This window comes from Pseudomonas ceruminis (assembly GCF_021602025.1).
Classification (GTDB): domain Bacteria; phylum Pseudomonadota; class Gammaproteobacteria; order Pseudomonadales; family Pseudomonadaceae; genus Aquipseudomonas; species Aquipseudomonas ceruminis.
This window is the reverse complement of record NZ_BQHW01000034.1, coordinates 1-46,432: the sequence shown is the minus strand read 5'-3', so window position 1 is coordinate 46,432 and position 46,432 is coordinate 1. Positions and strand designations below refer to the sequence as shown.

The window sequence follows — 46,432 nt, the reverse complement described above, 5'->3', positions numbered from 1 at the left end:
AATAGGAACCGAGTGTTGGCTGCATGAAATACCCGTTTAAAGGCTAGATCTGGTGCTCACTTAAATTTGAGTGCACTCGATGTCTTGGCTTTGCGGGGCTGGGTAGATGACATGGCCGGACGGTTACCGTATACGGCGGTTCAGGTTATGCGATTAAGCCGGTTTATCGTATCCAGTATTGAGACCAGCCCGAGTCGATCCCACAGCTTCTTCGGTAGCGCCTGATTCATATGTGACGCTCCCGAGTTCCACCATGGGCCTCGGCCATTGACCGCCGATTTCCACGCCCGCGCCTCGTCGATTCCCAAACGCATCAGGTTGCGCGCCCTCGTAGAGGGCCGCTTCCATTGACGCCATATGACGCAACGAAGTTTGTGACGCACCCAGCCATCAAGCTCCTCAAGTGGCCGCTTGCTCTGACTCAGCTTGAAGTAGCCAGCCCAACCACGCAGCACGGGAGTCATTTGCTCAACGATAAATCTCATTGAGCGGGCCCGTATCCGACGCAAGAGTTCCCTGAGTCGGTCGCGCAGGCGGTGCAGGCTTATGCTCGCTACCCTCAGCTTCGGCTGTTTATGCCAGCTCATCCCATAACCCAAGTAATCACAGGCCCAAGGCCGTGCCACACGGCTCTTTTCCCGATTCAGTGTCAGTTTCAGGCGCTGGATCAGGAAACGCTCAACACTGGCCATGACCCGTTCGCCTGCACGATGACTACGCACATAAATGTTCGCATCGTCGGCATAGCGCACGAAGCGATGGCCCCGCCGTTCCAGTTCGCGATCGAGTTCGTTGAGCAGGATGTTCGACAGCAACGGCGAGAGCGGGCCGCCTTGCGGCGTCCCTTCCTGCCGTCGGCTGACGAGTCCACCTGACATCGTTCCCGCTTCAAGATAACGACGGATCAGCGTAAGAACGCGTTTGTCCTCGATCTGACGCGCAACATGGGCCATCAGGACATCGTGATTCACCCGATCAAAGAACTTCTCCAGATCGAGTTCCACGCACCAACGGTGACCCGCCACCACATGGCCGCGGGCGGTTTCGATGGCTTGGTGAGCGCTTCTGCCCGGACGAAAGCCGTAGCTGTAGTCCGAAAACAAGGGGTCGAAGATCGGCGTGAGCTGTTGCAGCAAAGCCTGCTGGATCAGGCGATCCACGACGCAGGGAATACCCAGCTGCCGTGTTCCGCCTTTGGATTTGGGGATGTCGACGGCGCGTACACCTTGCGGGTGATATTCGCCAGCCAGCAACCGAGTCTTGAGGATCGGCCAATACTGTTTCACGTAGCCTGCCAATTGGTCGACCGTCATGCCATCGGCACCCGGTGCACCCTTGTTGCTGACTACGCGTTGATACGCACGCTTGAGGTTGGCGGGTGCAAGCACCCGCTCCATCAGCGTGTCCGGCTCCGCGTTCGTCCACGCCACAGACGCCGCCGATGTCTGCGCACTGACAGCCGCAAGCCCAGGATTCTGTCCCGGACTTGGGGTTACAGTTCTCTTGCGGAGAAATTTCTGCTTTTCCGACATTCGACGAGACTCTGACGCCTACTGGCGGCATAACCTGTTCGGCCCTTGGTGGCATGGTTATTTGCCACTTACTACGGCCTCGGCTGACTTCTGTAGGTTCATCCCGTCGCCTCTCGACGCTCGGTAGCACAGTGGCAAACCTACAGATCTCCCAGGGTAATTCGCGTGACCTTCCTGCTTATGCCTGTCGGATTTACGTCACAGCGTTCCGTGCAAGTATCGGGCTTTGACGGTTTGGGCCATCTTACCCCGCTGCGCCGCCTCTATCCGCTTCCTGTTCGTCAGGCCAGCATTTTGCCTCGGGCTTCCTTCAGATTCGCAGTCACCCGCGACACCCTTGCCTTCGGCTAACACTTCCCCTTGCCGGGTGTGTAGAGGACTTTCACCTCCAAGTCACCAGCGTGGCCACCACAGCCAAGCTGGTTGCGCTTGCGCGCAACGCGCCATGCCTGGCGCACCCAAAAAAAACCGGCCCTGAGGCCGGTCATGTAATTTGGTGCGGGTGGTCACGTGCCCCGTTTAGTCACGGTGGTGGACGCCATGAGGTCGAAGATGAACTGGGATTTCACAGTGAAAACCGGAACCGCGATGAAGGCTGCAAGCACAACGGCTAGCACGAGCGGATGCCCGATGCTGAGCAGAAGCAAGACGGACATGATCTTCAAGGTGGTGCGCAAGATGCACTGCCAGATGGATAGGTTGCCGTTGAGCGAGATCGTCCTGACACGGAACAACAGCTTGCCGGCCGTCGTGCCACGCCAAGTCCTGGTCAGTGTCGCTTCGTAGATCAACCACACCAAAGGCAACAGAACAAGGAAGTAAGGTGCCAGGCTGAGTGCTGCCCCCTCAGTCCAGCTCAGGCCGGGGGTAGCAACGTCGAATGGGCCCGACGTATCGACATGGGCATTATGAGCCATGACTAAAGCCAGTAGTGCTAGCGATCCACCCAGTACCAGCGATACCAAAACAAAATCTGTCGTGGTTGCCGCTATGCGCTGAGCGACGTTCAGCAGTTTGGAGCCAATTTTCATCGTTCACCTGATTGCTTGTGGAGGACTAGAACATGTTGCCCATCGCATCGAGTGCTGCCATTTGCGAGTTTGTGGGTTCGGCCGTGGTCGGATCTTGAGAGTCATGCGATGGGCTGGCCTCATCAAGGGCACCTGCGCTTGAGAGCAGCTGCGGCTGTTGGTCGATCAACGAGTCCCGAGCATCCATACCGTAGTCAGGTGGGGTGGCGACAGGGACAGACAGTGCATGAGCCTCGACAGCACCTGTGTGCAAGGGAGCACCACTCTGGGTGCCCACCGGCTCAGGTTGCAGGGGAGGGCGAACCTCCTCGACAACCAGGGCCGGCTCCATCGGTTCAGCGGGAGCTAGGGGCCCTGAGGGCGGCGCGACTGCCGGAGCTTTTACAGCCCCTGGTTTTGCGGTGATCTCTCGCTGCCGTGGTACCCGTTTCTTTCGGCTCGGTGGAGCTGCACTTTCACGCTTGGATTGGCGGCCCGTCGCAATCATTCCCCCCGGGCCAGCAAGAGCGTTATTCAGAGCTTCGTCTAGGGTGCCGGCCTCACTGTGGCTCAAAAACCACTGATAAAAGACTCCCCTGATAAGAGGCGTGTCTTTACCGTATGGCAGTTCGGACATGAACTCCAGCAAACCTGGGCAAACGTCTTCTGGGATATTCAGATTTATTTTGCGCTCAGTTTCATTAGGGTCATATACACGAATTAACTTAGCCATTTACAGCAGACACCCTTTTTGCATTCGCGTTTACGATGCTCCGGATGATTTGTCCAAGGGCATAGCGAGCAAAACCGTCAGCAACAGCCCAGCGAGGATTTTTTACAAGAATGCTGTGTTGCCATACATCTTTGGCGCGAGCATAGATCGCCTCGGCGCTTCCACCCGCAACTAAAATCCCATTGAGGGAACGAGCATCATCGGAAAACAACGAGTTACCTTTAGAGATAACCTCCTGAACCACATGCTGTTGAGCTTCGGTCACTTGCTCTTGAATGTTTACCTCCTGACCGTACTGGAAAAGACATTTGGTGCTGAACGATTCCTCACACTCCACCAGGCTTGCTTGAATCTCGCGCTTGCCTAGGATGCGGCGCAACTGCTCTGCAGCAGCACTCATTCCTGCGCAGGAGTCAGCGCCCCGTTCAATATATTGACCTTCCCTCATCAAAAGAAAGTCAGTCGAGTAATGCCCACCCTCGATGACGCCATAGGATTTAGGCCTTCCGTTAGCACCATTGATCAGATTTTCAATGGGCATGCCCGACTGATCAAGGATGTAGTCGCAGTAAGCGCCCATTGGCTGAGGAAGTGCTTTCAACTCGACAGTTTTAGGGAGTGCTTTCCGAGTGCGCTCGACCAGACTGTCCTTACGAGAGCCGAACAACTTAGACGGGGTACCGATAATTACAAATGCCTCCTCAATACCTTGAACTCCCTTAGCACGTAACCTGGTGAAAGCCGACTGAATAAGCGCCAGATATTCAGCGGTATCCGTCCAGTTGTCGTTCAACCCGATAGAGGAGGTGAGGTTGCCCTGGAGGCGAGCGGTATCGCCAGTGAAGTATGCCTTGCCATCGACAATTTCGGTCTCGGCCTGGGCGCGAGCCGCAGTCGTCGGGTCGGTGAGTTCGACAGCTGGAACCGCCAGAGTGGGGTACATGATATCCGTTCGTTTGCCGTCGTGGTAAGCGACGACTTTAATGGCACTACGACCCGCATCCAAACCGATTGCTACGCGACCTTTCATGAAAAAAACCTATATAAACCAGTGACTTAGAAGGGTTAACGATGCGCACTGTGCAGTGTGCAGTGCCTACAGTGCAGTGCGATGTAGCTACTGTGCTGTATGCATTGATGTGAGTCTAAGATACATAACACGTATTGACAATACTGGATGGTGACAAAGAAAATTCGCCGGAACGCGCCCCCTCGGCGCGGCTATACACAACCCCCCGGCGAACGCTTAAACAATGGCTATACACAACCCCCCCTCCATCGACGATTTCGAAGAGCTTCGGCGCAAAGGCAAGGAGTCGGTCGACACCGCTGTCGACTACCTGATTCGCATCGATCAGCTCCTGGTCCGCATGGGTGAATTGCTCTACGTCATGCAGCCGTTCCAGACGGGGCGCATAGGGATCGACTTCAACCAGCACCGGGGCCAATCGCGACCATTCGTGCGGGTCTATCGAAAGCTCAAGGCCGGCAAGGGGAAATGGATGTCCACGAACGTGAGCCACAAAGGCCTCACGAAGAGAGTGAAGCGAGCCCGAGAATTCGAGCCCAATCACAAGCTTGTTCTGAGCCTGTGCGAAAGGGTTTCCAAACTCTTTGACCTCAGAGCCGAAATGCACGAGCGGGTACGAAATATGAGCCATGGCGTAAAGCTGACGCTCAAGGCCAGAGAAGATGATCTGGCATCTCTTGAGTCTCTGGTGGGCAGCATGCTGGACCAGGTGGAAACGAAGTTCGAAGGAGAGATCGACGTGGATGAGTAATCGCTAATCAGTTTCGCGAAGGCCTTGTCGATCAACGTCGGCAGGGCTTTTTTTTCGTGGCTGAGGGCGACCAGAAACTATTCGGTGACAGGCCAAGTATGAACCGGGCTATGGGCAAAGCGGACTAGAAGCGAACCGGTGTTACGCGATGTGTGACTCTGCGGCTTTGGCGAAGCTAACTAGAAGCTGACCGGTGTTATGCGCAGTGGGATCCTGCGGCTTCGGTAAAGCGGACAAGAAGCCTACCGGTGATTTGGCGAAGTGTTATCCGGGCTCTTGCTGAGCGTAGTGTGATCCGGCCGCTGAGAATTGCTTTTGCATTCGGTGGTGAGCTGACTTTTATCTGGGCCTGGCGGTGTTTGAACCGAACTGCCTCGCGCCCGCTCCCTTAATCTAATTTAATTCTCTTCATTCATTTTCTCTTATTCCGGTTGCACCATCGGCCTCATTCTGGCGCCGGCACTTGTGTCGGATTCTCTTTTTCCGCTGCTCGTTGTGCCACCCCTCGTTTTGCAAGTTTGGTTTGGGTGCCTGTCGTGGGGCTGGCCGTTGTGGATCTGCCAGTTCTTTCTGTGCCGCTTGTGCCTCTGCACCCGCCGGCTCCCTTCTGCTGATGACGTATTGGGTTCATTCTTCTTCTGTGGATTCTCTTTTCTCTCTTCTCTTCTTCATCTCCATTATTTCACTGCGACTTCTACGTCGTCTGCTGTGCGTGAGAGCATGAGTGGTGGGATCCTATTGTTCTCGCACCAGTTCTAGATGTTGAATTGTGCCATCGCTAGTTTGGGGTTTCGTTGTTGCGCTGCCGCATTGGCATTTCATTGTGCTGGCGCTTGTTCTGCTGCCGCAGGTTTGGCGCTTTTTCTCCTGCCGACAGCATAACCATTTGTGCCTTTCGCTACGCACCTCGGCCGGCGCTCAACCGTCAGTCCCTGCGGGTTGCGTCAAGCGAAACAGGCCACCGGCAGTCGGTGGCGACCCCAAGAAGGATCTGACGGGGGAGGAGAGCGACGGGCTGAGAAGGATGCGACGGGGGGAGGAGAGAGGCTGGCTGTGCAGGGGCTCGATGCTGGTCCTGCAGCTGGCCTCCGATGATCGGTCGCGGTCGGTGGTGGGCGGTGTGAGACCTGTTGCTGCGGTTTGCGATCCTGGCGTGGCCGGCAGAGTGCGATGCCCGGCGGCCGGTGGTGGGTGAAGCTGGATCTGTGCTGGCGGTGCTCGATCCGGCTCGCAGCGTGTGATGCTTGGCTGGCGGTGGGTGGTATGTGACCTGCCTGGCGAGGCCGACCCTGCTGCTCTCCTGGTGCCGCTTGTGACCGGGCAGGCGGGTATTGACGATTGGCTGGCAGTAGTCAGCACCTGGTGCCGAGTGGTGGTGCTTGGTCGGATTCGTCTCAGCTCAGGGTGCTTGGAGCCGCTTTTCTCTGTTCGGTGTCTCGTGGGTGGGAAGCACTTCATTGCCTCCATGATTCTCAGCTCATTGCATGCGTGCATGCCCCTAGGCGATTGCGGCCCGGGGTATCTCTGCCAGCGAGCGCCTCCCTTTTGGTTGCTGGGCGGCGTATCGGCGCCGACGGGGCCGGCTTTTATGGCTGCGCTTAAGCATAAATGGTTGTGCTGCGGCTTTCCGCTTTTGTCTCTCCTAGGGCATAAATGGTTGTGCTGGCGGCCAACGCTTTTCTCGCTACAGAGTCATAAATGGTTGTGCCTGTATTCGTAACACGTAACTATAATTTGCCTTGCATCCATACAAATCTATAGGTATTGTGGAGCCATAAATGGTTGTGCCAAGGAGCCACCGAGATGAACAAGTCCTTTGTGATGAAGCAGGTTGGGAAGGGGGCCGGGTCGATCGCTCTGGCTGCTGCAGCTTGTCTGTTTGCTGCATACGTTCGACAGGCCTTTGGTGGCTGGGCCTTCGCCGGCTCGTTACTCCTGGTGATCGCAGCCAGCATTCCGATGGTCCTGTTCTTCAACCTGTTTGCTGACCCAAACGTGAAGTTCAGCAAGAAGGAACGGCTGATGGATCAGGAAGACCCTCACTGCATCTTCAATGACAGCCTCAACATGTTCCGCAAAGACGACGATTGATTCACCACTCGCACCTCAAGGAGGCCGGCAATGGCCGCGAAAGCTTTCACCCCAAACAAAGACCAGGCTGTTGCCCTGGGCAGTACCGCCAAGCGCTTGCTGATCCGCGCCAAGGCGGGTGCTGGTAAGACCTCGCTGCTCATCAAGCACGCCCTGCAGTTCCCAACCCAGCGCCTGCTGTATGTGACCTTTGGAAAGGCCAACAAGGAGGACGCAGCTGCTCGCTTCCCTGACAACGTGACCACCAAGACCAGTCATGGGCTTGCTTGGGAAGTCGGTGGCCAGTTCAAGAAGGTTGGCAAGCAGGATGATCTCCACCCATCCCACCTGGCCAAGCAGTACGGCATCCCAATGGCGTTCGCTCGCCACCTCTACGTCACTCTGCACAACTACATGGTCTCTGCAGACCGGGAGATCCTGGCAGCGCATGTGCCGGCACAGATCGTTGGCGATGACCGTGAGAAAACAGCGGAGTGGGCGAAGGTTGTTTGGGAAGACCTGCAGCGCTTGCGCCAATGGTCTCGCGGGTGCGGCGATAGCCAAGCCGAGCGTGCTGAGTTCCTGGAAACCACTCATCTGCGAATGCCGCACGACGGCTACCTGAAACTGTGGAGCCTGGGTGACCCTGACCTGAGCCACCGTTACGACCAGATCCTTCTGGACGAGTACCAGGACACCAATCCTGTCTTTGCTGCGGTGATCCTGCGGCAGAACTGCCCGCTGCGCTTGGCCGGTGACGACTTCCAGGCAATCTTCGGTTTCCGTGGTGCCTACAACACCTTCGAACCGTCGCAGTTCGACCAGGTCGTATCGCTGAGCGAGAGCCACCGTTATGGCGCCGGCATCGCCGAGCTGGCCACCATGCTCTTGCGTGAGTTCGCCGGCGAGCAGGATCCAGTGCGCAGTTCACGCCATGAGCTGACTACCCGTTTTGCCGTCGACCGCACCAAGCCTTACGCGATCATCGGGCGCACCAATGCGAAGCTGTTCGCCAGTGCTGTCCAGCTGCTGGAAGGCCAGCGTCTTCACTTCGTGGGTGGCGTCAACGAGTACCCGTTCGACAAGCTCGTTGAAGTGCACCACCTGCGCGCCAACACGGGTGTCCGTCTGCGCGATCCTTTGCTCAGTGCGTTCCGCTCTCTCCAAGATCTGGAGGCTTATGCCAACGACACCGATGACAAAGAGATCCACGCCCTCATCAGTGTTGCCAAGCAGTATGGCGATCAAATCCCGAGCCTGGTACAGCGCATCAAGGATGCTTGCGTCAGCGACATCAACGACGCGACCGTCATTCTTTGTACTGCCCACCGCTCGAAAGGTTTGGAGTTTCCGCAGGTGGTTCTGCTGAGCGACTTCCTCAACCTGATCACCGATGCCGGCCTGCCGCTGGTGCTGGATACCCCAGAGCTGCGCCAAGAGCTCCACCTGCTGTACGTGGCGCTGACCCGTGCGATGGAATCCATTGAGGTGAATGAGCAGATCCAGGCAGTTTTGCGTTACTGCGAGACCGCTGGGGTGGTGGGTGAAGCGGTGGAACCTGTCGCGAAGCACACCGAACAAGTGGGGGGCCTATCGCTGGTTGTTAGCCCTGAACAAGAGGCCGAGACCTTTGCTGCGATCACCGGCGTGGGGGCGCTTTCCAAAGTGGCTGAGCTGGTCGGCGCCGATGCTGCCCTGCTGTTCGAGGGCGATCAGGTTGAGTCGCGCATCGAGCTGGCCATCCTGCGTCATGCGGCCCTGACTGCGGCGGCGATCGCGGGCGTAGTGGGTGTCTCCGTATCCCAGGCGGCCGATACCGTTGCGTCGATGGTGCGCCAGGGTCGCCTGCATGGTGGCCTGTTCATCGGTTGCCCAGATATCACCGGGCGCCTGGTCAGTGACCTGCACCTGGAAGTGGCCTGATGCACTACCTACTGATCGTTGCAGGGGGCGAACATGGCTGACGATTTCATCCGGATCTTCTACCGCCGGGAAGCGGGCGGAAAATCCAAGAAATCATCCGTTTCCATTGACCCGCTGATGTTCGAGATTTTCGTCAAGATCAAGGGGAGCATCGGTGAGGCCCGGGACACCCTGAGGGAATGGGCGAAGGCTGCGGATACCGAGCGTACCGATGCGAACTACCGCATGGGGAACTCTCGAATTGTGCAGCAGCGGATGTCCCAGGAAATCCTGGACATGGTCAATGAAGGCATGGCCGCTCGGGCGGTGAAAGAGACGGAAGCCGCGGGCGAGGGGAAAGGCCGGGGTTCTCGACGGGGCAAGCGGGTGGTGGGTGTCCAACCCTCGCATCAGCTGCCGGCGGTCACCGGGCATCTCTCGGAGGATCACGTCTAGCGGCGTTGCTGGCGCTCATGATCGTGCCAGGCGGGGCAGGCTTCGAATGGTTCGTTTGTGTGATTGGTCAAGTCGGCGCGCATGATTGCAGGACGGTGACTTGCTTTGGCTACGGGAGGTTTGGAGAGAGGTGTTGCACGACACGAGCGTGTCGCTAAGGGAGGATGACTCACCCTAACGGTTCCACGCCCAACGAGCAATACCCAGGGCAGGTTTGTTGATCGGCGGAGGCGCGTGCTCCTCCCGAGCTGGAAGCGAAATCACATTTACTTGACCAACATCACAGGCGGACTACACGCCATTTTTTAGCCAGTGTGCGTATTGGTACGCGTAAAGAATCTATTTAGGAGTAGGTATGTCAATTCTCAACAGCATGGATGGAGTGCTTGTTCCCGCGCTGGTGATCTGCGCCTTTGCGTATTTCGCCATTGCGATGCTGAAGCGCCGCAAAGGCTACTCGACCAAGCATTACCAGTGCATCCCCCTGCTCACCGAGCGCGAGCAGGACTTCTTCTGGCGGCTCAAGGAGGCGGTACGCGACGACCTGGTCATCGCGCCCCAGGTGGTCTTCGGCGCCTTCATCAAGGTGAAAGCCACCGCCATGACCGACAAGAACCACGCACGGCATATGGTCGCCCACAACCGCTGCGACTTCCTGCTCTGCGACAAGCAGCTCAAGCCGGTAGCGCTGGTCGAGGTCGACGACTCCACGCACAACAGCGGCAAGGCCAAGGCAAAGGACCGGCGTCGCGACGAGCTGATGAAGGCCGTCGGGGTCACCGTGCATCGGTACCGCGGGATGCCGTCGGCCAGAGACATTCGCAAGGACCTGAAGCTGTAGAGCTCAGGACCTCTCATCCACAATTAGAACTCAGAAGGTGATCACCATGAGTGACTTCGATTCATCCAGCGAATACTTCGCTCGCGCAGAAGCTTCGGCCGGCGAAGGAAAGCTGACTTTCCGGGGGCTGTTCCTCGCGTTGCTAGGGCTGTATGTCATTGCTGCGGCAATCAGCATCGGCGTCTTGACTTTCAAAGTACCGGTCAGTGCTGAGGATCTACAGCATGCATCCTGGCTGGTGCACGCCCCCTACTTGCTCCCCTTTATCTCCGGCGCATTGTTGATCATAGGCTTCGCACTCGTGCTTCAGTTGATTAGCCCGATGACCCTGAGCTTCGGTGTGCTCATGATCAGCTTTATCGGCGCCGTTTCCACTGAACCGAGTGTCTCACTGCGCAGTGCTGTTCTGGCTGGGGAAGCGAAAATCGGCTGTTACGATTACAGCTTGCTCGCCTGTACCGAGATGCTGGGGTTACCCAGTCGCGCAGCCAACCTAGATCAGCCGGCCCAGCCGAGTGTCCACCAATTCATCCCTGTCCAAGCGATGGCCTTCGTTCGAGCTCCGTTCGATGTGTTCAAAGCGGATGAACTCAACCAGATGCTCGATACACAGCGCCTGGAAGTGAAAGGTGAGATGCGCAAGGGCCTGAAAACTCAGCCCGACACCCTCCCCACATCCGAAGCGACGAGCTCAACAGGTGAGCATCATGAGTGACCACGATTCTTCCAATGACTACTTCGATCACACGCCGGGGACGGCAGGCGAGGGATCACTGATCTTCGCGAGCGTCTTCATGGCTGCGGTGGTGGGGTACGTCGTGTTTGCGGCAATCAGCACCGCCGTCCTGAACTTCAAGGCTCCCGTGAGCGCCGAGGACCTGCACCTCGCTTCCTGGTTGGTGGTTCCGCCATCGCTGTCGTTCATCTGCGCATTTTTCAGCTTCATGTGCATCATGGGTGGCGCCCTGCAAACCTTCAGAGGCAGCTCTTTGGGACTGTTCCTCATCATGATTGGTGTGCTTGCTATGCCCACCATCTTCCCCAGCGTCTCGTTCCGCAGCGCCGTGCTGGCAAGCGAGGCGAAGGTCGGCTGTTACGACTACACGAGCCTTGCCTGCACCAAGATGCTTGGCCTCCCCAGCAGCGCGACATCCGATCAGTCGAGCAAAGTTGAACGCAAGACATCGGCGCCGATCGAGGTGATGGCTTTCCTGCGAGCACCTTTCGATGTGTACAAAGCGGACCAGCTCAACCGAATGCTCGATGCCCAGCGCCAGGAGCTGAAAGAAGAGATCCGCAAGGGCTTGCACAGCCAGGAAAACACGCCCCCTACATCCCTAGTCACTAACCCAGCAGGTGAGCATTATGAGTAACCAGGAATCCTCCAGTGAATACGTCGACCCTGCGCCAGGGACGGCCGCCAAGGGGCCTCTGATCATCGCAAGCCTGCTACTGGCCGTGCCGGTGCTGTTCGTCGTGTTTGCCGTGATCAGCGCAGCCGTTCTGAACTTCAAGGCTCCTGTGAGCCCCGAGGACCTGAAACATGCCTCGTGGTTGGTAACTCCTCCAACCCTCTCGTTCTTTTTGTCCGGTGTCAGCGTCTTCGCGTTCGTCATCGGCGCCTTTCGCGCATTTATGGGCAGTGCCTTCGGCCTGGTACTGATCATGGCTGGGATTGTGAGTGGTACCACTATCTTCCCGAGCGTCTCTTTCCGCAGCGCTGTTCTGGCAGGTGAGGCGAAGGTGGGCTGCTACGACTACACGAGCAGCGCCTGCACCAAGATGCTGGGCCTTCCCGACGCCGCGGCCTCTGAGCAGTCGAGCAAAGTCGAAGGCAAGACATTGGCGGCGATCGAGGTGCTGGCGTTTGTCCGGGCTCCGTTCGATGTGTTCAAAGCGGATCAGCTCAACCAAATGCTCGATGCGCAGCGCACCGAACTGAAGAAGCAGTTGGACGCTTACGCCGAGTAGTCGGTGAAGTCTCGGGGTGGCCGGTGCCGACCACCTCCGAATCTAAGGCTCCACCGAACAAGGGGTGGAGCTCTAATAGTTAACTGGATGCGCTGAGCACCAGCCATAAGGAATCGAGATATGAAATCGCTGTTCGGGATCGTTTTTGGTTGGTTTGCAGGGGTTGCGCTCGCGGGGGCAATGATTGGTATCGTCGGCCTGTTCGATGCCGGGGTTGAACACTTAGGGTTCACTGAAAATACAGCCAGGTACTACATCCTTAGCCTGATGTTGTGCATCACCATGCTGGTGATGTCCAAACCTGCCCGACGTATGTGGAAGCTCATGGGGCTGTTCGGTTTGGCCCTGTTTCTGATCATGGGAACTGGACTGACTCAGGGAATCGAACCGGTACCTGCAGGCGACCAGGTTGAGCAGATCCGAGCTCAGCTGGATGCCTTGGGCATCCTCGGGGCCAAGGCTGTCATGTACCTTGCGCCAGGAGGTCTGGTGTTGTTCTACACCTTGATGGCTTACATCGGGATGCGTGAAGAGCAGGCGAGGAAGCGGGTTTACCTGACCGACTAACGGATCGACTGGGGGCGGGCTGTTTGAGGCAGCCAAAAACACAGAACAGAAGGGGGTAGGTGATGCAAAAGCATGAGTTGGACGCAGTGGACGGTGTTGACCGAAGCTCGGTTTATCGGGTCCTGGGCGCAATGTGTTTGGCCGTCGGGATTTTCTGCATCGGTCCCATGGTGATCGATCAGCAGCTGGTGAACATCGCTCTGAACATGTCACCAGAGAAGACCGCTGTGATGATTCTATCGGCGGCCGGTGTGGTCCTGTCCCAAAGGGGGATCGCCGGTTTCATCGTGCTCATGCTGGGGGTCTTGGTCGCTGGGGCAGCGTTTGAGCTGTACTACGCTCTGGATGCGGCTGCGACGATGGGGGCGATCGGCTTTCCTTTCCTCATGCTTGGGATAGGTGTGCTCATCTTCAACCCAGCTCGCTGACCTCCGCACTACTCGCAAGGCCCGCCATCATGGCGGGCTTTGTTGTTTGAGGCTGCGGGGGAGGGTTACGGGTTTCTACGTGCAGCGAACCGGCGAACCCACTCTTCGCATCTATCTAGGCGGTCTAGGAGGTCCTTCTTTGGCTTGCAGTCTTGATACCCATCTGAAACCATCTGCCTGACCACTCCTAGCCCTGCCAGGACGTCAGCTGCTCCTCTGATGGGGGTAGGGGCCGGTGAGTAGTAGTCCTGGCGCATCTGCTTGTCGGGAAGCTCTGCATCTTCGTACTCTTCCTCGAACCATTTGTTAAGGGTTATGCGGACATCAATAAGCGGTGACGTAGGGCTAAAAATCATTGAGAACGGGAAATTCTCCAAAATAGGGCCGACTTGTAAGTGCTTATCCAAGTCCATGCGGCGAGCCGGCCGCCATCGCGAGCGAAATCCCGGCTCACCGGGGCCACAAGGCACAGCGCCGTCTCGCTCAACCCCTTGAGGGGGTGGCATTATCCTCGCACGCCTCCTTTTTCCACTGAGCGCTCTAGCCGGGCTGATGAATTGGCTGTTGTATGCGTGAGAGTCGTATGTCCACTCCTCAGCTTGTAACCGGGCTTCGAGGGCATGGAGCTTCTTGGCCGAACGCGTGATTAGAGCGGCTGATACCGAGTGGAGGCGTGGGGTTTCGCCGGCCGAATAGACCCCTCGCCATCGAATCCCAACTGTATGAAACCCGTGCTCTTTAGCCCAGTCGATCTCTTCTCGGAACAAATGCCGATATGGCTCATCCAGAATGACAATGCACTTCGACTCATCGTCGTACCAGGTAGACTTGTGATCCGCCTTTTTTGAGAGATTCAGGCTTGTGCCATAGGTCTCGTTTACAAATGGGGCTCGGAAACCTGTCACAGCCATGAAATTCAGAGCGAGTGCGGCCCGTTGCGCCTTCCTCAGGCCGTCGTGCTCGCTATAAGCATCACCCCTGAGCTCCAGATGATCAGGGGCCTCCAGCCGAAAACCGGATAGGTAGGCTGTCCTTTCAAGAGATCTTCCTGGGAGAATTTCTGTCAGGGGGAGCGGCAGCAGGAATGACAGGGTGGTCCGCCCCGATCGAAGTTCAGGACCACGTTTGAAGGGATCTGGGCTCTGGCCGTGATCTTTCCAGTAGAAGGATACAAAAGTCTGGTGGAGTTTCTTTGCGGTCCCTAAAACTGACTGGGCATGCCGGAGGTTCTGAAAGCCAGCACTCTGCGCCGCTTCATCAAGGGCAGCATGATGAGGAATGCTCTTCTCTTGCTTGATTAATTTAGCTACGCGCTTGATACGCGCAACGGTGGTAGGTCGAGTGTGTTCGGTTGCCACGATATCTCTCCGGCCCTACTTGTTGCTGCGTCACCCGTCCACCGCTATGCATCAGGGCCAAAGTTATGGTCCGAATCTTGAGTAGCTGGCAGTGCTGCTCGTGCAGCTTCGCGATGACGGGTAGCTGGCGTCTGCTGGGCGCCATGGGAGATTGTAAGCTGCGTTCTGTGTGTGTGACTAGACCAAACACACAGACGGACCACGCACTACAGGCCGGCAATCACCTATAAAAGAAATCACCTCACGCGACGTATAGGTACGTGTGGTGAATTAGATTTGCCATTATGATGTAGGTCTGAAGGCGGCCCTCGGTATCCCAGGGCCTCATGTAGCGATCCTCAGCGGATCCAGGGGAGGGGGCATGGCCAAACAAGATGAGATGACGAATCGATCCATCGCGATCCTGATCAATCTGTCTGCGGGCTTGGATGAAGCCGGCATCGAGTGCGGCGATGAGCGCGTACCGCTCACCGCACACCTGCGCCTGGCCGCCGCCGCCGGCGCCGCCTCGTTATCCCAGCGAGCCAAGCGGTCGACGCCGTTCTCGAACCAGACGAATAGTCCGCATGTGAAGTTGGTCAAGACCGCTGCTAACTGGCTTGACCAGCTGAAGGTGGTCAAAGGGTTCCACGGAGACGTCTCGGCTGCCGAGTTTCTCGGTGTCAGCCAGACCCAGTTCTCCCGCTGGCGTACCGGCAAGGACCTCCTGGACAACTACCACGCCTGGCAGATCGCAGCAGCGTTGAATGTGAACCCGATGGTGGTGATCGGCAGCGTTGGTTTCCACCACTCTCGCGACACTGATCGCACCAGGTGGTTGGCCATGCTTTCAACGGTCCTTGATTCGGAGCTTCCTGCGGTACCTGCGCTGACGCCGTCGGCGCCAGCCCGGGCAACTGAGCAGGTGCAGCAACAGCAACAGCAACAGGCACCTGCGCCTAGCAGTACTGGCGCTGAGTCGACCGCCCAAGGCAGCAAATGGACAGACGAGGAAGATCAGCGGCTCGTTGCGAGCTACCGTGACGGCTCGGCGATCGACGTTCTGGCTACGGCTCACAGGCGCACTCCCAAGGCCATTTTGCTGCGACTGAGCAACACGCACCGCTTGATACCGGCTGAGCAGCTCGCAAGCTTGTGTGAGCTCTACGGGGTGAACCTGAACAGTCCTGGGAACGGGCGCAAGACCGAACAGAGAAAGGGCTCCCCGCGGCAGAGAAGGGGGAAGGCCAAGGAACATGCTCCAACGGTGTTCCTTTGAGTGATCTGGTGCCTGAGATCAGCTGCTGGCGCTAGGAGTACAAATGTACTCCTAGCGTGCAGGTGGCACTTTGGCGACTCGACCAAATGTGCCACGCGGATCACCAGAAACTAACGATGGCACATTTCGAATGGCGCCAGCCCAGTGTTTACAGGTTGGAAATGGCGGTTCCGCAACAAACACTAGCGATGGCACATATCGGCGCCATCGGGACAACTAGCACAACAGAGGTGGCCATGAACAAACCCCAACTCCCAGAAGCACCACCCCGGCGAACGCTGCTGCAGCGGCTCTTCGGCGCTGGAATTGGGCAGAACTTGATTAAAGTCTGGGTGACAGAGACAGGTAGTTACGCCTTTGGCCAGGTGGTTACCGAGACGAAGGTGAAACTCGGTCGATACACGGTGCTGCAGTGGAAGACATACAGAACGCCTGATCTTGATCGAGAAGAATAGGGGCCAGCGCTATAGCCGGCCTTTGCTCGGCACTGGGGATCCCCCTCTTGTTCAGTGTGCCTTGCTGGTCTGGGCTTCGTTATCTGCGGGTGTTCCCCATATCGAGTTGACCAGTGAACGCGATGGCGCTGTCGGCCTCGCACCTACTCAATCCTGCTACTGACAGAAGTCAGCAACGGAGATCATTGATGCGCACACCCAACGAACAGGATTCACCCAAACTGATGGCCAGGTCGATCGAGCTGATCACCGACCGAGACGAGAAGTTCTCTGAAGTCGTTACCAGCATGGGCAGCTACGGCAACAAGTCCTTCCAGGAAGCCTTCAAAGCACAGTACCCCGAGGACTGGGCGACGATCGAGCGAAGCTACTCGTTGTCCGGGCTCCACTACGGCGAGGAGGGACGGTTTGTCGATGGGGAATGGACCTTGATTGCGATCGAGCCTTCACCATCTGCGCTGCTGGACGCGCAGTACTGCGACTACCTGCGGAACCCACCCTTTTAGCGATCGGTTGGCATGCACCGCACTCTGGCCTTGGATGCTGCCCGGCCGCATGAACGCTACACCCACTCCGGCCATGCTTGGCCGGAGTTTTTCGTTGCTGAACCTACCAATCAATTGGAGTGACCTGACGATGCCAAGAGGCTTTACATCAATTCATTTTCACGGTGGGCCTAAAAATGGCGAAGTGCAGGAGGACGTTCCCTGTTCAAGCTTGGGGGACTCTGTGAGCGTTCCGAGCGGGAGCGGATACACGGATGAGCCAGGCGGGGTTGTAGGTGTCTTCGTAGATGCATTCGAGCTGCCCGACAACTGGATGATTTCCAGCTCATTCAAATACGTCAAGCGGAAGCCAGTTACAGGTTGCTCTGGGGCGCATTACGACTTTCAGGAGAGGACGCTTGTGGAACGTTGTCGCGCTACTACCAAGTCGAATACGTGGTGCAGAAACGTAGCCATGCAGGGGAAGAAAACCTGTAGAGCTCACGCCAAAAGCCAAAATCTAAAAGACAAATACTGAAAGGGCGCGGCCAGAGAGTTGTTCTATAGTTTAATAATCTCTTGATAAAGATTGTCCTATAGTTTAATTTCGGTGTCCAGTAAGTAAGCACACCAGGTGAGCTCCACCAATCCACTTGGCGGGCACCACACAACTCTTCTAGGACGGCTGCATGCTGATCAAAAAAATCCTCACTCACTTCCACTTCTGCTGCGGCTTGGGCGGTGGTGCCAAAGGCTTCAACGAGGCGAAGCCCATCGTCGGCAACATGCAGGCTGAATGGGAGTGCCTAGGCGGCGTCGACGTTGATCCGGCCGGCCTTGCTGACTTCAAGCGTTTGACCGGTGTGGAGGGTACGCAGTTGGATCTCTTCACCCGCGAGCAGTACATCAGGTTCCACGGCAAGGAACCGCCAGCCGGATGGAGGGAAGCAACCACAGAAGACATCCGCCGTGCAGCACAGAACCGCCGGCCCGATACCGTCTTCATCAGCTCCCCGTGCAAGGGCGCCAGCGGACTGCTGTCGGAGAAGATGAGCGCGACCCCCAAGTACCAAGCCTTGAACGAGCTCACCCTGCGTTGCATCTGGCTGATGGCGGAGACCTGGCGCGACGACCCTGTGCCGATGCTGGTGTTCGAGAACGTCCCGCGTCTGGCCAACCGCGGCCGGCACCTGCTGGACCAGATCGGCGCCCTGCTAAGCCACTATGGGTACGCAGTCGCCGAAACCACCCATGACTGCGGGGTGATCGGCGGCTTGGCTCAAAGCCGCAAGCGTTTCTTGCTGGTGGCTCGCCATGTAGAGAAGGTCCCGCCGTTCTTGTACGAGCCCGAGAAGAAGAGCCTGCGCTCTGTAGGCGACATCCTCAGCCGCATGCCTCTTGCCGGCGACATCGAGCGAGCGGGACCAATGCACCGAGTGCCAGCTCTGCAATGGAAAACCTGGGTCCGCCTGGCTTTGGTTGAGGCCGGGAAAGACTGGCGCAGCCTCAACAACCTGGCGATCCAAGATGGGTATCTGCGTGACCTGGTCATCGTCCCAGGATATCGAGCGGGATATATGGGGGTGCATGGCTGGAACGAAAGTATGGGCACGGTGGCTGGACGATCGAACCCAACAAACGGGGCGTTCTCGGTGGCTGATCCGCGTGCCCGGGCAGGCGCCCTGCAATATCAGCAGTACGGTGTTCGCCGGTGGCAAGATACCAGCGGCGCCATCATTGGCGTCAAGAGCCCAGGGCAAGGCACATTCAGTGTCGCTGATCCCCGAGCGGCCAAGATGCGCACGAGTGGCGAACCCTACCTGCCTGGCGGGCACTACGGCGTGGTGCCTTTGCATGGCGTCGCGGGAGGTCAGCATGACGACAGCCGGTGGGACGTTGCCGGCACCCAGCTCCCAAGCGCTGACGAGAAGCTCACCTGCATCATCGAATCGCTCGACGGGACCTGGCACCGGCCCTTCACGACCTTGGAGCTGGCGGCGATCCAGAGCCTTGTCGAGCCAGAGGAGCAGCTGGAATTGGACGGGTTGAGCGATCAGGCCTGGCGCGAACGAATCGGCAACGCAGTTCCCCCGAAGGCAGCGAAAGCCATCGGTCATGTGATGGGCACTACGTTGCTGCTGGCAGCTCAAGGGGAGACTTTCATGCTGAGCAGCATGCCCATCTGGGTGCGGCCAGTCGCGGTTGGCCTGAGCGTATCTCAGCTGGCGGCACAGTGATCATGATCGGCCCACGGCTCCGGCGTGACCGCGGCTTAGGCGCGAGCTCCGCCGGCGCACACCGGCTGAAGACCCTTTGGAGACCGTCGATACAGTGCTGCCACTGATCGGCAAAACCGATGCCGGGTGCGCCTGGCATCATCACCACGACGTGAAAATCACGTCAACACGATGAGATGTAGAAAATGGATGATAGAAACAACGGCCTTCTGATCGAAGGCTTCGTGCAGGGTTCCTATGACCGTATGTTCGGTGCCGGCAAGGTGGAGGCTCGCCACCACCCGCTCACCAGCTGGTCTCAGGCAACCGTCTCCGGTAGTCAAAGCAACTTCCAGGACACGCAGCGCGATGTAAAGCGTACCGTCGAAGCATTGCAGAGCACCCTCTACAAGGAAGGTGGCAATGATGAGCTGCTGACCGAGCTGTCTGCAGTCGAAGAGCGTTTGACCAGCGCTACGACCGTCGATGAGCTGGGCACCGTGATCATCGAGTCGCGTCCAGTGCTTGACCAGGTGTTTGGCCGGTAAGGCAGCCGCCTGAAGCCCTGGACTGCGTTCAGGGCTTCTCACAGATCGGTGCACGCATCCGCCACCTCATGCGATCGAGCTGACGGGTGTGTAGACCTCCGGCATCCGCAACACCGCTATGCACAGTCTTCGAGCTGTGCCGAGCCCATAGAAACACAATCATCAATGCCCTGCTGGCGCCGTTGCGCCAGAGGTCGAACGCCTGCAGGAGGCAAAGCATGAGCATCACCAAGATCACCGAATGCCGCGAGTGCGGTAGCACGTCCCTGAGCTGGCAGACGCACAACAAGAACATCAGCGATGCTCAGCACGGGCGTTTGCGTACGAGCGACATTCGTTGCCAGCTGATTTTGGGTTGTGATCACTGCTCGGAAACTCTGGCCATTATGAGCGCCGATCAAGTAGCGGCATGGCTCACAGAACAAGGGCAGGCACAGTCCGTTCAGTACCAAGGCAGCGATGCCGTACCAACGGCCGCCAGTGCTGGCGAGGTTGAAGAGTCGCTTCTGTGGCTTGACGACTTTGTTGCGCGCTGCAATGGGGATGACCGCGGCTCCTGCGCAGCAGTCGAGACTCTGCGTGCCGCCCTGTCCGCCCAGGTGCAGGCCAAGAAGGTCAGCGCCGTTGTCTTGCGTGAGGCGATGGAGAACCTCGCGATCAGCGCTTCTGTGGCCGACCACCCACCCGTATTCCTGCCAGCGTCCGTGCGCCAGCATCCGCTTGTGATGCTGGGCGGTGTGTGCGTGCGGGTTACATACTCCGGACTGAAGTGGTACCACGAGCAGCTGGTCAATGACCGCTGGGAAGCGCTGGCCGTGGATGAGTTCGAGGCGCTGTTGGTCGAAGCGCTGGCGAAGGCATGAGCATGCCCGCTGATCACTGAGCTCTCGCGGTACCGAATGCCCAGTATGAGCTGGGCTGCCGCAGCTGTTTGACTTGCGAATCATCCACTGGCCTGTGCTGATGGTGGTGGGTCTCCAGACCGAACCGGCGTCAGCGGCGCAGCAAAAATAGGCACAAGTGCCTAAATCAGCCTACTAGGCACAAGTGCCTACTGAGGATTCTCTATCTCAGACCCACTCATCGATGGAGAGCCGACACATGGCTGTCACCCCTCGCAAACCTCGCAACAAGCCGACTCAACTGCAGACCGGCATTCTCCTTGCCGCTGCGGATCTCTCTCGCTACATCTACGACAGGGGCGATGCCGCTGCGCTGCTAAAGCGTCAGGGGCTAGCCGATGCCAACTGCTCGGCCATGGACGAAATGGACAAAGAGGAGCTGCGGATTCTGCGCGATGACTATGGGCTTGCCAGTCTGCGCGGGCTGGATTGAGGACCGCCTCGTTCCAACCATTCTCAACTCACCCAGGAAAAGAGCCGCCCGTCATGCGACGCTAGATTGTTCCACTGCAAGAACCGCACGGAGCCAAACGCCAAAGTGCGGCCTGTTGCAGGCTGAACCAGGCCATCGGGCAGGCTATTGAAGAGACTCGAAAGTCAATGGATGACCAGGACTACAGTCCACCAGGATGGGTTTATCGTGAACACGCGGCCGCTGGTGGTGTGGCGATCACCGAAACCAGCGGGAGGCGTTACCCTCCGGTAGATTGGGCTGCAGTAGGGCCTGCCCGATGGTTCGACTGCAAGCTTGGAAAACTCTCGGACGTAGAGCTGGCGCGACTGATCGGCATACACCCCGATCGAATTCGCCGCCGGCGGGAGCAATTGGGGATACCTCCATGGTCGGTTGCTCAACAGATAGAGCCTTTCAAGCACCTCCTCGGCGTGCTCACCGATGGGGCGATCGCTTCCTTGTGCGGCGTGTCGCCAAAAAGCGTCACGGTTTACCGTGAGTCACTGGGTATCCTCCCGGTGTTGAGGCCGGCTCCTCGAAAGCAGGTGCTTCCCACCGGTCATCCACTGAGGATCTACAAACCTCTGTTTGGCTATGTCAGTGATCAAGAAATCGCGAAGGTGGCAGGTGTGGATCTTCATCTGGTGCAAGAGGTGCGCGAAGCATTGGGCTTCGAACCCGTGAGCCCATTGATAGAAGAGGCTACTTCAATCCCAACCGCGGATTACCACGGGCCATGGCTCGGGTACGAGTCCTTGCTGGGTAAGGTATCTCCGGCCCAGATCAGCAGGGAGGTCGGGGTACCCTATGACGTAGTAGAGCAGAGACGTGTGTTCCTGGGCATAGCACCCTACAAGCGCTTGTCCAAGGCGGTTCGTTTTGATCACTTGCTGGGCAAGGTCCCCAACAGCCTGGTAGCCAAACTCGCCGGCGTGTCGACCGCACGTATCGCAGAGCGGCGCAAGCAACTCGGCACGTGACCATGGCCGAGGCTTCGGCCCAGTCAGGCTGACCGCCGAAATGCTCTTCACCCACAGATAATTCCACACCCGGGTCTGCTTGCGTCCATGCAACCCAGAGCGGTGTAAGAACTCGATCACACCACACCGATCACGGCAAGCGACAATGCTGGACACGCTGCTGCTGGGCGCTCACAGGTGACATCAAGGGCGGGCGAAAAAGATTGTCCTATAGTATAATTTTTGCCTTGCATAATTATTGTTCTATGGTTTAATCTTATTCTCCGTATTCATCTACCAGGACAAATCAATGCGTACCTTCAAAGGGTCCATCAAGACTGACGTTCAGGGCTCCGATGTGGAGTTTGAGTTCGAGGTCGAGGACAACGCCACCCAGACTGAAATCGAATACGAAGCCAAGCAGGCTGCCTTCGAGCACGTGGATTGGAATTTCGAGGAAGTGAAGGGCTCGTAAGGCACTTCGGCCCCCACCCAGATTGGACAGGTGATAGCGATGGAACAGGTTTATCCGCAGGAGACGCTTGAGCACAAGCGTGCAGGTTTTGAGCAGGGCATCAAGAAGATCGCCGTCGAGCGCTTTGGTCACTCGGCCAATGACAACACCTTCTACATGCTGATCGAGCGCAACCGTAATGGCCGCTACGCCGTTGAGTGGGTGCGTGGGGCGTGGGAAGGCCTGCAGCTGGCTGAACAACTTCAGGCCAGCGCGCTGGAGATCGGTATGGGCCCGAAGGCGCTGCAGATCAATTTCCCGGCGGCCGAACGTGCGAGCGTCAGCGATTCCAAGCTCTACAGTCATGCCGAAGTGCCGAGCATGGACCTGGCCGACGAGGACTACATTCTGCACCTCACCGTGCGGGCTGCCGACCCAGACCAAGAGCGTCTCCTTGCCGATACCTGTACTCGTGCCGTGACATCAGCTCCCAAAGCGCTGGCTGCCATGCAGCAGGCCTATGCCAAGCTGGACAGCGTTGCCTTCGTGTCGGAGGAGGGTGACACCGACGAGGTTAAAAGCGCCTTGCTCGATGCCATGGCTGCTCTCTCTGTTCAGTGAGGTTCCTCTCTGCGCCCGGGAGAGAAGCATGACCAGGGCGTGGGTTGGGTTGAGGTCTGAAATCAGCGCCAGCACACACAGGATCCAACATGGACCAGCAGCCGAATTGGCGAGTTACCTACCATGACAACCAGGGTAAGACCATCACCGTCGAGGTGATTGCATCCACCTACAACGACGCCATCAGCAGGGCGTCCGCCAACCTCTTCAACGTGTACTTCCAGTCTGCGGTACAGATCTAGGTCAGCTCCTGAAGCACGCATCCCCAGCCATCGAGCTGGGTCGATGCCGTGGAAGCGGCGCGGATTTCGCGTGCGCAGCAGGGGTAGGAAGATCATGCCGTTGACCTGGAACGTTGCTTATTACTCGGGGATGTCCAGCACTCAGGACCTGAGGGCTGCCGTTGATGAGGGCGTCCCAGTAGGTGTTGTTGCCACACTGCTGGACACCCTTAAACTCCTTCGGACGCTTCCACGTCATTTGGATGCAGGCGGCGCCGTGTTCATTGACTCGGGAGCCTTTTCTGCATTCCAAAAGGGCGAGCTCGTGAGCTGGGAGAAAGTGTTTTTCGCCTACGAATGCGTGCTGGGGTGGACGGACAACCCCGGGGCGCTGAGCATCGTGGCACCGGATGTCATCGGTGACCAGTCGGCAACCCTCGACTTGTGGGCTGTGCACGCAGAGCGAGTTCGCACATGGATCACGGCCGGCGCTCGTGTGATCATTCCCCTGCAGCGAGGGGAGCTGTCTGCCGGAGAGATGCTGGCGCATGCCAAGCGGATATTTCAGACCGACCAGTTCTGCGCGGGAATCCCATCCAACTTGGCGGCAATGAGTGCTGAGGATTGTGCAACCTTGCACCATCACGACTTCCACCTGCTGGGGCGTGTGGTGATCAACGCCGAGTTGGGCGATAAACTGCGTGCCCTGCTGGCCAACAATCCCGATGCCATCTACACGGCAGATGCGAACTGGCTGCGGTCCCGCATCAAGGAAATCAGCCTCGCGGCTAAGGAAATGCGGCAAGCGCCGGCGGACAATCCGTTTGAGACGTCGCGCACACGTGCCGTACGAGCGATTCTGCGCCTGGATCCGTATCACCAGCAACCCGGCCCCTCGGGCGCCCGCCAATCGGAGCTGACTTATGGCACATAACACTGGCACCGCTCAGTGCTCGCACTGTGGGGCTGAGTATCGACTGGTCACAGAACACAATCGCGATATGCAGCGGCTCTGCAGGGCCTGGCTCAGCCGCCACGAGCGGCCGTGTGCAACCAGGACGCCGGAGCAGCGTCGGGCCTGGGCGCAGAAGTACGTAGGGAAGGATTTCACTGAAAGCAGCTTGACGGTCAACCTGGAACATCCTGGGTTTAAAGAGATCCAGCCGGGTCATGCAGTTTTGGGCGACGCTCCAGTTCCTCTAAACCCATCTGTGGGATTGCACTGACTGCTACTTGGCCATCCTGCCGGGCAGATTCGTTCTCCCTCCTGTTGAAGGTGCGGGTTGATCGCCGCTTTGGCAGAGTGTTGCTGGGCGAACACCCATTCTGTCAGTGGCGATAGCAGCGCATCAGCTATCGCAGCCATTATGCCAGTGAAACCACCTGTCATTTCCATAGGAGCTGTGAAGTGAAGTCCGTCGATGTTGTGAGCAAGGCTTGGACAGATACATACGAAGAGATTGCTGCTAAGGCCCAGCTTGTGCGGGATGTGCTGGAGCAGCGCAACGTGAGGCTGCGGTCCGGCAGCGCACTTTCGCAACTGCTTAGCCAGGCCGACAAGCTGAGCCTAGCGTGGGCAGAGCAAGTGAAGCCAGATGACCGGGTGGTCTGGGAAGCGGCGTTCGTGAACCGTCTGGCTGATGCGGTCACCAACTTGCCTGAAGAGCCAGGAATTCAAGAGGCGCTCAAGCGTATGGCCGGCAGCGTCATGCAGCCGGATGATCGGAACACCTCCCAAGGGAAGGACGCTCTCTGGGAGCTGGTGCTGCTGTCCGACTTGAAGAGCCGAGGGTTAGCAGCCAAAGCTGCAGAACCCGATATCCTGGTTGACTTCGGCATGGGCGACTACCCGATCGCTTGTAAGAAGATCTGGTCTGAGAGCGGAGTTGAGAAGCGTGTTAGCCATGCTGCCAAACAACTGGCGCCGTTCAACAATGGCGGGGTCATCGCTCTCAATCTGGACGATTTGGTCCCCGTCGGGAAAGCTGTGAGCGTTCCCACCAAGGAGCTTGCAAAGGCTGTTCTGACCAAGTTCAACTTGGACTTCATTGAGCGTCATCGAGACGTGCTGCAAGATGCTGTCATGAGCGGCAAGTGCGATGGTTTCTTCATCTCGACGACCGCCTTTGCTGTCCTGGCGGAGGAGGAGACATCGGCCTACCTCGCTACGCAAGGTTCTTTGTGGCACCTCGGAGATTCGTCGCCAGAGTCCTGCGAGCGCTTCCTTGCATTTGGTCACACGCAGGGCATGTAACCAGGAGCCTGCAGAACCACGAAGCGCCGGAAAATCCTGGGAGTGACAGTCAACACAGTGCTGTCGAGTAGCCTCGCTAAGGTCGAAAAGATGCGAGAGGATTGACAGCCGCTTCGAAAAATCAGACATTGCGATTTCTGAGGACGCAAGTCTGTTTCGTTGAGCGCGGTCAGTCCTCTTGGGATTGGTCGCGTTTTCCTACATTTTTGGGGTCTCCTTTTCTGCTCATTGGTCATGACTCTCATGACTGATCAGAATCTCAAGCAACCGGCTTGCCCGCCGACCCTCTCAGCATTTCCGGCATATCATCAAATCCCTTCCTCAACGCATGCTATCCGATCATTCTTCAGCTGTAGCTCTTATACTGATCTGTCCTCAGGCTGTGGTAACATCAGTTATACGTACGTGTTATGTATCAATTTGCTTGTGTCTGGGGGTGTGTATGGCAAGTGACGAAGCTCTAGGGTGTGATTACCAAGGCAGGCATTTCGGTGCGGCCTATCCCGATGCGCAGTGCGTCGACGGTTTTCTCTGGGATGAGGATAGCTGCGATGAGCCTGGAGGTGCTCTTCTCCATGGAGGCGACATTCCCTGCCCAAAATGTAATTCAGCTGCGCATGCCACGTACTACGGTACGGAAGAAGACTCAGCGTCGCCCTCGGCCCAGTCGACTGGCAACGGTCCTTACCAGCTACTCCCCAACAACCCCGAAGATTCGCCGGGCTGTGCACCTGCTCTGTCGTGAGCTTGATCAGCTACACAGGTTCGAACGTTCATACACTCACTGGAAAAAGCATGTCACCACTTCGAAAGATTGCTGTGCTCGGTTGTGTCGCTCTGTCGCTGGCAGGGTGCAATGACAAAAAGATCAATGTCACCATTCCGACTGGCTCGACCCTCTACGTCAAGCTGTATCACCTCGGTGATCCTGCGCTCGGCTCGGTTCTGCCAACCGAGTACCGGGCTGGAGGGTTTGGCAAAGTGGAATATGAAATGTCTCAGGTCCTGGCCGGAAATGAATGCGCCCTGGGCATTCCTCTGAAATGGAACAGCCGCCAGCTCAAGCATGAGACTTCTACCGCCACACTGTCCTGCGACGGAGCTGATCAGCGAGAGCTGAAGGGCTATGTGATCGGTGAAGACGGCAAACAAGGCCTGGCCGGTGTTACGTTGGGCAGCGTGGTCCCGTTTGTGGTCACCGAGACAGCAACGGTCAAATAGCCCCGGGGGAGAGCATCATGCAGCTGTCGAAATTGCGGCCACGGCTGTACCCAAACGGGCGGCTAGCCCTGGAGCTGCTCTACGAAGATGGTGAGCACTGGGGCGTGCTCACAACGAACCTGGTGGAGGCCGAGTTGGCGGTCGATGAGGTGTGTATCCACGCCTGGCAACTGCCCGATCAGGTCTTGGATCTGCACCTGGCATCCGGAAAGTTTGAAGACACTGGCAGGGTTGAACCTGCTGGTTTTGAAGACGCACCTGTGTGGCGGGTCATCTGCCCAGAGCTGCTGGCGCATGCCCAGCGAATGCGGGCTCATACGAGGTAAGCAACATGGATTACTCGCAACTGCTTGAGCGGAGCTTTCTTCAGATGGCTCACACGTCTGTAAGCCGCCTGGGATATCTCGCGGAGCACGTTTTCGGGTTCACTACGGATTCACCCAGTGCTGACGAGCTGTTCGCTGCCAAAGCTGTAGAGGTCTGCGCTGCGCTGGGCAATCGAACGATGCGGGAGTACGTTACTACCAAAGACGGGCACCTCTGGTTCTTGTTGATGTTCAACATGCCATTCTTCGCTGGGCGCCTCGATTGGGGCACCTCGATGACCGGATCCTGGTGGAGCGTTGAGCATGGAGAATTTTTGGAGCTGGATAGCTGCGGGCTCTGGACAGAAACCGGCCAGCTGTTAGAACCGATGCGCTTCACACTTGACCAGTGGAAGGAGTTCATCAACGCGGTCGTCGCTTTCGCTGCGCCCGAACTGGGGCCGGGCGCTGGGAAAGGCTTTGAGGAATTGCCGGCGTTATGAGGTCGGCTGAAGGCCGAAGGATTCTGCAATTCGGCCGATGATGGTCTTGAGGTCACCCCGAATCTTGAGCGCTTTGAAGTCGATCTCTTCGACCGCCAGGCGCTCAAGGAATAGCGCCATGTCTGCAGTAATGCTTGCGGGCAACTCAATCACCTCGCCAGTCAGCAGGCCCGCCAGGGCCAGGACATCGTTCCGATGCTTCCTGACGTTCTTCGAGTCAACTGCTTCACCGTTTGCCTTGCGCTGAGACAAGTCGAGCCAGGCCTTAGCTTTGAAGGGGATAAGACGATCAGCGCTGATGTATGTCAGCTCCTCGCTCTGATGGCGGCCGGAACGCAACAGGGTGTAATAGTCTTCATCGAGCAGGATAGCGCTCAAACTCGAAACCGACTCATCTGTGGGGATTGGGGTCAGCGTTGCGTTTTCCTCATGCTCAAGGCCATCCGGTGCACGAGAGAATAGTTCGATCATTACCGGGTAGGTTTCGTCGGCGGGATTCTGGAATCTGTAGAAGACCGGCCTGTCACCCCCTCTTTGTTTGATCTCATAGCCGCCGGCCTTTATGAACTCCCAGAACCTGTTAACAAAATGGGAGTCCAGAGCCTCAATCACGAGCACGATGTCTAGGTCTTTCGTGGCCCTGAAGCTCTCTCCCGCGTCTTCCATCGCCAGAGCAGAGGCAACGCCACCGATTAGGACGTAGCTATCGCGGAAATCGCGAAAGTGCCGGCCAAAAATATCTAAACCTTTCACGCTAACCAATGTACCTGCTCCTTGAGTTCATCCAACGCAATCTGAATGCGTTCGTCGGGGTTGTCTTCCAGGCTCAGAAACAGCGACGCTGTGTCTGCCATATACTGCGTTTCGGTGAGCGACGGATACCCCCAGATCTCCACCCACTCCTCGATCGAGTCCACCGACTCGACTACCTCAAACGCATCAAGCGCCAGCATGTCATTGAACACTTTCTTGCTCATCCCCCATACGGCCTGCTTAGGCTCCGCCAGCATCGTGTACTTGGCCAGGGCAGTTTCCCCCGCGATGAATACTCCCGGGGCCATGGGGATAGCATTTCGGGTAATACCAATTCTCTTTTTGACGGGGGACCGCAGGTGCTTCTTGGCCTTCTGGAACACCTCTGCAGGCGACCCGTTGAAGGCGTAGGTCTTCCAATGCAGCTCGCTTTTCGCAGGGCTAATCACCCCCAGCGATACCAGCTGATCCACTGCCTTCGAGAGGGTCACGCGACTGTAGCCCAGGTCCCCCAGCAAAGCGTTCGTAGTGAAGTAGGTTTCGTCGGGTATCCCGGAATATAGGCACGAGAGAAGCATGGCTTGGGCCGCGGGGAGGAGGGCGGCTACCTCGCTCTGCTCTCGCCGCTGACGGAAGCTTTCACGCAGGTCCAGCGCCATCTCAGGTATGAACATCTGGAAGCTGGGCTGGATGAAATTGACCTGGTGCATGATCAGGCTGCGGCGGTCTTGAGTCGACAAGGACCAGCAGACGTACACTACTACCTGGTTGGTGACGTTGCGCACCATCTCGATGTGCTTCTGCAGCTTCACGATGCCTGGGTACTCAATATCATCACGGGAGACCAGCAGCATCATGTTGAACGCCGAACTGTTCCCCATAGGTACGCTCAACTCGTAGGTCTTGTAGCTGTCCCGGATGGTATAGGGGACTCGGAGTGGCACCGGAGTCATCTGCGCTGCCACACCTAAAACGGACTCAATGTAGGCCTTAGCTTCGTCTTGTAAATTCGGCATGAGCCGGCCTCGTGTTAACTACTTTTTTTCACTGTAAACCACAGTGGTTTACAAGTCAAAAAAGTGGTTTACAATCCAATGTTTACTGGGGTTAAACGGAAATGTGCCATTTATAGTGGGTTAGAAAAAGCCCCAGCCAGAGTATGCGCTGTGCACTGCACAGTGTGAAGTGCACACAAGCAGTTCAAGCGCCGTCAGGTGGTCTGCTGACTTTTCCTACATCCATAACGGAACCGTCTGATCGACACCGTTGGATCAGAGGGGGAAGGTCAGGTTTTTCACCGAGGAAATGGAGCAAGGAAAATGGCTAGGCCAAACACCAGCGAACTGAAGCTACCTCTCAGCTTACACTTGGATCAGAGCACCCTGGATGCGATCATCCGCTTCAGGGCCGCACGTGCAGCACATTTGAAGTATGCGCACGACGATACAGCTGCCAGCGCAGAAATGTTTCTGGCGCTCCAGCAAGCTGAGGCCGACCTGGCCAGGGCGGTTGACGAGCTTCTGGTCAAGACTGCGGCTGAGACGGCAGAACCACACCCGCGACTGCAGAAAAATGTTGTCCTATAGGACAATATTTCAATTGAAAATAGTTGTTCTATAGTTTAATCTTTTCTCATTGACGTCTATCAATGAGGCCAGCAGGAAATGGATCGTTTTCAGCAGCAGGGCTTGCTTTTCGGGGATGAAACCCGTGACTCCACAAAAGCCGAGCTTGACCAGTTGATCGCCAGTGGTGCGCTGTTTGTGGCCAACCATTCGGGCGGTAAGGATTCGCAGGTGCAACTGATCCGTCTCCTGGAGCGCGTTCCGGCTAGCCAGCTGGTGGTTGTCCATGCATCGCTGGGCCCGATGGAGTGGCCGGGGGCGATGGAGCTGGCCCGTGATCAAGCCGCCGCTGCAGGCCTTCCTTTCATTGTTGCCACAGCCTCGAAGACGCTGCTGGAAATGGTAGAGCGTCGGTTCGAGATTCGCCCCGAGGTACCGAGCTGGCCATCTGCGTCTACTCGCCAATGCACGAGCGACTTGAAACGAGGACCCATCCAACGTGAGGTCAGGCGCTATGCAAAGGCCAATGGCTTCAAAACGATCGTCAACTGCCTTGGCCTGCGCGCTCAAGAGTCGCCAGGGCGAGCGAAGCGGGTAGTTTTCAGCCGGATGGGGATCAGCAACTCTGTGTTGACCTGGTTCGAGTGGTTGCCAGTACATGACATGCGCACGGATGAGGTCTTCGGTGCCATCGCTGCAGCGGGGCAGCGTCCTCATCACGCCTATGCCCTCGGTAATGATCGATTGAGCTGCATTTTCTGCGTGATGGCGTCCAAGCCTGACTTGCGTAACGGGCGTGTCCATCACCCTGAGCTTTTCGAGCAGTACGTCGCTCTTGAGCGGCGCACGGGCTACACGATGCACATGAATCGAATCCCACTTGTTGAGTTGGCGGCATGACCGCCCTCTGACTGCTTCCAGTGTAGAATCCACACACAGCTTGATAGGCCAAGGATCCACCGTGACTTCACCATTCTTCGTGACCATCGATTCCCAGAAAACGCTTGATATCGACGACGCGATATCGATCACCCAGAGCGGCGATCTGTACATCATATCAGTTGCCATCGCCGATCCTTCTGCGAAGGTTGGGGTCGGCTCTCATGACGATAAGTTGGCGTTTGAGCGGGCCGCCTCGATCTATGCCCGAGATCGTGCAGTGCAAACAATGCTGCCACGGCACATCGGCGCAGATCAAAGTAGCCTTGTCGCGGGGCAACCACGGCAAGCGATGGTTTTTACAATCACGCTCAATAGCTCGCTTGAGGTCGTCGGTTTTGAACCTAGCTGCCAGGTTATCACCGTCAACACCCGTCTCACATATGAGGCCATTCCGGAGATAGCCCGAAGCACTCAAAGCCCTTTGCGTGAAATGGTGGAGCTCCTCAGTAGGGTTTCGACGCTGCTGCTGCAGCGCCGCCGATCGAAAGGAGCGCTTGCCCTTTACGATATTCGCAAGCTCATGCTCTCGGATGAGGAGGGCAATCTTCGCCAATACGAGTCGTTGGATCAGATGGTCGGGCACATCATCGTGCAAGAATTCATGATTCTGACGAATTCCCAAATAGCCCTCTTCATGGCCGAGAATGGGCTGCCGGCGGTATACCGTAACCACGCAAGCCGAGTCTCCGCTCCGCATGCACTGGACCTGGCCAACACAGTCGAGCAGTGGTTGAAAGAGGGGCTGGTGACCGAAGCCTCTGTGGGTGCGCAGTTAGGGGCACTCATAGAGCGTGCTGTTTACGATGGCGTGGCGCGTGGGCATTACGGTCTTGGCCTAACGCTGTACCTCCACGGCACCTCTCCGCTTCGTCGGTATGCCGACTTGGTGAACATTCGCCAGATTCGGGCGCATCTCGACAATTGCCCGCTGCCATATTCGCAAGCAGATCTGCTTACAATCTCTGCGTCGATCAACAAAACGCTGCGAGAGCGATCCGAATCCACTGTCGACTACCACAAGGAGGTGCTGGCGCGGAAAGCTCAGCGCTTGGTGGCGAGTGGGAACCTGGTCAATATGGAGGACAACGTACTCAGCGCTGCCGTGAAGCTCGCGAAAGACGCCGGTCATTTGCCTGAAGCTGTAGTGGCTGAATTGATACGAAGACTCAACAACAACACGATAGCGGACGCCATCGTCGATCGACTTGCGATTCAAATCCCAAGGGAAGCAATCACCGAAGATCTTGGGGTGGCTTTCTCGAACTGGATGTGCCAGCACCCTCACAACGTGGTCAGGATCATCATGAACGGAATCCAGACTCAAGTTTTTGAGGGGCTCGATGAAACGGTGCACGGTGTAAATGGAGGCTTCAAGTGTGTGGTTGCTGTCTCGGCAAGTGGGCGGCGTCTTCAGGGTGTTGGTGTGCACCGCGAGAAGCGTGTAGCAAAGCAGAAAGCCATGGTCGAGATTTTGTGTCGTCACTTGAGTTTGCCCATAAACAGCCTTAACCCTGAGGCTCCGACGCAGTCATCAAGCTCTCCAGCGCCCCGCGCTACTGACTACAAAGGTGCGCTAATTGAACTTTGCCGGAAGCGGGGGTGGGCTGCTCCCCATTTGCATGTCGCGATGAGTGGACCGTCAAATGCTGCAAGCTTCACAGCCACCGCGACTGTCCACCCGAAGGGTGGCGACGTCGAAAGTGCTACCTCACCAGAGTGTGCAACCAAGAAGGCCGCTGAAGCAGCTGCTTCGGCCATCCTATTGGAGCGACTGGCCAAGTCACGTGAGGCGACTTCCGTGAGCAGCTCAAACCCGGTAGTGCAGCTAAATGAGATGGCACAAAAAAACAGGCTGGCGGAGCCCAGTTACATCTTCACCCAGCTGAGCATTGCCCCTCCGCAATTCGAATGCGTGGCGCGAATTGTGGTAGATGGAAATGTGCTTTCGGCCAAGACAGTGGCTGGAGGTAAGAAAGTCGCGAAAGAGCTAGCTGCTGCCGAAATCCTTGGGCAAGTGAAAATAGCGAGCTGAATGAGACGTCCTGTTGACTGCCGCGAGAATGGAGAGCTAGGCAAATGAGCACAGAGCAAGAAGAACTGGAGGGCTTCGAGCTGGCCTACAGTGTGCAGATCGACAGCAGCCAGGTGCTTGAGTTGCTGGTTGACGAAATTGACACTGGGGACAGCGTTTGGCAAACCACGAATGCGAGCGGTCAGGTCCTAGACCGTTCCGAGCGTTACGAGGATCAGGCCCGGTGTCTGCGTGACGGCCTGAATAAAGTGCTGAAGTAGGAGCAAGCACCAGGTGTACTCAAGCCCAGCCATCGAGCTGGGCTAGTCTGGTTGTTGAGGTTGCATTCTTAGATGCTGCTGGAGCCTTTAGCCAGCAAGGGCAATCGAATGGACGAGCGATGAATCTGAACAGAATTGTTGATCGACAGGTGGTGCGAGCCGAGGCCTTGATTGCTGGTTACCTTGGTTTGTACGCTGGCAGCATCGACCTGGCTGACTTCAACCCAGGATCGGTCAAGCGAGCAACCCCAGAGTTCAAGCGTAGCGTGCAGCTGATCCACGATCTTGCGGCTACGTCGGTGGTGACTCAGTCGACTGTCCGCATGATGGAAGCCGCCGTGGATGGACTGGCCGGCATGGTCAGGGCACCCAAGATGATGGCGCCCACACGCGCCCTCTGGGCTATCGAGGATAGGATTCGTCGCACCCCGCTGGCGCTGGTTCGTCACCTGGGCGCAATTGCAGGGTCGGTGGCCGCGGGTATCTGGGGAACCATCGAGAAAAGCGCTGAAGCAGATGTGGGCGTAGCGATCGCCGCGGCCCTGGTGATGTTTTCCTTCGGCTGCAGCCTGAGCCATCTGCGAGACCCTGACCACACAGTGCCGAAAGGGCTTTTGGCGTTCCTAGGCGTTGGAGCGCTTGCGCTCGTTACGAAGGGAGTGCTGTTCACATTCTTGGTTTATGCAGTCATCTCGACGGGCTTCTTCATCCGAGACATCGCGCTGTGGTGCCGCCGGCCGAAGCCGGGCGCTGTAGCTTCGTTCAACCGTGACGATCGGGTGCTGTTCGGCGATAACGGCAACATCTACACAGTCGAGGAGCTGTACGACCTTACCGGCGGTCACGGGCCTGCGCATAGCGCTTACGGCCTTGCGAAAGACGATGATTGAACCATGATTCATGGAATGCAGGTGGCTGCGCAGATGCGCCTGCGAGAGCGTGTGGCAGTAGTGCTGCTCGGCCTCGACTCAGCTGGGGAGTCGAGGCCGAGCGCATATGAGTAGACTACTTGCCTTCGCCGTTTGCCCGGGCGAACTGTGCAATGTCCAGTGGCACCTCAGCGAACCCGGCCGGCTGAGTACACCAGTCTACGACCCAGTCCTGGACATGCCGACGGGTGAGAGGGCCGTACGCTCGCTTGACGTCGTTTAGGCTGATGAGCCCACAGATGGGGTTGATGATCCAAAATCCAATGTGCTTGGCGCAGAGGAAATAGGCTGCAGCGTAAAAAATGGCTGACGCGATGTTCCCGTACAGCTCCCGGATCTGAAGCATTGGGTAGTAGAACGCAGCAGTCGTGACCAGGGCGCAGATCATCACGAGCGCCCACTGATTCCACATCTTTAGAGCGATAAAGCCGGTAAGCCACCACTGCCGTCGCTTGTTCAAGTCATCCCATTTCATTTCTGTTTGTAAGCGTCCGGCGAACTCACCTTCCGAACTCCAGCATTAAGGGCGATGGTGTCCGCGTATTTTTAAGCGGACGCGATCACCCTTATCGCCAGGATTTCCATGCGCCAACGAAGCTCTTATCCGAAACCATTCAAAGCCCAAGTCGTTCAGGAATGCCTGCAACCTGGCGCGACGGTGTCCAGTGTTGCCATCAGCCACGGCATCAATGCCAACGTCATCCGCAAATGGCTGCCGCTCTATCGAGATCAGCCTGCAGCAGCTTCACTACCGGCTTTCGTCCCGCTAAAAGCCCCACCTAAACGGCCAGTCGAGGCGTCAGTGATCATCGAGTTGCCCATGGCCGGGCAAGTGATCACGGTGAAATGGCCAACCTCAGATCCTGAGGGCTGCGCGCAATTTATCCGGGCTGTCTCTCAATGATCCGCATCGATGCGATCTGGCTGGCCACCGAGCCGATGGACATGCGCGCCGGTACCGAAACCGCTTTAGCCCGAGTAATCGCGGTGTTTGGTGCGGCGAAGCCGCACTGCGCTTATCTGTTCGCCAATCGCCGGGCCAACCGGATGAAAGTGCTGGTGCACGACGGCGTGGGCGTCTGGCTTGCCGCACGGCGACTGAACCAAGGCAAGTTCCACTGGCCCGGCATTCGCCATGGCTGCGAGGTCGAGCTCGACAACGAACAACTCCAGGCGTTGGTACTGGGCTTGCCGTGGCAGCGCGTTGGCGCCGGCGGTGTGATCAGCATGCTGTAAACGCCGGCCATTTGGCCGGTCTACTTGTCGTCGTCCCGCGCCTGCTCTGGCACAATCGGCGGCATGACTTTCTCGCCCAACCTCGACCAGATGACCCCGGAACAGCTTCGTGCCTTGGCGGCACAGGCGTTGCAGTTGCAATCCCAGGTCGAGGCGATGAGCAGGAAGATCCAAAACGATGAAATCCTCATCGAACAGTTCAAGTTCGAAATCGCCCTGCTCAAACGGCACAAGTTTGCCAAGCGCAGCGAGCAAATCAGCCCGGCTCAAAGCAGCTTGCTGGATGACCTGCTCGACACAGACCTTGAAGCTATCGAGGCCGAGCTAAAACAGCTCCTACCAGCTGCGCCACAGTCCGAACCACGGCAATCCCCGAAACGTGCGCCCTTGCCGCCGCAGTTTCCACGCACCGTCATTCGCCATGAACCCGAAAACACTCAGTGCGCCTGTGGTTGCCAGCTCCAACGCATCGGCGAAGACGTCAGCGAAAAGCTGGATTACACGCCGGGCGTGTTTACCGTCGAGCAACATGTGCGGGGCAAATGGGCCTGTCGCCAGTGCGAAACCCTGATCCAGGCCCCGGTGCCAGCCCAGGTTATCGACAAAGGTATCCCGACCACAGGTTTGTTGGCCCACGTGATGGTGGCCAAGTTTGCCGATCACTTGCCGCTGTACCGGCAGGAGAAAATCTTTGGCCGTGCCGGGCTGGCAATTGCTCGCTCGACCCTGGCGCAGTGGGTCGGACAAACCGGCGTGCGGCTTCAGCCACTGGTCGATGCACTGCGTGAAGCCGTGCTGAACCAGGGCGTGATCCACGCTGATGAGACACCGGTGCAAATGCTTGCGCCAGGCGAGAAGAAAACCCACCGGGCTTCTGTCTGGGCCTACAGCACCACGCCGTTTTCGGCGCTCAAGGCGGTGGTTTACGACTTCAGCCCAAGCCGTGCTGGCGAACATGCGCGCAACTTCCTGGGTGACTGGAACGGCAAGCTGGTCTGCGACGACTTCGCTGGCTACAAAGCCGGGTTTGAACAAGGCATCACTGAAATCGGTTGCATGGCCCACGCCCGTCGCAAGTTTTTCGATCTGCATGTGGCGAACAAAAGCCAATTGGCCGAACAGGCGCTGCACTCGATCAGCGGCCTGTACGAGGTCGAACGCCAGGCGCGAGACATGAATGATGAAGATCGTTGGCGAATACGTCAGGAACTAGCGGTACCGATCAGCAAAACACTGCATGAGTGGATGTTGGCCCAGCGTGACCTGGTGCCCAACGGATCAGCCACGGCCAAAGCCCTCGATTACAGCCTGAAACGCTGGGTAGCGCTGACGCGCTACCTGGACGATGGGGCTGTGCCCATCGACAACAACCAGGTCGAGAACCAGATACGGCCATGGGCACTCGGGCGCTCGAACTGGTTGTTTGCCGGGTCGTTGCGCAGCGGCAAACGCGCGGCGGCGATCATGAGCTTGATCCAGTCGGCACGCATGAATGGGCATGATCCGTATGCCTATCTCAAGGATGTGCTGACGCGGCTGCCGACCCAACGGGCCAGTGAGATCGGGCAGTTGCTGCCGCATCAGTGGGTACCGGCCTGACTTACGCAAGGTGAGTTGGGCGGACGCTTACTTCTGTTTGGTGTCCTGTCGTCTGTGGCCTTGTGGCCTGAGCGAAGGAATATAACAATACTAGTTAATTATCTGTACGCGTTATGTGTTATTTTTTATTCCGGAAAACGAGCCATGTCCAGGAGATCCTTGGTGAGTTCAGAAAAAAACACCCGCATGCGTGCGGTTTACTGGGGCGTAGCGTTGCTCGCTCTGATCGGAGGACCGCTGGCCTACAACGGCCTAGGTTTGAGCAAGCTGAGAACTGATTTTTCATCTGCGACACCTGAGGAAATTGAGGCGGCGACCCGTGATTCGAAATGCGCAAATCGGCTCCTGGTGGATGCCAACCGAAGCGCGCTAGTCGAGCGTCAGGCCGAAGCTTTCAAGGGGACTGCACCATGATTTCGTCTGGCCAGCAGCCCGCCCAAAATCAAATTCGGCGCAACTACGTGGTTGGCGCCATCTGCATCGCAGCTTTTTCTGCGAGCTCATTCGCATACACGTTGCCCGGGCTTACCGCTAAGGCGGCATCGCTTGTGGTTGGGTACTGGGCGGCACTGCCGTTTGTACACCTGGCCACAGGGCATGGGTTCGGATTCAAGAAGAAGCGGACAGTAGCCACAGGCTGCCCTGGCGTAGATGGCCAATGCTGTGATGCTGGAAGTGCAGTCGAGCAGCCTTCCCAAGCGCAGATTGAGGTTGCACTAGGCATTGATGCTGTTTCTGCCTCGCGCACTCCCTCCAGCCCAAACAATTGTGCAGGTTGAGTCGAGATGAAAAGAAAATTCAAGAATGGTAATTCTGGCTGGAAGACAAACTGGCTCGGTGTTTGTGAGCGCCCTCGATTCTTCACCATTGTCACGCTCAAAGCGATGGCAATGTTTGTTGTTCTAACTGTTTTGAGTTTATTGCGCTCTGCAGTGGTTTTAGTAGTGATTGCCTTGCTAGTTTCAACGATTGGCAAGATTTTTACTTCTACAGAGAGCTTTGATGTGCGCAGTCTTGCTGTCTTAGATGGGATACCAGACTATTTTACTCTGATAGTCATGATTTTGGTTTGGCACGGGATGGTGTGCGATGTATTTGCAGTACTGCGAAAATGGCGGCAAAAGCGAATTCGGAGCCGAAACGAAATTAAAATGAGCTGAATTCGGTGATTGGTACGCTGGTTTCAACCCGCTATAGCTGCAATCCAGGTTGGTGGCGTAAGCTTCTAATTTTGTACATGCTGATTGGATATAATGCATGAATTTTTTTAAAAAAGCGCCTACGCTGTATGAGCAGCTAGAAATCGGTAATGTCTCATTTGCATCTGCAATAAAGCTAAGTCGCTTGGCTTTTCTTGTATCCAAGCGAAGATTCGTTGAGTTTTATTTGCCATTTCTTGCTTTGGTAGCGACTGTGTTAGCTTGTAGTAAGTTTCTACACAGTGAGGGGCGACCAATATCTCACTATGTTGGAATACCGATGATGTATTTTGCCTGGTGTTCGTTTTTTGTTGTGAAGCTTTTCTGGGCGAATAAAGGTCGTTCGTATCTGGAATGGGTGGAAGACATGTTTGGCCCGAAAACGTGTCAAGCTGTGCTGGATCTTTTTCTGGCCGGTGAGCGCTATGACGTAGTCCAGGAAGCGAAAGCTCAAGGTGAATACGTATCGTCATTGTACGTAAAGTCACTCAAACAGTCGGCAACAGCTCAGCGTTCCGAGTGATGATATCGGGCCGTATTCGGTCATTATTCGGCTGTAGGCTGATTCGGCCCTTTGAGTCTCTCGCCCTGGAGTTGAGGCCACATGAACGTTCAAGAGCAACTACGTCACCACGAAGCCCTGATCATTGCCGCACCAAGGCGAGTATTGGCTGGTGATGACGACTGGAAAAAGGACATCACACTTGACGCTGGGGTTTACGTGATATGGCAGGAGAGAACTCCAATCTACGTTGGCGAAACCTCGGCACTTCGCGCCAGAATGGGTGACCTCACCGTCTTTAAGCACCATACCTTTGCGCGCAGAACCTGCGATTTGTTCGGGCTTGGCGCCAGGGACAGAAATGGCCTGATCAGCGTATATTCGAGCAACTACGAACTGTCCTTCTGTGCGGTCCCGTTTGGGCGCAAGGAAATCGAGGAATACTTGATTTTGCGCTGGCGTTCAAGCCTGTCGAACAAAGTCGCAGCGCGGCTGCTGTCGGGGCACCAATACAACTGGGTTGTGCCTGCTGCACCAGTCTTGAATACCGGTGCCGGCAGTGCTCCGGACATCCAGGCGAGGGAGCTCGATATCGGATTGGCGGAAGCACTTTAGGTCCTCCTTTGTTCTGTATTTTTTCAGCTCTAAAGGTCTCGTGATTTCACTGAAAGTTTAGGATATTTAGAGCTTTAGTGGTCGTCTTCTCGGCCTTCGATGCCGTTTGACATTCAGTAAATCTTTCAGGATTATAGTTACGTGTTGCCAACTTGCGCCCGTAATCCGCGACTGCGCATGTCAGCGCACGGCCCCTCCCTGGAGAGTTTGAATGTCGATCCCAAAACCGAGTGCCGAAACTTTAGGCCAGGCCGGCGATGATGCTGGCGTGGAGGCGGCGCTGCAGGAATTCCGCGATAAGATTCAGGCCGCTACTGGTCGATCAGTGCTCCCGCTTGAGTTGGCGGCATTCCGCGCCCAGGTCGCTACCTGCATCGCTCACCGGCAGCCGCGGCTCGTGCAGTTTGGCCTTTGCGACTTTCAAACCCGCACCGGGCGGGCAACCTTGATCGAAGTGACGTTCTGATCCGGCCGGCCACCCAGCGCGTGGTAGTTGCGTTCTAGGCCCCCAAACAACGAACATCGTGACCAAACCCCAGCTGTCAGCGCAGGACAGGACCATCTATGGGTACTGATTGCAGCTGGCAGCCCGATCCGCACCAGCAATTCGACGAGTAAGGCCTGAGGCTTGAACGACCATATCCATCTAGCGGCTGAATACGATCAGAACCCCAGTCGGGAGCTGCCGCATTCTGTTGAAGCCGAGCAGGCCATTCTAGGCGGATTGCTGAACGAGCCACGTGCCTGGGTGCGAGTCTCGGACCTGGTGGTCGAATCTGATTTTTTCCGCGCCGACCACAGGCTCATTTTTAAGGCTATTGCCAGGCTGCTTGAAGAGGGGCGTGCGCTTGATGTTGTCACAGCCCAGGAGGCTCTGGATCGAGCAGGGGATCTCTCGAACGCCGGTGGGCTGGCCTATCTAAAAGAGCTTTCCGATAACACCCCGTCCGTTGCCAACATCGCGTCCTTTGCACGCGTAGTCAGTGAGCGGTCGCAGTTCCGAAAGATCATTGGCGTCTGCGGGGAGATCGAGCAAAGCGCCAGCTCCCCGAACGGCCGCACCGCGGAAGATCTGGTGCATGATGCCGAATCGAAAATGTTGTCCGTGGCCGGTCAACGGCCGAAGGAAGGCGGCCCGGTTGGCATCGACACCCTGCTCAGGAAAGCCGTCGAGAAGATCGAATCCGCCCATGAGTCAGGCCTTGAGTCCCTGGGCCAATCGACAGGCTTCGTCGACCTCGATAGCAAACTGAGCCTGTTGCGTCCTGCTGACCTGGTCATCGTGGCCGGCCGGCCATCCATGGGCAAAACCACTTTTGCCATGAACATTGTGGAAGAGGCCGTTCTGCGGTCGGAAAAAGTGGTCGTGGTCTATTCCATGGAGATGCCTGGCGATGCCCTGCTAACGCGCATGCTCTCCTCGATGGGTAGCATTGACCAGTCGCGAGTCCGATCCGGGAAGCTGTTGAATGAGGACTGGACCAAGCTGACCAAGGCTGCCAATGCACTCAACAAGAACGATCGCTTCTTCATTGATGACACGCCGGCCCTGAGCCCTTCGGAGATGCGTAGCCGTACGCGGAGGCTTCGGCGCGTGCACGGCGAGATTGGCCTGATCATGGTGGACTACCTGCAGCTGATGCAAATCCCCGGATATGGCGGCCTCAACCGTACCAACGAAATTTCGGCCATCTCCAGGTCACTAAAGGCTTTGGCCAAGGAATTTGATTGCCCCGTGATTGCACTCTCGCAGCTCAATCGCTCGGTGGAACAACGCAAGGACAAGCGCCCGGTTAACTCCGATCTGCGCGAATCCGGGGCAATTGAGCAGGACGCGGATGTGATCCTGTTCGTGTACCGGGATGAGGTGTACAACCCTGACTCCCGCTTCGCTGGTACGGCCGAGATCATCATCGGCAAGCAGCGTGAAGGTCCGACCGGTTTTGTGCGGCTTGGCTTTGAGGGGCGATACACACGCTTCGTCAACTTAATGCCAGGCACGCACGACTTCACCGATCAAGAGATGGGTGTAGAGATGATTGATCCCCATTCTCGCCTTGGTCGGATGCCGGTGCAAAAGCTGGCAGAAGAGGCTTCCAAGAAGGTCGAGGGCAAGGGCAGGGGGCGGCGCCGGAAAGGTTCGAGAAAGCCGCCATGAAGCCCGCTGACACCTCGCCAACCGGTAGCGCTCCCCACTCACTCAACAAGATGCCCACATGAACGAAGATTATGCTTCCGAGCAGCTTGACCTACAGACCTCCTCGCTGAAGGTGCCACCGCATTCGATCGAGGCTGAGCAGTCCGTGCTCGGTGGTCTCATGCTCGATAACAACGCCTGGGAGCGTGTGCTCGATCAGGTCTCTGATGGCGACTTCTACCGACACGATCACCGGCTGATTTTCCGCGCCATTCAAAAGCTGGCCGACCTGAACGAGCCTTTTGACATCGTGACGCTGCATGAGCGTCTGGACAAGGAGGGGCTGAGCAGCCAGGTCGGCGGACTGGCCTATCTGGCGGAGCTGGCAAAGAACACCCCGTCCGTGGCCAACATCAAGGCCTACGCTGCGATCATCCGCGAGCGGGCGACCCTGCGCCAGCTGATCAGCATCAGCACTGACATCGCGGACAGTGCCTTCAATCCAGAAGGGCGGAATGCAGCGGAGATCCTCGACGAAGCCGAACGGCAGATTTTCCAGATCGCTGAAGCCCGGCCGAAAACCGGCGGCCCGGTGGGTGTCAAAGACCTGCTGACCATGGCCATCGACCGTATCGATACGCTGTTCAACTCCGACAGCGACATCACCGGTGTTTCCACCGGCTTCACCGACCTGGACGAGAAGACCAGCGGCCTGCAGCCGGCCGACCTGATCATCGTTGCCGGCCGGCCTTCGATGGGCAAGACCACCTTCGCCATGAACCTGGTGGAGAACGCTGTGCTGCGGTCCGAGAAGGCGGTGCTGGTGTTCTCGCTCGAAATGCCAGGTGAGTCGCTGATCATGCGTATGCTGTCGTCGCTCGGCCGCATCGACCAGACCAAGGTGCGATCCGGCCAGCTCGACGATGATGACTGGCCGCGACTGACCTCAGCGGTGAACCTGCTCAACAACCGCAAGCTGTTCATCGACGACACCGCCGGCATCAGTCCCTCGGAAATGCGTGCGCGCACCCGGCGCCTGGCCCGTGAGCACGGCGAGATTGGCATGATCATGGTCGACTACCTGCAGCTGATGCAGATCCCGGGCTCTGCCGGCGACAACCGGACCAATGAGATTTCCGAGATCTCCCGTTCCCTCAAGGCCCTGGCCAAGGAATTCAATTGCCCAGTCATCGCCCTGTCTCAGCTGAACCGCTCCCTGGAGCAGCGGCCGAACAAGCGCCCAGTGAACTCCGACTTGCGTGAGTCCGGTGCGATCGAGCAGGACGCCGACGTGATCATGTTCGTGTACCGGGATGAGGTGTATCACCCCGAGACCGAGCACAAGGGTGTGGCGGAGATCATCATCGGCAAGCAACGTAACGGTCCGATCGGCTTTGTGCGGCTGGCGTTCATCGGTAAGTACACCCGCTTCGAGAACCTCGCGCCTGGCATGTACAACTTCGACGATGATGAGTGATGACCCTCTGATCAGTTAGTGTCAGCCGCTATCCCCAGCTTCGCCCTCAAACGTAGTCGCGATGATCGCAGTAGGTTGGCAGGGGGGGGGGCGGCTCATCATTCCCTCCTGCTTTCATGCTCAATGTTGAGCATCTCCTGGATACGAAGCCTACATCCTCCTGGAGATGCCACATGCACAACCTGAACGTATCTGAACTGACCTGGCCCCAACAGGTAGCTCTCGACGACTACGTCCTCTACACGCAGCGCCTTCCTTGCCAAGGTGTCGCTGCTGAGCAGTGGTTGGAGCGGAAGCGAAAAGACTTTATCGAGCACATCATGCACATCAACGAGCAGGCCAGTTACACCGCCTTCCTTGCTCGCCTGATCAAAGAAACTCCCTCGCCCGCCGCTCGCCGAGCTGAACTGGCATCACGCCAATGAAGCCTCGGCTGCAGGTCCTGGTCTTGATCAAAGGAAAACCCCGGCTGACTGATGTCCAGGGTCTTTTCCGCTTAGCCATCACCGCACGCAGCTCTGACGAGTACCCCTGTTGCGTGGTCAGCTTTCAGTAAACGCTTCACCCACCCCAGCCAAGGCTGGGGTTTTTTATGCTTGGCGGTATCCTCTGGTTACCTGGACTGGAGCCTGGGCGGGCGGTCTGTGCGTGCGTGCAGCTATTTTGTGAATGCGCAACCCGCACCGTATGCGATGCGTTTGCGCCGGCGTCAACTTGATTTACTAGCATTATGCGTACGTGTTAGGCTTCGTTGGCGATCATCTTGCGCGAAGCACTCCGCGCACGCCGATGCCGAGTGACTGATCGACTTGGTGTCAACGCCCAAAGTCGAAGGGAAAATACCGATGAATGAGTACGCCAATTGGAAGCAGGCGGTCGTGGAAGCTGTAGCAAGTAAGGGTCAGATCCCCCGCGACATTGCAGCGAAGGTTACCGAGGACAATTGCCCTGTCCTCCAGCATGCATGGGGCCTGCAGCTCGATGTCAACGTGGCTGCAGTAAGGATCATCGAATCTGAGGAAAGGGCGGCGATTGAACAGCACAAGGCCAGCCTGACCAAGATCTGTCGTGTCGCGCCGTGGGTACTCCTGGCTTCCGGTGGTATGGCTGTGATTGGTAAGACATTCCATCCGCTGGCGGACACTCCACTCGCCGTGTTCGAGTCACTGGCAGTCTTTGCGGGTATCACGGGGGGCCTTTGCGCCCTGTGCTTCTACACAGCTGCGCGGCTCAAACTGGACGAGTTTCAGAAGGCTGAAGAAAAATCCTAAGTAACTAAGATGATCAACGCTCAGCTGCACGCCGAGCCCCGGAGAAATAAACCGGGGCCGTGCCAGTTGAAGGAGTTCGTTTCGCGTCCGCGAAATCTAGGAATTAAGTGAAACAATGAAAATCGAGCTTGAAAGAATTGCTGAATTCTTGATGACGATCCCTCTATCCATTTTGCAGCTCATCGCTGTGTCGGCTTTGGTCGTGAGTTGGTTTGTGATCTTCAAGCCTCTATTGGCGAAGAAGAAATTGCTGATCTGGCAACAAGTGGTTGGTGGCCTCGCTTTCGGTATTGGGTTTGGAGTTGCCTTCGCAGCTGCGGCCTTGTCCCTCGGCCCAAATGTATAGAAAACGTTGTAGATCGCCAGCCCGCCACGTCGCGGGCATTCGCGGTAGGGGGCGTGGGTTCGCGTCTCCGACCATCACCGGAAAGGAACTGTGCCGATGAGTATCCTGAACAACTATTCCGAAGCGGACCTGGACACCGAAATCTCGGTGAAGCTGACCCTGCGCGACTTGCTAATTCTGAGCTGGGGGCACGAGAGCGTTTCCTTCGTGCCTGGGGAAGCGTCCGATAAAGAATTCAAAGCTGCTGAACAGAAGATCGACAATGCCCTCAACCAGCTTCGTGTGCAGATCTCCCGGGCAGAGCGGCCAAAGCTCATGGTTGATGAGGGGCAGAGGGCGCCGCAACTCAGTGCTGATGCCATCCAAACCGTGTTGAAAACGAACACCAGGAACTGATCACGGTAAACGCTCAGGTGTACCCCAAGCCCCGGCCTGATAAACCGGGACCGAGGCCGTAGAGACAGGTGTGATTTTCGCGCCCGCATAACCATAAGGGACCTGTATGAGAAGAGAAATGGATCCAACCCGTCCAGTGACAAGAAATCGCGTTCTTTCGTTTTTCGGTGCGGCCGTGATCTGGTTCATCCTGATAGCACTTGACAGCCGTTCTGAGCACATCAGTGCGTTACTGTTCTTTGTCTTGGCGTCATATATGGCCCGTAGTATCTCGGGAATTAGCCCCACCAGCGCTGTATGTGACACTGACGAAGAAATCCGGGCCAAACTAGATGCGAACAACCTAAGCAGCAAGCTTGATTAAGTAGGAAAGTCGGCCTATGAATATTTCCTAGGAGATGGAGCGAATGAAGCGAAGTAACATTTTTCTTTTTCTTGCGTGTTTCATCGGATTACCTATTTGTTTTTTCGATGACCCCGTTCACGCTATGGGAAAAACACTTCTATATGTCGTGGCCTTGGTTATCTTCATGTCATTCTTAACAGGCTTAGCCTTTTGGGCCATCGAACACTCCCGAGGAGAGTAGCCCTGACTGTATGGGGATGCGCACATCCAAGCCCTGCCTTCGCTGGGCTGTAACCGTAGGAGAGGGGCAACTTTGCCCCCGGATCTGCAGGAAAACGAGGCCATGACCGAGAAAACCTACCGCATTTTTCATAACTACGACCGGGGCGACCAATCGGAATATTTGACGTCATCGACCGACCCAACACGGGCAGCGATCTACTGCCAGTTCTTGGCGGAGGATCAACTGGACGAATCGGCTTCGGTCCGGAACAGTGGTATTGCAAAAGCCCTTGTGCAGTTCTACGGCTGTACTCCCGTCGAGAAGACGCATTCAGCTATCGGCATCGATCTGTATTTCGCGAGGGAAGGTCTGTGCGGCGACTATGAGCAACTGATGGCCGACCAGTCGTTGCAACGTGAAGGCATCATTGATCTGATCCGACCTTATACGGACTGTGTCGGCGATGCCGCGAGTCACCAGGAACTGAACACGGAACAAGTAAATGCAAAGAACTCAATTGGATGAAGTAGTCGCTGCTCTCAAAGTGGCACCTTTAGAAACAGTGGTAATGGGAGCGAGCACCGTAATTGCCCTCATTCTGTTCTGTCTGGACTCCCAATGGTTCGGTCTTGCGCTGGTGACAGCATTAGTTTCTGCTCTCGGCCTTTGGTGCGCATCACCTGAAATCCTCCAGTTGGCCAACAAGCGTGCTAAGGCACGTCACCGCTACCCGTACTGATTTAGAGATTTTTGAAATGGCCAATCGCATTCGCTTTTCAGCTCGCTTAGTCTTGGCCGTGTGCCTATTTTTTTGGGGCCTGTGTTAGTCTGGTGGACTGCCGCTTTAGGGCAATCAGCGGGGCAGAAGGTAAGTGAGTCTTTTGTCGGCATGGCCTCTGCATATCCGTGGGTATGGTTACCCATTGCTAGCATTGGACCTGCGATGATAATTGGTTTAACGGTACTTATGCTTAGGGAATCTCCGAACAAGCCTTCAGTTATGCGAGAATCCCCGCAACACCTGATCCGAGCCGCCCATGAGCCAGATGAGCTTTTCCGACTTTGAGTACGCCGGCAAGCGCAAGCAAACCCGCCGAGA

53 protein-coding genes and 1 pseudogene are annotated in these 46,432 nt (G+C 56.9%); 47 read left to right on the top strand and 7 right to left on the bottom strand.

The annotated features are described in order from the left end of the window. Nucleotides 1–140: 140 nt before the first annotated feature. From ltrA to L6D80_RS26810, 3 genes and pseudogenes are all read right to left on the bottom strand, one after another. A pseudogene (gene ltrA, locus L6D80_RS26820) lies at nt 141–1,563 on the bottom strand (group II intron reverse transcriptase/maturase). 475 nt (nt 1,564–2,038) lie between these two features. Further along, nucleotides 2,039–2,563 (bottom strand): RDD family protein, encoded by a 525-nt coding sequence (locus tag L6D80_RS26815; RefSeq protein ID WP_023383565.1) that lies wholly within the window; start codon nt 2,561–2,563, stop codon nt 2,039–2,041. 704 nt (nt 2,564–3,267) lie between these two features. Further along, nucleotides 3,268–4,305: a ParM/StbA family protein gene (locus L6D80_RS26810; protein WP_023383567.1), complete on the bottom strand. Its 1,038-nt coding sequence runs from the start codon at nt 4,303–4,305 to the stop codon at nt 3,268–3,270. A 223-nt stretch (nt 4,306–4,528) separates the two neighbouring features. On the opposite strand from L6D80_RS26810, the gene L6D80_RS26805 reads away from it, so the two are divergent. The 10 genes from L6D80_RS26805 (at nt 4,529) to L6D80_RS26760 (ending at nt 13,291) form a co-directional block, all read left to right on the top strand. Beyond that, nucleotides 4,529–5,056 (top strand): hypothetical protein, encoded by a 528-nt coding sequence (locus L6D80_RS26805; RefSeq protein WP_023383568.1) that lies wholly within the window; start codon nt 4,529–4,531, stop codon nt 5,054–5,056. A gap of 1,803 nt (nt 5,057–6,859) precedes the next feature. Beyond that, nucleotides 6,860–7,147 carry a hypothetical protein gene (locus tag L6D80_RS26800; RefSeq protein WP_023383569.1) on the top strand — a complete coding sequence of 96 codons (288 nt, stop codon included), beginning with the start codon at nt 6,860–6,862 and terminating at the stop codon, nt 7,145–7,147. Between the two features lie 30 nt (nt 7,148–7,177). Beyond that, nucleotides 7,178–9,049 carry a UvrD-helicase domain-containing protein gene (locus tag L6D80_RS26795; RefSeq protein WP_023383570.1) on the top strand — a complete coding sequence of 624 codons (1,872 nt, stop codon included), beginning with the start codon at nt 7,178–7,180 and terminating at the stop codon, nt 9,047–9,049. A gap of 33 nt (nt 9,050–9,082) precedes the next feature. Further along, a complete protein-coding gene (locus L6D80_RS26790) occupies nt 9,083–9,484 on the top strand; it encodes a hypothetical protein (protein ID WP_023383571.1) in 402 nt (133 codons plus the stop codon). Nucleotides 9,485–9,839: 355 nt separating this feature from the next. Continuing rightward, nucleotides 9,840–10,325 (top strand): DUF2726 domain-containing protein, encoded by a 486-nt coding sequence (locus L6D80_RS26785; protein WP_023383572.1) that lies wholly within the window; start codon nt 9,840–9,842, stop codon nt 10,323–10,325. A gap of 46 nt (nt 10,326–10,371) precedes the next feature. Beyond that, on the top strand, nt 10,372–11,040 hold the full coding sequence (locus L6D80_RS26780; RefSeq protein ID WP_023383573.1) for a hypothetical protein: 669 nt from the start codon (nt 10,372–10,374) through the stop codon (nt 11,038–11,040). Then, nucleotides 11,033–11,698, top strand: coding sequence for a hypothetical protein (locus L6D80_RS26775; RefSeq protein WP_023383574.1), 666 nt, complete (start codon nt 11,033–11,035; stop codon nt 11,696–11,698). Before L6D80_RS26780 ends, L6D80_RS26775 begins: the two co-directional genes overlap by 8 nt. After that, the gene (locus tag L6D80_RS26770) at nt 11,691–12,296 is read left to right on the top strand and encodes a hypothetical protein (protein ID WP_054893892.1); all 606 of its coding nucleotides are present in this window, start codon (nt 11,691–11,693) and stop codon (nt 12,294–12,296) included. Before L6D80_RS26775 ends, L6D80_RS26770 begins: the two co-directional genes overlap by 8 nt. A gap of 120 nt (nt 12,297–12,416) precedes the next feature. Further along, the gene (locus tag L6D80_RS26765; RefSeq protein ID WP_023383576.1) at nt 12,417–12,863 is read left to right on the top strand and encodes a hypothetical protein; all 447 of its coding nucleotides are present in this window, start codon (nt 12,417–12,419) and stop codon (nt 12,861–12,863) included. A 62-nt stretch (nt 12,864–12,925) separates the two neighbouring features. Further along, nucleotides 12,926–13,291 carry a hypothetical protein gene (locus L6D80_RS26760; RefSeq protein ID WP_023383577.1) on the top strand — a complete coding sequence of 122 codons (366 nt, stop codon included), beginning with the start codon at nt 12,926–12,928 and terminating at the stop codon, nt 13,289–13,291. Between the two features lie 65 nt (nt 13,292–13,356). On the opposite strand, the gene L6D80_RS26755 is transcribed toward L6D80_RS26760, so the two are convergent. Beyond that, complete coding sequence (locus tag L6D80_RS26755) at nt 13,357–14,649, bottom strand: DUF5623 domain-containing protein (RefSeq protein ID WP_023383578.1); 1,293 nt, start codon at nt 14,647–14,649, stop codon at nt 13,357–13,359. Between the two features lie 361 nt (nt 14,650–15,010). Here L6D80_RS26755 and L6D80_RS26750 point away from each other — a divergent pair, with 361 nt between their 5' ends. The 16 genes from L6D80_RS26750 to L6D80_RS26675 all read left to right on the top strand — a co-directional run bounded on the left by L6D80_RS26750 (nt 15,011) and on the right by L6D80_RS26675 (nt 27,505). Further along, a complete protein-coding gene (locus L6D80_RS26750; protein WP_023383579.1) occupies nt 15,011–15,907 on the top strand; it encodes a hypothetical protein in 897 nt (298 codons plus the stop codon). 116 nt (nt 15,908–16,023) lie between these two features. After that, nucleotides 16,024–16,362, top strand: a complete 339-nt coding sequence (locus tag L6D80_RS26745) for a hypothetical protein (protein WP_175442754.1) — start codon at nt 16,024–16,026, stop codon at nt 16,360–16,362. 188 nt (nt 16,363–16,550) lie between these two features. Further along, a complete protein-coding gene (locus tag L6D80_RS26740) occupies nt 16,551–16,868 on the top strand; it encodes a hypothetical protein (protein WP_023383581.1) in 318 nt (105 codons plus the stop codon). Nucleotides 16,869–17,536: 668 nt separating this feature from the next. Further along, nucleotides 17,537–19,084, top strand: a complete 1,548-nt coding sequence (locus L6D80_RS26735; protein WP_023383582.1) for a DNA cytosine methyltransferase — start codon at nt 17,537–17,539, stop codon at nt 19,082–19,084. A gap of 185 nt (nt 19,085–19,269) precedes the next feature. Next, the gene (locus L6D80_RS26730; protein ID WP_023383583.1) at nt 19,270–19,611 is read left to right on the top strand and encodes a hypothetical protein; all 342 of its coding nucleotides are present in this window, start codon (nt 19,270–19,272) and stop codon (nt 19,609–19,611) included. A 218-nt stretch (nt 19,612–19,829) separates the two neighbouring features. After that, on the top strand, nt 19,830–20,474 hold the full coding sequence (locus L6D80_RS26725) for a hypothetical protein (protein WP_023383585.1): 645 nt from the start codon (nt 19,830–19,832) through the stop codon (nt 20,472–20,474). A 238-nt stretch (nt 20,475–20,712) separates the two neighbouring features. Next, nucleotides 20,713–20,946, top strand: coding sequence for a hypothetical protein (locus tag L6D80_RS26720; protein WP_023383586.1), 234 nt, complete (start codon nt 20,713–20,715; stop codon nt 20,944–20,946). Nucleotides 20,947–21,113: 167 nt separating this feature from the next. Then, nucleotides 21,114–21,947: a hypothetical protein gene (locus L6D80_RS26715; RefSeq protein ID WP_224459409.1), complete on the top strand. Its 834-nt coding sequence runs from the start codon at nt 21,114–21,116 to the stop codon at nt 21,945–21,947. A 289-nt stretch (nt 21,948–22,236) separates the two neighbouring features. Next, nucleotides 22,237–22,401 carry a DUF7167 family protein gene (locus tag L6D80_RS26710; RefSeq protein WP_156342218.1) on the top strand — a complete coding sequence of 55 codons (165 nt, stop codon included), beginning with the start codon at nt 22,237–22,239 and terminating at the stop codon, nt 22,399–22,401. A gap of 39 nt (nt 22,402–22,440) precedes the next feature. Further along, nucleotides 22,441–23,001, top strand: coding sequence for a hypothetical protein (locus L6D80_RS26705; RefSeq protein ID WP_224459408.1), 561 nt, complete (start codon nt 22,441–22,443; stop codon nt 22,999–23,001). 89 nt (nt 23,002–23,090) lie between these two features. Then, nucleotides 23,091–23,243, top strand: coding sequence for a hypothetical protein (locus L6D80_RS26700; RefSeq protein ID WP_156342216.1), 153 nt, complete (start codon nt 23,091–23,093; stop codon nt 23,241–23,243). Between the two features lie 94 nt (nt 23,244–23,337). Next, entirely contained in the window at nt 23,338–24,156 is an 819-nt protein-coding gene (locus tag L6D80_RS26695; RefSeq protein WP_224459407.1) for a hypothetical protein, read from the top strand. 474 nt (nt 24,157–24,630) lie between these two features. Then, nucleotides 24,631–25,476 (top strand): hypothetical protein, encoded by an 846-nt coding sequence (locus L6D80_RS26690; protein ID WP_060495097.1) that lies wholly within the window; start codon nt 24,631–24,633, stop codon nt 25,474–25,476. A 795-nt stretch (nt 25,477–26,271) separates the two neighbouring features. Beyond that, nucleotides 26,272–26,697: a hypothetical protein gene (locus L6D80_RS26685; protein ID WP_023383598.1), complete on the top strand. Its 426-nt coding sequence runs from the start codon at nt 26,272–26,274 to the stop codon at nt 26,695–26,697. Nucleotides 26,698–26,714: 17 nt separating this feature from the next. Beyond that, a complete protein-coding gene (locus tag L6D80_RS26680) occupies nt 26,715–27,023 on the top strand; it encodes a hypothetical protein (protein WP_023383599.1) in 309 nt (102 codons plus the stop codon). A 5-nt stretch (nt 27,024–27,028) separates the two neighbouring features. Next, complete coding sequence (locus L6D80_RS26675) at nt 27,029–27,505, top strand: hypothetical protein (protein WP_023383600.1); 477 nt, start codon at nt 27,029–27,031, stop codon at nt 27,503–27,505. On the opposite strand, the gene L6D80_RS26670 is transcribed toward L6D80_RS26675, so the two are convergent. Together L6D80_RS26670 and L6D80_RS26665 are read right to left on the bottom strand one after the other, a co-directional pair. After that, complete coding sequence (locus L6D80_RS26670; protein ID WP_225786313.1) at nt 27,500–28,258, bottom strand: hypothetical protein; 759 nt, start codon at nt 28,256–28,258, stop codon at nt 27,500–27,502. The two genes, L6D80_RS26675 and L6D80_RS26670, sit on opposite strands and share 6 nt — an antisense overlap. Next, the gene (locus L6D80_RS26665; RefSeq protein ID WP_023383602.1) at nt 28,255–29,274 is read right to left on the bottom strand and encodes a hypothetical protein; all 1,020 of its coding nucleotides are present in this window, start codon (nt 29,272–29,274) and stop codon (nt 28,255–28,257) included. The genes L6D80_RS26670 and L6D80_RS26665 overlap by 4 nt, the downstream gene beginning before the upstream one ends. A 303-nt stretch (nt 29,275–29,577) precedes the next feature. On the opposite strand from L6D80_RS26665, the gene L6D80_RS26660 reads away from it, so the two are divergent. The 5 genes from L6D80_RS26660 to L6D80_RS26640 all read left to right on the top strand — a co-directional run bounded on the left by L6D80_RS26660 (nt 29,578) and on the right by L6D80_RS26640 (nt 33,947). Next, a complete protein-coding gene (locus L6D80_RS26660; RefSeq protein WP_060501457.1) occupies nt 29,578–29,844 on the top strand; it encodes a hypothetical protein in 267 nt (88 codons plus the stop codon). A 78-nt stretch (nt 29,845–29,922) separates the two neighbouring features. Next, nucleotides 29,923–30,723 carry a phosphoadenosine phosphosulfate reductase domain-containing protein gene (locus L6D80_RS26655; RefSeq protein ID WP_023383604.1) on the top strand — a complete coding sequence of 267 codons (801 nt, stop codon included), beginning with the start codon at nt 29,923–29,925 and terminating at the stop codon, nt 30,721–30,723. A gap of 61 nt (nt 30,724–30,784) precedes the next feature. Next, nucleotides 30,785–32,797: an RNB domain-containing ribonuclease gene (locus tag L6D80_RS26650; protein ID WP_060501454.1), complete on the top strand. Its 2,013-nt coding sequence runs from the start codon at nt 30,785–30,787 to the stop codon at nt 32,795–32,797. Between the two features lie 44 nt (nt 32,798–32,841). Further along, nucleotides 32,842–33,057: a hypothetical protein gene (locus L6D80_RS26645; RefSeq protein WP_054925781.1), complete on the top strand. Its 216-nt coding sequence runs from the start codon at nt 32,842–32,844 to the stop codon at nt 33,055–33,057. A 119-nt stretch (nt 33,058–33,176) separates the two neighbouring features. After that, the gene (locus L6D80_RS26640; RefSeq protein ID WP_054925779.1) at nt 33,177–33,947 is read left to right on the top strand and encodes a hypothetical protein; all 771 of its coding nucleotides are present in this window, start codon (nt 33,177–33,179) and stop codon (nt 33,945–33,947) included. Nucleotides 33,948–34,062: 115 nt separating this feature from the next. On the opposite strand, the gene L6D80_RS26635 is transcribed toward L6D80_RS26640, so the two are convergent. Next, nucleotides 34,063–34,461 carry a hypothetical protein gene (locus L6D80_RS26635; protein ID WP_054925777.1) on the bottom strand — a complete coding sequence of 133 codons (399 nt, stop codon included), beginning with the start codon at nt 34,459–34,461 and terminating at the stop codon, nt 34,063–34,065. A 108-nt stretch (nt 34,462–34,569) separates the two neighbouring features. Here L6D80_RS26635 and tnpA point away from each other — a divergent pair, with 108 nt between their 5' ends. The 16 genes from tnpA (at nt 34,570) to L6D80_RS26555 (ending at nt 46,072) form a co-directional block, all read left to right on the top strand. Next, a complete protein-coding gene (gene tnpA / locus L6D80_RS26630) occupies nt 34,570–34,890 on the top strand; it encodes an IS66-like element accessory protein TnpA (protein ID WP_014754842.1) in 321 nt (106 codons plus the stop codon). Further along, nucleotides 34,887–35,222 carry an IS66 family insertion sequence element accessory protein TnpB gene (tnpB, locus tag L6D80_RS26625; RefSeq protein WP_014754843.1) on the top strand — a complete coding sequence of 112 codons (336 nt, stop codon included), beginning with the start codon at nt 34,887–34,889 and terminating at the stop codon, nt 35,220–35,222. Before tnpA ends, tnpB begins: the two co-directional genes overlap by 4 nt. A 63-nt stretch (nt 35,223–35,285) precedes the next feature. Further along, on the top strand, nt 35,286–36,821 hold the full coding sequence (gene tnpC, locus L6D80_RS26620; RefSeq protein ID WP_060501452.1) for an IS66 family transposase: 1,536 nt from the start codon (nt 35,286–35,288) through the stop codon (nt 36,819–36,821). A gap of 162 nt (nt 36,822–36,983) precedes the next feature. Beyond that, nucleotides 36,984–37,235, top strand: a complete 252-nt coding sequence (locus L6D80_RS26615) for a hypothetical protein (protein WP_175442761.1) — start codon at nt 36,984–36,986, stop codon at nt 37,233–37,235. Between the two features lie 371 nt (nt 37,236–37,606). Beyond that, nucleotides 37,607–37,981, top strand: coding sequence for a hypothetical protein (locus L6D80_RS26610; protein WP_139139825.1), 375 nt, complete (start codon nt 37,607–37,609; stop codon nt 37,979–37,981). 97 nt (nt 37,982–38,078) lie between these two features. After that, nucleotides 38,079–38,543, top strand: a complete 465-nt coding sequence (locus L6D80_RS26605) for a hypothetical protein (RefSeq protein WP_139139824.1) — start codon at nt 38,079–38,081, stop codon at nt 38,541–38,543. 81 nt (nt 38,544–38,624) lie between these two features. Continuing rightward, the gene (locus L6D80_RS26600; protein ID WP_175442760.1) at nt 38,625–39,137 is read left to right on the top strand and encodes a hypothetical protein; all 513 of its coding nucleotides are present in this window, start codon (nt 38,625–38,627) and stop codon (nt 39,135–39,137) included. A 211-nt stretch (nt 39,138–39,348) separates the two neighbouring features. Next, nucleotides 39,349–39,603, top strand: coding sequence for a hypothetical protein (locus tag L6D80_RS26595; protein ID WP_054925937.1), 255 nt, complete (start codon nt 39,349–39,351; stop codon nt 39,601–39,603). 162 nt (nt 39,604–39,765) lie between these two features. Beyond that, the gene (gene dnaB / locus L6D80_RS26590) at nt 39,766–41,295 is read left to right on the top strand and encodes a replicative DNA helicase (RefSeq protein WP_054925935.1); all 1,530 of its coding nucleotides are present in this window, start codon (nt 39,766–39,768) and stop codon (nt 41,293–41,295) included. A 58-nt stretch (nt 41,296–41,353) separates the two neighbouring features. Beyond that, on the top strand, nt 41,354–42,751 hold the full coding sequence (gene dnaB / locus L6D80_RS26585) for a replicative DNA helicase (protein WP_023383613.1): 1,398 nt from the start codon (nt 41,354–41,356) through the stop codon (nt 42,749–42,751). A 173-nt stretch (nt 42,752–42,924) separates the two neighbouring features. Continuing rightward, nucleotides 42,925–43,176 carry a hypothetical protein gene (locus L6D80_RS26580; protein WP_023383614.1) on the top strand — a complete coding sequence of 84 codons (252 nt, stop codon included), beginning with the start codon at nt 42,925–42,927 and terminating at the stop codon, nt 43,174–43,176. Nucleotides 43,177–43,596: 420 nt separating this feature from the next. Continuing rightward, on the top strand, nt 43,597–44,022 hold the full coding sequence (locus L6D80_RS26575; protein WP_054925932.1) for a hypothetical protein: 426 nt from the start codon (nt 43,597–43,599) through the stop codon (nt 44,020–44,022). A gap of 115 nt (nt 44,023–44,137) precedes the next feature. Then, nucleotides 44,138–44,368, top strand: a complete 231-nt coding sequence (locus L6D80_RS26570; protein WP_054925930.1) for a hypothetical protein — start codon at nt 44,138–44,140, stop codon at nt 44,366–44,368. Between the two features lie 96 nt (nt 44,369–44,464). Further along, complete coding sequence (locus tag L6D80_RS26565) at nt 44,465–44,764, top strand: hypothetical protein (protein WP_054925927.1); 300 nt, start codon at nt 44,465–44,467, stop codon at nt 44,762–44,764. A 689-nt stretch (nt 44,765–45,453) separates the two neighbouring features. Further along, on the top strand, nt 45,454–45,858 hold the full coding sequence (locus tag L6D80_RS26560; protein WP_054925925.1) for a hypothetical protein: 405 nt from the start codon (nt 45,454–45,456) through the stop codon (nt 45,856–45,858). Further along, entirely contained in the window at nt 45,836–46,072 is a 237-nt protein-coding gene (locus L6D80_RS26555) for a hypothetical protein (RefSeq protein ID WP_139139735.1), read from the top strand. Before L6D80_RS26560 ends, L6D80_RS26555 begins: the two co-directional genes overlap by 23 nt. Nucleotides 46,073–46,432 lie beyond the last annotated feature (360 nt).

Excerpts from the sequence above, each read along its gene's own strand:
- L6D80_RS26815 (WP_023383565.1), bottom strand. The coding sequence starts at position 2,563 with ATGAAAATTGGCTCCAAACTGCTGAACGTCGCTCAGCGCATAGCGGCA.
- L6D80_RS26810 (WP_023383567.1), bottom strand. The coding sequence starts at position 4,305 with ATGAAAGGTCGCGTAGCAATCGGTTTGGATGCGGGTCGTAGTGCCATT.
- L6D80_RS26805 (WP_023383568.1), top strand. The coding sequence starts at position 4,529 with ATGGCTATACACAACCCCCCCTCCATCGACGATTTCGAAGAGCTTCGG.
- L6D80_RS26800 (WP_023383569.1), top strand. The coding sequence starts at position 6,860 with ATGAACAAGTCCTTTGTGATGAAGCAGGTTGGGAAGGGGGCCGGGTCG.
- L6D80_RS26795 (WP_023383570.1), top strand. The coding sequence starts at position 7,178 with ATGGCCGCGAAAGCTTTCACCCCAAACAAAGACCAGGCTGTTGCCCTG.
- L6D80_RS26790 (WP_023383571.1), top strand. The coding sequence starts at position 9,083 with ATGGCTGACGATTTCATCCGGATCTTCTACCGCCGGGAAGCGGGCGGA.
- L6D80_RS26785 (WP_023383572.1), top strand. The coding sequence starts at position 9,840 with ATGTCAATTCTCAACAGCATGGATGGAGTGCTTGTTCCCGCGCTGGTG.
- L6D80_RS26780 (WP_023383573.1), top strand. The coding sequence starts at position 10,372 with ATGAGTGACTTCGATTCATCCAGCGAATACTTCGCTCGCGCAGAAGCT.
- L6D80_RS26775 (WP_023383574.1), top strand. The coding sequence starts at position 11,033 with ATGAGTGACCACGATTCTTCCAATGACTACTTCGATCACACGCCGGGG.
- L6D80_RS26770 (WP_054893892.1), top strand. The coding sequence starts at position 11,691 with ATGAGTAACCAGGAATCCTCCAGTGAATACGTCGACCCTGCGCCAGGG.
- L6D80_RS26765 (WP_023383576.1), top strand. The coding sequence starts at position 12,417 with ATGAAATCGCTGTTCGGGATCGTTTTTGGTTGGTTTGCAGGGGTTGCG.
- L6D80_RS26760 (WP_023383577.1), top strand. The coding sequence starts at position 12,926 with ATGCAAAAGCATGAGTTGGACGCAGTGGACGGTGTTGACCGAAGCTCG.
- L6D80_RS26750 (WP_023383579.1), top strand. The coding sequence starts at position 15,011 with ATGGCCAAACAAGATGAGATGACGAATCGATCCATCGCGATCCTGATC.
- L6D80_RS26745 (WP_175442754.1), top strand. The coding sequence starts at position 16,024 with ATGGCACATTTCGAATGGCGCCAGCCCAGTGTTTACAGGTTGGAAATG.
- L6D80_RS26740 (WP_023383581.1), top strand. The coding sequence starts at position 16,551 with ATGCGCACACCCAACGAACAGGATTCACCCAAACTGATGGCCAGGTCG.
- L6D80_RS26735 (WP_023383582.1), top strand. The coding sequence starts at position 17,537 with ATGCTGATCAAAAAAATCCTCACTCACTTCCACTTCTGCTGCGGCTTG.
- L6D80_RS26730 (WP_023383583.1), top strand. The coding sequence starts at position 19,270 with ATGGATGATAGAAACAACGGCCTTCTGATCGAAGGCTTCGTGCAGGGT.
- L6D80_RS26725 (WP_023383585.1), top strand. The coding sequence starts at position 19,830 with ATGAGCATCACCAAGATCACCGAATGCCGCGAGTGCGGTAGCACGTCC.
- L6D80_RS26720 (WP_023383586.1), top strand. The coding sequence starts at position 20,713 with ATGGCTGTCACCCCTCGCAAACCTCGCAACAAGCCGACTCAACTGCAG.
- L6D80_RS26715 (WP_224459409.1), top strand. The coding sequence starts at position 21,114 with ATGGATGACCAGGACTACAGTCCACCAGGATGGGTTTATCGTGAACAC.
- L6D80_RS26710 (WP_156342218.1), top strand. The coding sequence starts at position 22,237 with ATGCGTACCTTCAAAGGGTCCATCAAGACTGACGTTCAGGGCTCCGAT.
- L6D80_RS26705 (WP_224459408.1), top strand. The coding sequence starts at position 22,441 with ATGGAACAGGTTTATCCGCAGGAGACGCTTGAGCACAAGCGTGCAGGT.
- L6D80_RS26700 (WP_156342216.1), top strand. The coding sequence starts at position 23,091 with ATGGACCAGCAGCCGAATTGGCGAGTTACCTACCATGACAACCAGGGT.
- L6D80_RS26695 (WP_224459407.1), top strand. The coding sequence starts at position 23,338 with ATGCCGTTGACCTGGAACGTTGCTTATTACTCGGGGATGTCCAGCACT.
- L6D80_RS26685 (WP_023383598.1), top strand. The coding sequence starts at position 26,272 with ATGTCACCACTTCGAAAGATTGCTGTGCTCGGTTGTGTCGCTCTGTCG.
- L6D80_RS26680 (WP_023383599.1), top strand. The coding sequence starts at position 26,715 with ATGCAGCTGTCGAAATTGCGGCCACGGCTGTACCCAAACGGGCGGCTA.
- L6D80_RS26675 (WP_023383600.1), top strand. The coding sequence starts at position 27,029 with ATGGATTACTCGCAACTGCTTGAGCGGAGCTTTCTTCAGATGGCTCAC.
- L6D80_RS26665 (WP_023383602.1), bottom strand. The coding sequence starts at position 29,274 with ATGCCGAATTTACAAGACGAAGCTAAGGCCTACATTGAGTCCGTTTTA.
- L6D80_RS26660 (WP_060501457.1), top strand. The coding sequence starts at position 29,578 with ATGGCTAGGCCAAACACCAGCGAACTGAAGCTACCTCTCAGCTTACAC.
- L6D80_RS26655 (WP_023383604.1), top strand. The coding sequence starts at position 29,923 with ATGGATCGTTTTCAGCAGCAGGGCTTGCTTTTCGGGGATGAAACCCGT.
- L6D80_RS26645 (WP_054925781.1), top strand. The coding sequence starts at position 32,842 with ATGAGCACAGAGCAAGAAGAACTGGAGGGCTTCGAGCTGGCCTACAGT.
- L6D80_RS26640 (WP_054925779.1), top strand. The coding sequence starts at position 33,177 with ATGAATCTGAACAGAATTGTTGATCGACAGGTGGTGCGAGCCGAGGCC.
- L6D80_RS26635 (WP_054925777.1), bottom strand. The coding sequence starts at position 34,461 with ATGAAATGGGATGACTTGAACAAGCGACGGCAGTGGTGGCTTACCGGC.
- tnpA (WP_014754842.1), top strand. The coding sequence starts at position 34,570 with ATGCGCCAACGAAGCTCTTATCCGAAACCATTCAAAGCCCAAGTCGTT.
- tnpB (WP_014754843.1), top strand. The coding sequence starts at position 34,887 with ATGATCCGCATCGATGCGATCTGGCTGGCCACCGAGCCGATGGACATG.
- tnpC (WP_060501452.1), top strand. The coding sequence starts at position 35,286 with ATGACTTTCTCGCCCAACCTCGACCAGATGACCCCGGAACAGCTTCGT.
- L6D80_RS26610 (WP_139139825.1), top strand. The coding sequence starts at position 37,607 with ATGAAAAGAAAATTCAAGAATGGTAATTCTGGCTGGAAGACAAACTGG.
- L6D80_RS26605 (WP_139139824.1), top strand. The coding sequence starts at position 38,079 with ATGAATTTTTTTAAAAAAGCGCCTACGCTGTATGAGCAGCTAGAAATC.
- L6D80_RS26600 (WP_175442760.1), top strand. The coding sequence starts at position 38,625 with ATGAACGTTCAAGAGCAACTACGTCACCACGAAGCCCTGATCATTGCC.
- L6D80_RS26595 (WP_054925937.1), top strand. The coding sequence starts at position 39,349 with ATGTCGATCCCAAAACCGAGTGCCGAAACTTTAGGCCAGGCCGGCGAT.
- dnaB (WP_023383613.1), top strand. The coding sequence starts at position 41,354 with ATGAACGAAGATTATGCTTCCGAGCAGCTTGACCTACAGACCTCCTCG.
- L6D80_RS26580 (WP_023383614.1), top strand. The coding sequence starts at position 42,925 with ATGCACAACCTGAACGTATCTGAACTGACCTGGCCCCAACAGGTAGCT.
- L6D80_RS26575 (WP_054925932.1), top strand. The coding sequence starts at position 43,597 with ATGAATGAGTACGCCAATTGGAAGCAGGCGGTCGTGGAAGCTGTAGCA.
- L6D80_RS26570 (WP_054925930.1), top strand. The coding sequence starts at position 44,138 with ATGAAAATCGAGCTTGAAAGAATTGCTGAATTCTTGATGACGATCCCT.
- L6D80_RS26565 (WP_054925927.1), top strand. The coding sequence starts at position 44,465 with ATGAGTATCCTGAACAACTATTCCGAAGCGGACCTGGACACCGAAATC.
- L6D80_RS26560 (WP_054925925.1), top strand. The coding sequence starts at position 45,454 with ATGACCGAGAAAACCTACCGCATTTTTCATAACTACGACCGGGGCGAC.
- L6D80_RS26555 (WP_139139735.1), top strand. The coding sequence starts at position 45,836 with ATGCAAAGAACTCAATTGGATGAAGTAGTCGCTGCTCTCAAAGTGGCA.